Source organism: Hymenobacter sp. B1770 (genome assembly GCF_049896385.1).
GTDB lineage: Bacteria > Bacteroidota > Bacteroidia > Cytophagales > Hymenobacteraceae > Hymenobacter.
Window position 1 is genome coordinate 1 of the sequence record NZ_JAFCUF010000011.1, and the last position, 57,671, is coordinate 57,671.

The window sequence follows — 57,671 nt, forward strand, 5'->3', positions numbered from 1 at the left end:
GCACAGGCTTCCATTGCCAGGGGTTACTCGACAACGAGTCGTTTGGCGACGAGCCCGTGGGCGGTGCGGGCGAGCACGGCGTAGACGCCGGGGGCCAGGCCGGCCAGGGGCAGCTCGAGCGCCTCGGCCGCGCCGGCAGCCAGGGTGCGGGCCAGCACCACGCGGCCCAGGTTATCGACCACGGTCACGGCCGTGGCCTGGGTGCCGCGCAGGGCGGCGGGCAGCAGCAGGGTGGCGGCGCCGCGGGCCGGGTTGGGGTAGAGGCTGGCCAGGCGGGCGAGCGCGGCCGGGGCGGTGGCCAGCACGCGGGCCTGGGGGGAGAAGAGCAGGGCGTAGCGGCCGCCGGCCGGGGCGTTGGCGGCCAGCGTCAGGCTCAGGGCGGGCGCGGCGGCCAGGTCGGTGTAGGTCCCGGCCAGCGCGTCGCGCAGGTAGGCCCGGTAGCCGGCGGGCAGGTTGCGCACCTGGTCTACGGCCAGGGTGTAAGTGCCGGCGGCACGGGCGCTCACCTGCAGGGGCAACTCGACGTCGGCGCCGGTCAGGACAGGCCCGGCGGCAATAGCCAAGGGCTCGGCGGCGGCCGTTTCAAAGGCCAGGGTCAGGCCGTTGGGGGCGGGCAGGGCGTGGGCGTCGAAGGCGGCGTCGAAGCCGGCCGTGGCCCCTTGCTCGAAGTAAGCCAAAGCTTGGGTGCGGCCGTTGGCCCCGGCCAGCGAGAGCGTCAGCTGCGGCCGTGCGTCTGCCGTTCCCCGCTCAAAGGGCGTGGCATCGGGGGTATTCACGCGAGCGGCGTTGCTAAAGGACAGGCTGCCGGTTTGGCCAGCAGTTGCCCGTACAAAGAAGCCTTGAGCGACCGGCAGGATATTGCTACCGCCGTTTACCCCCAGGAAATTGATGTAGCTGGCGTAAGTGCCAGTGTATTGGCCCGTGCTCTTGAACACGTAGAGGGCATTTTCCACGCTGGTCTTGCCAACCAGGTTCCAGTTGAGGGGCGAGGGATAAGGGTTGCCGCGCAGGTGCCAGCCGCTTTCAGCCTGTGGGCCGCGCGTGAGGTTGCTGGCCGCAATGGGGCCGTTGTTAAGCGTACCCACAAAGTCCACGTTGGCCTGGGCCGGGATGTTGACCGTGTAGCCACGGGTTACTTCCATGGGGTCAGTGGTGTTGCTGGGCGAGAAGAAGCCCTTGTCAAAGTCAATTGAGCCAGCACTGCCGCTGGTGTTCACGCGGGATTCATCGTAGCCAAACACGGTGGGGAACGGCGACACGTTATTGGGGACGCCAGCCGTATTGTAGGCCGGATTTACGACGGGCGTAAACACGCCCGGCACGGTGAGGTCGGCCACGGTGGTGTTGGCCACGGGCGAAGAATAGTGGCGGTAGCCCACCCCACCGTTGCGGTTCGGGGCAATGTAGCGCTGCACGGTGGCCGTGCCAATTACGAGGCCGCCACGGTTGTCGACGAGGGCCGTACCCGAAGCTGAGGAAAGCAGCGTCAGCGTCTGACCTGCGGTGGAAAGGTTGCCGCTTTCCAGGCGCACTACCTGCGTTACAGCCACGGCTTGGCTTAGGCTCAGGCCAGCGCCATTGCTGACACCCAGGTTGAGAACCCGGCTGGGCAAGCCCGGCCCGGTTACCTGCGCCGCATTGCCATTGTAGGCGTAGTTGGCATCCGGGCTGAACGAGCGGCTGCCCGTCATTTGCACCGCACCCACGGCTCCGGTAGCAGCAATGCCGGCCGGGTCGCAGATAGCGAGGTTGGCACCGGGTTGCAGCACAAAGTTGCCCGGGCCGTTGAGCACTTGGCAGGCTTGTACCAGTTCGCCACCAGACTGCACCAGCAGAGTGCCATTGACTGTGAGCATGCCACCCAGGGTAGCGATGCCCGAGCCTGTAATCGTCACGTTGTTGTAGCTGCCCGAAATGGTCTGCGGGCTGCTCACCACCAAGTCGGTGAGCGGAGCGGCGGCAGTAGTGAAGGAGACGGTGGCGGCCGATGAGGTGGCGCCCCCAGCGCAGTTGCTCACGATGCTTACGGTATAAGTCGTGCTCGCCATCAGGCCCGAGAAGCTCACCGAGGTGGCGCTGGCGGTCAGGGTCTGGGTGGTGGTAGCGGGTGTGGTGGTCACGGTGTAGGCTGTGGCCGAGCTGCTGCCCGTGAAGCTCACGGTAGCCGAGTTGCTCGTTACGCTGCCGGATGTGAGGCCCGTAGGAGCAAGGCAGGCAACTGGTGCCGGATTTACAGTGAACGTGGCCGGGGCCGAAGTTCCGCCGCCCGGTGCGGGGTTGGTCACGGTTACATTGTAAGAACCGGCCGTGGCTTGGTCGGCCGCGGTCAGGGCAATAGTCAGCTGGGTAGCCGATACAAATGTGGTGGTACGGGTCGTGCCGTTGAAGCTAACCGTGGACGAGGCCAGGAAATTGGTGCCGTTCACGGTCAGGGTCTGGGCCGCGGCGCCGGCCGTAACCGTTGCCGGCGAGAGGCTGCTGATGGCAGGAGCGGGGTTGTTCACCACCACCGGGTTCACGGTGAACGTGGCCGGGGCCGAGGTGCCACCACCGGGGCCAACGTTGGTCACGGTCACGTTGTAGGAGCCGGCCGTGGCAATGTCGGCGGCCGGAATGGCGGCCGTTACCTGCGTGGCCGATACGAAGGTGGTGGTACGGACCGTGCCGTTGAAACTCACCGACGAACCGCTCACAAAGCCGGTGCCGTTCACGGTAAGGGTAAAGCCAGGGTCGCCAGCCATAGCCGAGTTAGGCAACAGGCTGCTGATGGTCGGCACGGGGTTGGGCGCGGCCGTGGTGGTGAAGCTGGTAGTGGCATCCGCCGACGTAGCCCCGCCGCTGCAGTTGCTCACGATGCTCACTGTGTAGGCCGTGCCAGGCGTCAGACCCGAAAGGGCTACCGGCGAGTTGGTGGCCGTTTGGGTGGTGGCTGTGCCACCGGCGGGGGTCACGGTCACGGTGTAGTCGGTGGCCGAACTACTAGCCGTGAAGCTTACCGAAGCCGAGTTGCTGGTGACGCTATTGGCGGCTACGTTAGTGGGGGCATCGCACGGTGCCGGCGCCGTGGTGGTAAACGACACCGTAGTTGGGTCAGAGGTGAGCAATCCGCTGAAACAGTTACTCACAATGCTCACAGTATAGGTAGTGTTGGGACTTAGGCCCACTAAGTTGACCGATGTAGCGTCAGCCTTTAGGGTCTGGGTGGTGGTGGCCGGCGAAGTCGTGACTGTGTAGCTTGTGGCCGAGCTGCTGCCCGTGAAGGCTACCGTGGCCGAGTTGCCCGTCACGCTGCTCGCAACCGGGTTGGTTGGGCCATTGCAGATGGGTGCAGCAATGGGGAAGGCAATGTCGGTGATGTTGAACGGTGCATCCTCGAAGCGCGGTATCAGGTTTATCCGCTCGGTAGCTGCGCCGGTACTCAGGTTCAGCTTGTAGAGGTTGCTGGCCGAAAGACCGTCTGCGTTTGCTGATGTCAGCTCCAGCAAATACGCTAGGTTGGTGGTTCCGTTATGGAAAATATCTATGTCGAAATCAATGGCATCGCCAATGCCAAAGCCCTGCAGCAAAATAGTGCCCACAGCGTTGAGCGTGCCCACGTTCGGCGGGTCCACAGTTGCCAGAATGCCGTTATTTAGCTCATCTATGGCATAAAGAGTCGTGGTAGTGCTGCCGATAAAGGAGTTGGTGTAAGCAACTGCGCCCACGCCGGGATTGGCCGGGGTGCCCGTAGCGTAGGCCAACATGCCATCGGTAGCAGTAATGCTGCCATCGACGGGGTTGAGGCGGTAGTTGGCATCGTTGGTACTCACCACCCGAATGCGGTCCACGGTGGGGTTAAAATCGAAGCCGATGTGCTCGGTAGCAGCGCCCAGGGCTAAGGTGATGTTAGCCGCCCCCACGGGAGTTGCGACCCCCGTTACGGGGTTCAACACATATAGACGGGCGTTGCTGGTAGTGGCCGCTGCATTATAGCCCAGCGCAAATAACTGCCCGGTGTTGGGGCGGTAGTCCATTCCCACCAGGCGTTGCCCGGCGCTCAGCCCGCTGATGGGCACTGCTAGGCCCTGCGGGGAATTGCTACGCGTGGGGTTGAAGGGGACAATGCCCTGGGTGCCTGCTGCTGCGCCCTGCGGAAAAAAGGCGTTGCCAACAGGAATCGTCTTGCTGGCCGTGCCTAGGCACCACACGGTATTTTGAGCCTGCGACGCAATACTGCTCAGAAGCCATACTGTGCCTAGCACTGTACTTAGTAATCGACGAAACAGTCGGCCAGAGGACTGCCGCGAAAGTAGGTGTGTGAACATAGTTAGAAGGGAAAGGATTAAGAAAAGAATTAAAACAAAGCTGTTGATATATAGGCAATGACCATAGCTGCAAGTACGAATTTTACAGACCAACAGCTATCCAGCTGCCGCTAAAATGTGAGCTGAATGTGTGAGTGGGCGCCATTTATTCGCCTTAAGGAAGGGTGGAGCTGACCACCCGCACCACGTCGCCTACCCGGATGATGCCGCCCTGAGCAATGTGTGCCGTGAGGCCGCCGTAGCCCCGCATGGCATTGTAGCCGCCGGGGCCCAGCTCTTCTTCCATGCGGGAGCAGGGATGGCACTCGCCGGTAATGTTAAGAATTACTTCATCTCCGATGCGGACTTGGCGGTTCTTGAGGGCCAGCAGGTTCAGGCCGCTCACCGTCAGGTTGCGGCGCAAGCGGCCGGGCTCAATGGGTGCATCCAGCCCCAGAAAGCGGGCCACCGAGGCCATGGACTCGTGCTGAATGAGGGTGAGCTGGCGCTTGCCGCCCGACTTCGGGCGGGCATGGTCGCCGAGCATGTGCGAATCGGTTTTCAGCTCCGCCTCCTGCACCGACACCAGCGGCTCGCGGCGTACCGGCCGCTGGCCAATCCATTCCACGCGGCCGGTCTGGGGCAGGGTAGCCAGCAGGCGCGCCACGGTTGATTTTTCGTCGCCAAAGAAAGGAAAGGCCATTTATCAGTGGTTAAGGGTGCGTAAACTGCCTCAGGCTAGCTTACATAACTTACAACTCATCGGGCGTGCCAAAACCCTCGCGAATTTCGGTGTGCATAATTTGTCCGCCGAGGTTGCCGGCCCGCGCTAGCAGCCCAAAGCTGAGCACCGTAGCAAGCAACGTTAACATGGCCAGCAGCCGGGCTCTCGACGAGGCATTTTTCAGCAGTAGCAGCGAAAACAGTGCCAGGGCTGCCGCGCCTTCCAGCACCCAGAAGCCCAGTTCCGCCGCCGTTTCGTGGGTCTGAATCAGGGCTCGGCTTACCCGGGGCAGGTCCCGAACCACAGCTTCTGCTCCTTCGCCCGTGAGCTGGGCCGGCAGGCACAGCACGCCCGCGGCCAGCACTGCCACCAGCCCGGCGCGGGTGAGCGTGTCATCCTTCCTAAGCAGGCCAACGCCCAGCAGCACCGCCGCAAAGAGGCTGCCCAAAATCGGCACGTGGTTGACAAGAAGGTGCAGGTGGGCTTGGTTCATTGGTATGAAGGCAGCCGGGGAAGAGCCGGGGCCGCTACTGGAGCAAAGCTACCCCGCCCTGCCGAGCTGCTGGTTAACGCAACCGTTTCGGGCCCGACGCGACTCTTGGTAAATGAACTGCAAGCATCTGAAAATCGTTATTAAACCAGCAAGCAAAGCTTTGTAGAATGCGGCTTTTTTGGGCCGATTTACAATGAAAACAAGGCAAGCCCGTTGCTTAGCAGTGCCGCTGCCGGAATGTCACCAAAGTGCTTGCTAGCCTGCCTAATAGTCCTGTTAAGAACACCAGTTTTGGGACTGCTTTCCAAGGAAAATATCTGGCATTGCGCTTGCCATAGTTCGATTACTAGTCATTCACCTTCGCCTCTTCAGCTATGACTTTCCTCACTCGTTTTATTAGCCGCCTAACCGCTCCGCTGTTGTTGGCGCTTCCATTAGCTTTTTCCTCTCCGGCCCAGGCCCAAAATGCGCCGGCCCCTACCGACGTGATTCGCGAAATCACCGATGCTGTGGGCCTCAAAGCGCGATTTGAGCTGCGCGCCACCCGCGAAATCGACAACGCCGCCGCAGTGGTGTACAACGGCAAGCGCTTCCTGCTTTATAATCCCGACTTTCTGAACGCCGTGAACCGAGCCGGACATACCGACTGGGCCGGCATCAGCATCCTGGCCCACGAGATGGGCCACCACCTCAACGGCCACACCCTGCGCGCCGGTGGCTCGCAGCCCGCCGATGAACTCGAAGCCGATGAGTTTTCGGGCTTCGTGCTCCGCAAACTGGGCGCCAGCTTGGCCCAGTCGCAGGCCGCCATGGCCACCGTCTCCGACGACCAGGGTTCGGCCACGCATCCTGGCCGCACGCCCCGCCTTGCCGCCATCAGCCAGGGCTGGCAGCGGGCCAACGGCCAGATTGTGGCCAGTGCCCGCGCCGCGGCTCCTTCGGCTGCCCCGGCGGTAGTGGCAGCGCGCTCTCAGCAGTCGGCGAATACCCAACTGGAGCGACGCTTTCCCACAGCTCAGGTTCGCGAAGACGATGAGGACCTCATTGCCAGCAGCCAGAGCACGGCCGGTGCCGTGCGCCTCGTGGGCCAACTCACCTTCCGCAACGACCCCAGCCAGCGCTACTACCTCACCAACGCCCTGAAAGTGGTGCGCGTAGACAATGAGGATAACGCCGAAGTGGTGGGCAAAATCTCCCGCACTACCAGCGGTACCTTCCCCTATGTGCTCACCGATGGCCGGCAGCGCCGCCTCTTCATCACCGCCCGCGGCGATGTATACGATAAGGAGGGGCAGCGCGTAGCTAAGCTGCACGACCCTTCTTAAGGGACTTAATAGTTAAAAAAAGAGAAGTTAAAAATGCCCGTCTGAATCATCAGGTGGGCATTTTTAATTATTGATGCTTTTCCAAAGCTTGCTCGTTGTTCCTTCGTGGCTTCATCCCTGGTTTACGTTTACTCTGCGCCTCATGCCCCAGCTGCCGTTTCTACTTGTTGATGCCTTCACTACGCAGCCGCTAAGCGGCAACCCCTGTGCCGTGGTGCTTGATGCCGAGACGTTAACCCCCGACACCCGTCAGCGGCTGGCCCGGGAGTTCAATCAGTCGGAAACGGCATTTGTCGACCACACGCCCCCCGGCAGCACGGAGTTTACCGTTCGTTTTTTTACGCCAGCTGAGGAAATCCCCCTGGCCGGCCATCCCACCATTGCCACCGTATCGGCGTTGCTGCACGCCAGCCGGGTCACCCTGCCCATTGATGGTGGTTCGCTGGTTTTAACCCTCCATTTGCTCCACGGCCCGATTCGGGTCGATGTGCTGGCCGGAGAAGACGGGGCGCCCCCGCTGATTTGGATGACCCAGCGCCGGCCCGTGTTCGGAGCTGTGCATGCGCCTGAGGTCGTGCTGCCCCTCTTCGGCCTCACGCCCGACGACCTACTGCCCGGCGCACCCATTCAAACTGTGAGCACGGGCACTCCCCAGCTCATGATACTGCTGCGCGACCATGCCGCCCTGCGCCGTGCCCACGTGGCCGATGCCGCGGGCCTGGGCCGCTACCGTGCCGAAAGCGACTTCTTTAGCCCTCATCTTTTTTGCCTGGGCGGCGCCACCGCAACTGGCGACACCTTTGCCCGCCACTTCGGCACTCCGCCCGACATCTCGGAAGATTCCGTCACGGGTTCGGCCACAGGAGGCATGGCGGCGTATCTGTGGCACCACGGCTACCTCAAATCGCCTGATTTTATCGCCGAGCAGGGCCACGACATGGGCCGGGCCGGCACCGTGCAAGTGCGCGTGAGCGGCCCGCCCGAGGCCATTGATACGGTGCAGATTGGCGGCACGGGCGTGGTGGTGCTGGAAGGCAGCCTGCGCGGAGATTTGTAAGAAAGGTTTTGCAACCTGATGCGGGTTTGTGCTGTTGGTTTGAACATTATGAAAAGCGCAGGAGAGAGGTTTACCAGGGCGTACTGATTGGCTCTGCCAACCTTCGGTTCCTTGCACTCTTCATGACCGTTCCGTTTTCCTTTCCGACCCATCCATCCTTCCGTGCCCGAATTACCCGAAGTCGAGACCTATCGCCGTTTTATTAATGAACTGGCCGTGGGCCAAACCATCGCCGCCGTGCAGGTAAACGATGCCCACGTGCTGGCCACGCCCGAGGACCAACTCCGCGCCGGCCTGGTGGGCCGCACCATCACGGGCACCTCGCGCCTGGGAAAAAACTGCTTCCTAGAGCTGGACAATGGCACTGTGCTGGTCCTCCATTTTGGCATGACGGGCGACATTGGCGCATATCGCGACGAGCCCGACGCCCCGCGCTTCACCCGTGTGGCCCTGCGCCTCGCTGATTCCGGCCTATGCTTGGCCTTCATCGACCCGCGCAAATTCGGCCGCATTCGCCTCGCCGATAGCGCCGCCGCCCACCAGAAAGCCAAGAAAATTGGCCCTGATGCCCTTGACATCACCGCCACCGAGCTGCACCAGAAACTCGCCCGTCGCAAAACGCTGCTCAAGCCGCTGCTGCTCGACCAAAGCATCACCGCCGGCCTCGGCAACTGGATAGTAGACGAGGTGCTGTTTCAGGCCAAAATCCATCCCGAGCGCCTGGGTACTTCTCTCACCGAGAAAGAAGGACGAGCCCTGCATGAGGCCGTGCAATTGGTGCTTGCCACGGCCATCAGTCAGGAAGCCACCTACCGGCATTTTCCGGCTTCTTTCCTCATCCACGCCCGCGAGTGGGACACCTCGGCTACCGCCAGCAGCGACGATGCGCATACCTTTTGCCCGCGCCACTCCAAGGTGAAAATTGATAAATACTATGTAGGCGGGCGAGCTACTTACACGTGCCCAAAGTGCCAGCCGGCGCCGGAGTTATAACCGAATGGTAGCGCCTCCCGCACAAGCGCCAAAGCCTATCAATAGCACCAGGAGGATTTTCTAAAAAAATTTATTGTAGTAAAAAAATTACTTTAAAAGTTTTTCGAAGTACTTGGTGTGAAATAATGACGGAATATTTAATTGGATAATGGGTTTGCAATTAGATGCTTAACAGGTTTTATATAGTAAAACTTAATATTAGTTTATTTATTAAATAAACGTAAAAAGAAGGTGATTTATGAGTGTCTAGGCAATATTTGGAATACTAAGCCGGTTTAGGAGCACGTAGTTGGTTCGCTTTTTGAAAGCGACACAATTTCTAAAACCTGCCACCAATTTCCCAGCCTTCTATATGCTCCGTATCCTGCTATTGTCCGCTTCTCTGTTAGGTGTTTTTGCCACCGCCGAAGCCGCTCCGGCGAGTGCTGCCAGCTCGCCAAATGACAAAATAATGCCGGGCAATCACCGGCCCGTTTACAAGCGCTACGGTCATCATGGGCTATTTGGGCGCGGCGGCTTGTTTAGCTCTCACAGCCGGGGCAAAGCCAAGCTATCCGGCACCCGCACCGTTAGCAAGCGTCGGGGTACGTTGTAGTAAGTTAAATTTAAAGGCAATAAAAAGAGCCCGCGTTAACGGGCAGTTCAGTAGCTGCTCATTAACGCGGGCTCTTTTTATTGCCTTCAGCTGGCTTTACACCTCGTTGTTTTTCACAGCGGCCTTGCGGTTTAGGGCAGTAAGGGGAGATTTGCTCAACGCGCTTTCGCTTTCGTAGCCTTTGCGTCGCACGTTGGCAGCTGGGCTTTCGCCGGTGGCGGGCAGGGCGCGGTTGAGCCAGCTCAGGATGTCGGTGGTGGTGCCGGGCAGCAGGCCGTGGAAGGCCGACAGCAGCTTGGCCGGGAGGGAGAGGATGACTTCGCCATCGCCGCGGCGGCAGGCGTTCCAGATTTGGCGGGAGGCCTGTTCGGCGCTCATGGTGAGGCCGGGCAGGGAGTCGGCAATGCTGAACCAAGCAAACTCCTTTTTTTGCTGGCCCTTTACCAGGGCGTGGCCGGGGCTGCCGGTGCGCATCAGGCCGGGGCACACCGTGGTTACGCTGATGCCGTGCTGCCGCATTTCGGCCCGGAAACCTTCGGAGAGGCCCACCAAGGCAAATTTGCTGGCGCTGTAAGGCGTCATGTGGGGCATGGCCACCTTGCCGCCCAGCGACGAAATATTGACAATGCGCCCCTCGCCGCGGCGGCGCATGGCGGGCAGCACGGCCTGCATGGCATGCAAGGGCGCCCAGAAGTGAATGGCCATGGAATCCTCGTAATCGCGCAAGTCCATGTTGTCGAGGGGGCCACCCACGATGATGCCGGCGTTGTTGATGAGCACATCGACCGCGCCAAAGCGCTTTTCGACCTCGGCCACCATGGTGCGCACTTCGGTTTCGTTGGTGATGTCGTGGGCCAGGGTGAGCACGTCGCCTTCGGCGCCGCCAGCCATGAGCAGGTCTTGGCGGGCGCGGGCCAGCTCGGCTTCATCGCGGGCACAAATGGCTACGCGGGCACCCTCGGATACCGCCTGTCGGGCCAGCACGAGGCCCAGTCCGCGCGAGCCGCCGGTGATGAGCACGACGCGGCCGCTCAAATCGTAGGAGCCGCGGCGGTTGCCCCAGAGGGTGGCGGCCATGGCGGCGGCGCCCAGGCCGGCGGCCAGCAGCCAGTTCTTGTTGGTGCGTTTGTCGTGTTTCATAGTTGGTTGTATGCCAAAACGGGCCGAAAGGTTGCAGTGCGGAGATTAGCAGGATGTTTTTTCGCCACGCTCTGGCACGAAACGTGGTTCTAGCCACGTTGGGCCCGTAGCGGCCGGGGATTTAGCCCGATATTTACCCGGCCTTTCTGCCTTCCTTTTTCTGTGTATTTGAATTCAATGCCTCTTCGTATGAAACTGTTGCTGCTCTCGTCGTTGCTGGTGCTGGCCGCTACGCCTGCCGTGCTGGCGCAAGCCCCAACCGCGGCCACCGTAAAAACCAAGGTGAAGCCGGCGGGCCAGCCCAGCGTGAAAACCAAAACCACCCAGGCGCCCGAAGCTGCACCTGAGGTAGCCGGCCCTTCCGATGCCGAAATTGACGCCAAGGCAAACGCGCTGACGGCCAACATGCAAAAAAATCTGGCCCTGAACCCCCAGCAAACGGAGAAGGTCCGCGCCATCAACCGGCGCGCCATTGATAATGTAGAGACAGCCCGCTCTCGCTACCGCACCGACCCGCGCAAGCTGGCCGGCATCGTCGAAAGCGTGAGCAGCTCGCGCCTTTCGGCCATTAAGGATGTGCTGACGCCCGCGCAATTCAATAAATACCAGCGCAAGCGCGAAGAGAAAATGGGCGTGCCCAACGTACAGGGCGTGCAAGGCACCCCGCCCCCCGGCCTGGGCGGCGGCAGCGACCAGTAAGCGAAGCAGTTGCCCAGTCACGTCATGCGGTGTTAAATCGACTCCGCGGACCGGCTGCACCACCCACAAAATACCCACAGCGCCAGGCTCGCCGAGCCTGGCGCTTTTTATTTATGCAGCTGAAACGCCACCGTAGGACGGCTGTTGGCGTATTTTGATGCATGATTCAACCCATTACCCCCGCACCAGCCTCCAACCGTTTTGCTGCGCTCCTGGCCCGGGCCGGGCTCGATTGGTTTCTGCTCGGCCTCATTGGCGTGGTGGTGCTGGCGTACTTCCAGCCGGGCCTGGGCAGCAAGGCCAGCCCCGTGCCGTGGAAGCTGATAACGACCATAGGGGTAGCCCTGGTGTTTTTCTTTTACGGACTCAAGCTTAGCCTGGCAAAGCTGCAGGCGGGCATGCGCAACTGGAAGCTGCACCTGCTGGTGCAAGCCACCACTTTTGTTCTGTTTCCGGCGCTGGCGCTACTGGCGCGGCCTTTCTTCGGCGCCGAAAAGGGCGAACTGCTCTGGCAGAGCATCTTCTTTCTGTGCGCCTTGCCAAGCACGGTTTCCACGTCGGTGGTGATGGTGAGCATTGCTGGGGGCAATATGCCGGCGGCCATTTTCAACGCCAGCATTTCCAGCTTGCTGGGTATCCTGCTCACGCCCTTGCTGGCTAGTCTGTTCCTCCATCTCAGCGCCGATAGCAGCCAGCTGTGGGGCCTCGCGGTGCAGCTGCTGTGGCAGGTGGTGCTGCCGGTAGGGGCGGGGGTACTGCTCAATTCTCGCTTCAACGCCTTTGCCGACCAGCACAAGTCCACACTGCGAACCTTCGACCAGGTCACGATTTTGCTTATCGTCTTCACGGCTTTTTGCGACTCCTTCGCGGAAGGCATCTTCAGTAGCTACCGCCCGGCCGACGTTTTCAAGCTGGGCGCGGGCATGGTGGGCCTGTACTTATTAGTGGTTATCCTCGTCTGGGCCTTGGGCCGGATGCTGAACTTCCCCCGTGCCGACCAAATCGTGGCGGTATTCTGCGGCTCAAAAAAGTCGCTGGTGCACGGCAGTGTGATGGCCAGCCTGCTGTTTCCAGCCAGCGCAGCCACTGGTCTGATCTTGCTGCCGCTGATGCTTTACCATGCTCTGCAGATAGTGCTGGCCAGCAGCATGGCGCAGTGGCTGGGGCGGCAGGTAGAGCCGCAAGCAGCTACGGTGTGATGAAAGGAGCCTTGTGCGGGGAACCTCCCCCCGGCCCCTCTCTTTTGGAGAGGGGCCGGGGGGAGGTTCCCCGCACAAGGTTGCGAAACCCGAGCCACACATGACAATTCCTTATCCCAGCTTCTCCTTAAAGAAAGCCAGCGTCATTCCCCAGGCCTCCGCGGCTGCTTCTGAATGGTAGGTCGGCCGTTCGTCGCAATGAAAGCCGTGGTCGGCGTAGGAAATCACGGTGTTTATGAATGGCTTGCCCGCGGCTTCTACCGCGTCCGTCACTTCGGCAATGTGCTCCTTGCTGATGTGCGCATCCAGCCCGCCCCAGAAGAAGAGGTGCGGTGCGTGCAGGTCCTGGGCCCGGTCTTTCAGCAGATGCGTGCCACCGCCGTAGTACGAAACTGCCGCGGCGAGCGGCAGCACAGCATTGGCCAGAAACGACACCCGGCCGCCCACGCAGAAGCCAATGCTGCCAATTTTATCTGGGAGTATTAAGGCCTGCGATTGCAGCCAGACGTGCGCAGCTTGCAGGTCGGCCGTCAGGTCCTGGGGGTTAAGGGCGTTGTAGTGCGGCAGGGCGCTGCCGAAGTCGGAGTACGGCACCTCTAGGCCCGGGGCGGCGGTGCGGTGATACAGCTCGGGGGCAATAACGGCGTAGCCCGCCTCGGCCAGCCGGTCGGCCACGCTGCGAATGTGATGGTTGACGCCAAAGGCCTCTTGTAGCAGAATGATGCCCGGTACGGGGCCTGTGCTGTTGGGGAAGGCCGAGTAGGCGCGCATTTCGGTGCCGTCGGCTATTGGAATGGTGACGTTGTTTTGGTCGCTCATGAAGGGAAGTGAGGTGAATAGTTGGGTGCTTAACAGCCAATGCGGCAATTGTTCGTTCAACGGCAATGTGGCCGCCGACGGTTATCGCTTCAAACCGGAAGAGCGAGTAAACGGTTGTGAAACCCAATTTCCTTTCCCAACGATGACGCCTTCCCCAAGCTTCGCCTCAACGTGCTCGACCAGTCCCCCATTCGTCCGGTGGCTACCGCCCGGCACGCCCTTCTCTAAACCGTAGAGGTTGCCCAGCTGGCCGACCGCCTTGGCTATTCCCGCTTCTGGGTATCGGAGCACCACTACACCAACACACTGGCCGGCTCCACGCCCGAGGTGCATATTGCCTACCTCGGCAGCCAAACCCAACACATCCGCCTGGGCTCGGGCGGCGTGATGCTGCCCCACTACAGCGCCCTGAAAGTGGCCGAGAACTTCCGCATGCTCGAAAGCCTGTTTCCCGGCCGCATCGACCTGGGCATGGGCCGGGCTCCCGGCGGCGACCGTCTCACAGCCCACACCCTCAACCCCAGCAACACCTTCAGCGAGCAGGATTTTGTGGAGCAGCTCATGGACCTGCAAGCCTACCTGCGAGACGACCGGGTGCCCGAAACCATTCACGAGCGGGTGATGGCCATTCCGCAGGCGCCACCGTGCCCGGGCTGTGGCTGCTGAGCTCCAGCGGGCAGAGCGGGCTGTTTGCCGCTCACCTGGGCATGGCATTTTCCTTCGCCCAGTTTATCAACGGCAACAGTGGCCCACAGGCGGTGCGCACCTACCTCGAGCGGTTCCGCCCCTCAGCCGAGCTGGCGGCGCCGCTGGCCAACATGGCCGTGTTTGTGCTCTGTGCCGAAACCCAAGAAAAAGCCCAGGGCCTTCGCGCCGCCATGGACCTCATGCTGCTGCGCTTTGGCAAAGGCGAGCGCGGCACTTTCCCCACCACCGAAGAGGTACGCAGCTACTGCTTCTCGGCCGAAGACCAGTTTCACATCGCTCAAAACCAGGGCCGCGTAGTGAGCGGCACGCCCGAGCAAGTGCACCAACAACTCACTCAACTGGCTGCCGACTACGGCGTGGACGAGGTGACGGCCGTTACGATTACGGCCAACTTCGAAGACCAACTGCGCTCCTACAAGTTGCTGGCCAAAGTTTTTGAATTGATAGCGCTCGTGCAAGATGATTTAATTCAAGCAGTTGAGGTGTAATAAGCAGAAATAGGTTTCTGCAAAACAGGGAGGAGTATAGAAGAGTTAGCTTTTCTATTTGGAACGATTCTAAATAGCCCCTACTTTTGTCAAAGTTTAGAACGATTCTAAACAAGGCCAGTTGTAACCCCACCTACTAACTGCCTGCCCGATTCTACTTAACTCCTTTTATGACCATCTTCAGCCGTACCTCCTCCCTCGCGCTTTTTGCTGTTACACTAGGCCTGGCTTCCTGCAGTAAAGACGACACCGTAACCCCTTCAGCTCCCACGCTACGTGCCAAAATGGACTATACTGCCCTCACGGGTACTACTCCTTACACCACTTCGTTTAAGGATGCTAACGGGACTTCGACCGTGGACTTGGGTACGGCAGCGGTGCGGCTCGACATGTTTAGTGAGTTTAACTCCTACATGGCCACGGTAGCCGTAGCGGCTCCCGCCACGCCTGCCACTCTGGAGTTAGCTCGGCTGCGCAACTTCTACACCGGTGCCAATGCACCGTTCTCCGCGACTGCCCTGAACACTGCAGCCAGCGCCGGCGTACAGCTGCGCGATAAAACGGCCGCTTCGTTCTCCGAAGCCAACGCCAACCAGGTTCGGTCCTACATGGATACCAAACTGGCAGAATTGGCCCTGGCCAGCCAGTCGGTAAACCAGGTAGCTACTCCCGGCAATGCCGGCCGCCTGGGCCGCTACCTTGTCGATGGCAAGGGTTTCGAGGTGAACCAGATTATTCAAAAGGGCCTGCTGGGCGCCCTGCTGCTCGACCAGATTAACAACGTGCTGCTGACGCCCGCTTCGCTGGCTGCCGACAACAGCAAAGTAGTGGCTGGTAAAACCTACACGGAGCGTGAGCACATCTGGGACATGGCCTATGGCTACATGACTTCCAATGCCACAATGGTGACGGACATCGCCATCACGCCTCGCGAGCGGTTTCTGGCCGGCTACCTCAACGAGAAAAATGGCCCGGCATCGCCCGGTGTGTACCTGGCTTTCCTGAAAGGCCGCGCAGCCATTGTGAATGGCGACGACGCCACGCTTAAAGCGCAGGCCGATATTATCCGCACCGAACTGGAAAAAACCATTGCCAAATCGGCCGTGTCTTACCTGACCAGCTGGAAATCGCACGCCACCCTCGACGCCAAAGCGCACGCGCTGGCCGAAGGCATTGGCTTCATCTACTCCCTGCGCTTCTGCACCAAGGCGGGCGCCGACACTGCCTGGGCCGATTCTGTGCTGAACGGCATCACCTCGGGCAGCCAGGGCGCCTGGAGCCTTACCAACGCCCAGGCTGATGCTGGCATTGCTGCCATCAACGCCAAATTCTCGCTCTAAAGCCCACGGAAAGAACCTTTCGAGTCCCTTTCCTATTTACACCGTCGAGTTGAGCGCTACCAAGGCAATAGCCCGGTAGCGCTCAACCCAATCAATAAGGTTTCCTACTCTCCCCAGAAGTAAGCCCCTTTTACCTTTTCAAAATGAAGAAGTCGATTCTGCTCTTTTCGTTGTCGGTAATTCTTGCCGCAGGCGGCATCACCAGTTGCAAGGACGTTATCGATGACTCGGAAAAGCCCACGGCGGGTGCTTCCGAACTGGACCGCAAAGCAGTACTCACGCAGTGGGCCGATACCTTGGTGATTCCCGGTTACCAGGGTTTCGGCGGCAAGCTCACGGCCATGAAAACCCAGACGGCGGCTTTCACGGCGGCGCCTACGGTGGCCGGGTTGCAGTCGCTGCGCCAGTCCTGGCGCGAGGCGTACCTGGAGTGGCAGAAGGTAGAAGTGTTTGAATTTGGCCCTGCGGCCGATGTTTCGCTTGCCAACCGCTTCAATATCTACCCGACTGACGCGACCGGCATTCGCCGGAATATTGCTTCGGGTACCTACAACTTCGAGTTGGCCACGGCCATCCCGCAGCAGGGCTTTCCGGCCCTCGACTTCCTGCTGAACGGCATCGCGGCCGACGACGCCTCCATTGTGCAGTCGTACGTGACCACGGCCAACCAGCGCCGCTACCTCACCGACGTGGTGAACACCATGGACCAGTTGCTGACCGGCGTGCGCGGCCAGTGGAACGGCCCCTACCGCGCCACCTTCGTCAACAGCACCGGTACCAACGCGGGCAGCTCGCTCTCGCTGCTGATGAATGCTTACTCGCGCTATTATGAGCATTTCCTGCGGACGGGCAAGATTGGCATCCCTGCGGGGGTAATGTCGGGCGTTGCGGCTCCCGATAAAATTGAGGCTTTCTATTTCAAGGGGGCCTTGCCGCTGCAGCTAGCCCAGGCCGCGCACGCCACGGTGCAAAACGTGTTCAATGGCCGTGCAGGGCAGCCCTCACTTAAGTCGTACGTCAATGCGCTGGGCGCTAAGGACAGCCGCACCGGCGAGTCGCTCACCAAACTCATCAACGACCAGTTTGCAACTTCGTCCCAGCAGCTGGCCTCGCTCGGGCCCGACCTCCACGCCACCATGCAGTCGCGCAACGCCGCCGCCGTGCAGTCCTACAACGAGATGCAGAAGGCTGTGCGCCTGATAAAGGTTGACATGACGTCGGCCATGAGCGTGAGCATTACTTACGTCGACAACGACGGCGACTAGTGCGCCCCGCTTACTTCCAAACCCATACCCCGGCTGCGCCGCTGGCAGTATTCCGCATAGCCTTTGGCCTGCTGATACTAGCCAGCGTCGTTCGCTTTTGGGCCAAGGGCTGGATTGCCGAGCTTTACCTGCAGCCCAGGTTCTTCTTTCCTTACTATGGGTTCGAATTTATCAAGCCGCTGGGCCCGTACACGTACGGGCTTTTTGCGGTTTGCGGCGTGTGCGCGCTGTTGCTGGCGCTGGGCTGGCACTACCGCCTGGCTGCCGTGGGCTTGTTCCTCAGCTTCACCTACATCGAGCTGATGGACAAAAGCACCTACCTGAACCACTACTACTTTGTGAGTCTGGCAGCGCTGCTGCTCGTTTTCCTGCCAGCTGGCAACTACTTGTCCCTTGATGCCCGGCGCCACCCCGCGCGCGAGCACACCCACGTGCCTCGCTGGTCCGTGGACGCCCTGCGGCTACTCGTAGGCGTCGTGTACTTCTACGCCGGGCTGGCCAAGCTGAATTCCGACTGGCTACTAGCAGCCCAACCGCTGCGCATCTGGCTGCCAGCCAAAAACGACCTGCCGCTGGTGGGGTTCCTGTTCAATTACCCTATCACAGCCTTTGTGTTCAGCTGGTTCGGCGCTATATACGACCTCACGGTGCCGTTTTTTCTGCTAAACCGCCTCACCCGGCCCTACGCCTACGCGGCGGTGGTGGTGTTTCATGTGCTCACAGCCATTCTGTTTCCCATCGGCATGTTTCCGTATGTGATGATAGTGGCAGCGCTGATATTCTTCCCGGCCGAGTGGCACGAGCGGCTGCTGGAGCGGGTGCGGGCAGTTTTCCGGCAGCCCTCGGCGGCCCAGAGGCCGGCTTCGCCGCTGGTGTACGGGCCGCGGGTGCAGCTGGCCCTGGTTACGGGGCTGGCGCTGTTTTTTGTGGTGCAGCTGCTGGTGCCGTTTCGTTACGCGCTATACCCGCGCGAGCTGTTTTGGACGGAGGAAGGCTACCGGTTTTCGTGGCGTGTGATGCTGATGGAAAAGATGGGTCAGGTCGAGTTCAAAGTAGTCGACTCCGCTACCGGTCGCACCCGGCGAGTCAATAATTCAGACCACCTCAGCGTGCTGCAGGAGAAGATGATGGCCACCCAAGCCGACATGATACTGCAGTTTGCCCATTACTTGCGCGACTACTACACCGCTCAGGGCGTGCACCAACCCCAGATTTACGCCGATACCTACGTGACCCTGAACGGCCGCCTGGGCAAAGCCTACATTGACCCCACCGTGGACCTGGCCCGCCAAGCCGAAAGCTTCGCGCCTAAGCCGTGGATTTTACCTTTTGACGATGAGATTTCAGGTTTATAGAATGCTGCTTTTCGCGGCCCTGCTACTAGGCGTGGCAGAGGCCCGGGCGCAGGAAACGCTGCGTGGCCGGGTGTTGGCCGCCGGCACTGGCCAGCCCGTGGTGGGCGCCGAAGTGTATGTGCAAAGCCTGGCCCGCGCCGTGCTCACCGACACAACCGGCCGCTTTGTAATGATTGGCCTCGCCGTGGGCCTGCAGCAGGTGCAGGTGTCGGCCCTGGGTTACCAGCCCTATAAAATTTCGGTGAACCTGCCCGCCGATGGCTTCATCTTCGAACTCACGAGCCGCGACCGGACCCTGGGCGAAGTAGTAGTGGCCGCGCCCCAAACCACCTTTGGCCAAACCCGCCTACGCGAGGTGGAGGGCACCGCCATCTTCGCCGCTAAGAAGTCAGAGGTCATCGTGCCCGAAAACCTGGTGGCCAACCTCGCCACCAACAACGCCCGCCAGGTATACGCCCGGGTGCCGGGCCTCAACATTTGGGAAAACGACGGGGGCGGTTTGCAACTGAGCATCGGCGGCCGGGGCCTGGACCCTAACCGGACCAGCAACTTCAATGTCCGCCAGAACAATTATGACATCTCGGCCGATGCCCTGGGCTACCCTGAGAGCTATTATACACCGCCCACGGAGGCGGTAAAGCGCATTCAGCTGGTGCGCGGGGCGGCGTCGCTGCAGTATGGGACTCAGTTTGGTGGCCTGCTGAACTTCGAAATGCGCGGGCCCGACCCTGACCGCAAAGCCGCCATTACTTCCCGCCAAACGGTGGGCTCATTTGGCTTTTTTAATTCCTTTAATAGCGTGGGCGGCACGGTGGGCAAGCTCAGCTATTACACCTTTGTGCAGTACAAGCGCGGCGACGGCTGGCGGCCCAACTCCAACTACGAAAGCAAAACGGCCTACGCCGACGTACGCTACCAGGCCAACGAAAACGTGAAAGTGGGCCTGCAGGTGACCCACATGGACTACCTAGCCCAGCAGCCCGGTGGCCTCAGCGACAAGCAATTTCTGCAGGATGCCCGGCAGTCGAACCGCGAGCGCAACTGGTTTGCGGTCGACTGGAACCTGTTTAATGCCAACGCCGACTGGAAGCTCAACGCCCGCTCCAACATCAACCTCATCGCCTTCGGGCTGGTGGCCTCGCGCCAGTCATTGGGCTTCCGCCCCAACGATGTGACCCGCTCCGATAGTGAAGCCAACAGCCGCGACCTCATTAACGGTGACTTCCGCAACTACGGCCTCGAAGCCCGCTACCTTAACCGCTACCAAGTGGCGGGCAAAGACGCCGTCGTGCTTTTGGGCACACGCTATTACCGGGGGACCACCCACAGCACCCAAGGCTTCGGCCCCACGGGCCGCGGGGCAGATTTTCGCTTCATATCTCCCGAAAATGAAGTTTTTGGAGCCCTCGGCAGTTCTGATTACCGCTTTCCTAACCACAACGCCGCCTTCTTTGTCGAGAACATTCTATACCTGACCGATAAAATATCGGTCACGCCGGGACTTCGCTACGAGTACATCCGCACGCAGGCCGAGGGAGTGATTAATACTATTGACCGTGACCTGGCTGGCAATATCATTCAAATCAGGCAAAAGAATGAGGCGCGCGTGAGTGGCCGTGGCTTGTTTCTGGGAGGGATTGGCGTGAGCTATAAACCCAAAGAGCAATTGGAATTCTACTCCAACATCTCGCAGAACTACCGCTCTATTACGTTCAGTGACATGCAGATTGTTAACCCCTCGGCCGTTATCGACCCCAACCTGCAGGACGAGCGCGGCTACTCGTTCGATGTGGGCGTGCGGGGCGAGAAAACAGGTTTTCTCACTTACGATGTGAGCCTGTTTGCGCTCAATTACGACAATCGCATCGGCGAGATTACCGAGTACGACGCTTTGGACCGCATCTACCGCCGCCGCACCAATATTGGCCGCGCCCTGATTTTGGGGGTGGAAACTTACGGCGAAGTTGAGTTGCTGAATCAACTGTCTCAGGGCGCCGGCTGTCGGCAGTGGTCCATTTTTGGCAACGTGTCCCTGATTCGTGGGCTCTATGTGGAGAGCCAGTTGGCAGACGTGCAAGGCCAGCAAGTGGAGTTCGTGCCGACCGTAAATCTTAAAACTGGAACTCAGGTAAGCTACGGGCCTTTCAAGGCATCCTTGCAGTACTTGTACCTGTCCCGGCAGTTTTCCGATGCCACAAATGTTGGCGAGGACCCAGGCGACATAGTAACGCCCGTAGTCGGCCCCATTCCAGCTTACCAAATTCTCGATGCGTCGGTGTCGTGGGAGCACCGCTGGCTTAAGCTGGAAGGCAGCGTGAACAACCTGGCTGACGCGCGCTATTTCACGCGCCGCGCCACTGGCTACCCCGGCCCTGGCATACTGCCTTCGGACGGCCGCAGCTACTTCCTTACGGTAGGAGTGAAGCTTTAGGAGCCTTGTTATGGTTGACTTCGCCCCATTAGCAAGTATTATGTGAGGTGCCTGACGAGAAGGGTATATTAAGTTTTGAGTAAAAAGCCCAACTGAGATGTCGGGCTTTTTTATTGTTATCCAGTTTGATATGGGGTTCCAGTAAGTGTTTTAAAATCGTTGAAAGCCCTAGCAAGTTGACAACACATAAAGTTTATTTGGAATCATTCTAAATAGACTCCACCTTTGTGGCATATTTAGAATGATTCCAAATAAGCTCATGATGACTTGCGTACTTTTCCTCGCTACCACGTTTGCTCCAGTTGTTAGTTTTGCCCAACATGGACCACATTACCACTCGCGGGAAGAGCATAGTGCAGGTTTTGGGTCGGTAACGGGCTCCATCATCCTGGCCGATGGGCAATTGGCTGAGCAGGTTTCGGTGCGCGTAAAAGGCACTGAGCGCGGTACTGCAGCCAGTGTAGACGGCAGCTTTCAGCTGAGAGCACCCGCTGGCTGGCAAGTGCTGGTGGTGAGTGGCCTCGGCTATGTTCCCCAGGAGCTAACCGTGGAAGTGAAGGCCCGCCGGACCGTAGACGTGCCGGCCGTAACCTTGGTGCGCGGCGAGCAACAGCTGCAGGAAGTGACCGTGACCGGCGCCAAAAGTGTGAACCAACGCCCCACCAGCGTTGGCAAGCTGCCCATTGCCCCGCTCGACCTGCCCCAGAGCACCGTCACCGTGGAGCGCGCCGTGCTGGAGCAGCAGCAGGCCCTGCGTCTGAGCGACGTGCTGGCCAACGTGCCCGGCCTGTACGTGACCAGCACCACCGGGGGCACCCAGGAAGAACTGGGCAGCCGCGGCTTTGCCTATGGTAGCAACAACACCTTCAAAAACGGCGTGCGCTTCAACAATGGCGTGATGCCCGAAGTAAGCTCCCTGGAGCGCATGGAAGTGCTAAAGGGCAGCGCCGCCATTCTCTACGGCAACGTGGCCGCGGGCGGTGTGTTGAACCTCGTCACCAAAAAGCCGCTCTTCGAGCGCGGCGGCTCGGTGGGTTTGCGCACCGGTAGCTTCGGTTTCATCAAGCCGATGTTCGACGTGTACGGAACCGTGGGCAGTAGCAAAACCGTGGCCTTCCGGCTGAATGGCACTTACGAGCAAGGCAACAGCTACCGCGACGACGTGCAGTCTAGCCGCGTGTACGTGAACCCCTCGCTGCTTTTCCGCCTGACGCCCCGCACTGACCTGGTGCTTGAAGGCGACTACCTACGCGACAATCGCACGCCGGATTACGGCATTGGTGCCATTGACTACAACATTCTGGAGTCGCGCAGCCGCACCCTGAACACAGCCGACGCCAAGAATACTACCCAACAAACCAGCGCCACTGCCACGCTCACCAGCCACCTGAACGAAGCCTGGCAAATTAGGGCCGTGGGTGCGTTTCAGCGCTATGATAACGAGCTGCGCTCTGCCTCGCGGCCCGTTGGCATCAACAACGGCTTCCGGCCCGCGCGCGGCACGGTGGGCGCACCCGGCTACGTAGCGCCTTCTCCCAAAGCCGCGCTCTACGGCAACTTGCAGCGCAGCCTCAACCGCAGCGAAACCGCCGAAAACTACTTCCTCGCGCAACTCGATCTGACCGGCACTTTCCGCACCGGCTTCCTGGGCCACGCCCTGCTGGTGGGCGCCGACGTCGACCAGTACGCCACCAACATCCTGTCCTACATCAGCCAGCCCTTCGACTCGGTCAATGTCCTGGACCGCAGCCGGGTGCTGGGCGCGCCAGCCCGCGCCGTGAGCGGCTACGACGCCCTGCGCTACAATACCCGCACGCTGGGCAGCACCCGCCGCGCCGGCTTCTACGTGCAGGACCTGATTAGCCTGGGCGAACACTTCAAACTGCTTGCTGGCCTGCGCTGGAGTTATCAGGAAACACCCAGTGAGGTATACACCTATCCCGGCCTCACGGCTACGAACACCGCCATCACCGTTACCCAAAATCGCCGGTTCGACAACGCCTTTTCGCCGCGGGTAGGCCTGGTGTACCAGCCTCTCAAAACGTCGTCGGTGTTCGCTTCCTACGCCAATTCCTTCACAGTGAACAACGGCATTGATGCCAGCGGCGAACCCCTGCCGCCCTCGCTCATCGACCAGTACGAAGTGGGTATCAAAAACGACCTCTTCAAGAGCGCTCTTTCGCTGAACGTAACGGCTTATCAAATTGTGAACAGCAACCAGGCCCAAACCATCCTGACCTCGGCCTCTAATTTCAACCCCGACCGCCCCAGCGCCCAGGAACTCGCCGGCCAGGTCACCAGCAAAGGCGTGGAGGTAGATGTGCAAGGCCGCCCCTACCAGGGCTGGTCGTTCATTGCCGGCTACAGCTACAACAACACGGCCTATACCCGCAGCAACCTCTACGAAACCGGCAGCCGCCTGCGCTACAACCCCGCCCACACCGCCAACCTGAGCTTGTTCTACAACTTCAGCAACGCATTTAGCGAAACCAGCTTCCTGAAAGGCCTGAGTGCTGGCGTAACCGGCTACTACGTGGGCGATAAGCTGGCTGGCCGCAACCCCCGCCTCACCATCGAAAACGACCCTTACCGCCTCATCAGCATCCCGAACTACGTCTTGCTCGATGCTTCCCTGGGCTATGAGTACGACCGGTTCTCAGTGCGCTTCAAAATGGCTAACCTGCTCGATGAGTTGAGCTACAACATGCACGACGACAACAGCATAAACCCGATTGCGCCCCGCACCTTCTCCGCAACGCTGGGGTACAAGCTGTAAGCCGCCGCGACCCTAAAGTGACGCAATCGGTATGCAAGTTGAACGAAGCCGCCCGAAACTTGCTTCCTCGACCTCCGGCCAATGCAGCCCCAACGCCAATTAACCAGTTACTTAACCGCAAAATCCAATGAGCCCGACTAAATCCGTGATACGGGACCTCCACCTCTACCTCGGCCTGGTTTCAGGACTAGTCATCGTTTTCGTCTGCCTGACCGGCTGCATCCTGGCGTTTGAGAAAGAGATAGAACAGACCTGGTATTCGGAGCGGTACTTCGTGGCGTCCGCCGCCACGGCGCCCCTGCCACTGGCGCGCCTGGCCGATGCGGTGCGCGCCCACAAGCCCGATGCCAAAATCGCCAGCTTCAAAGTATACGCCGACCCCACCCGCACCGTGGAAATAAACCTAGCAGGCGGGCCAAACGGACCAGGAAAAGGTCCCAGCCCAACCGATGCCAAGCAGGAAGGCCGAAATGCCGAGCGCCCAACTGGTAAGCCCGCCGGCAAAACGGAAGGTCCAGGCAAGGGCAAAGGCGATGGGGGAGGGCCCCGCCTCTACGTCAACCCCTACACGGCGGCCATCGTGGGCGAAATCAACCCCCGCGAAACCTTCTTCCACACCGTGGAGCAGTTGCACCGCGGCCTGGTAGCCGGCAAAATCGGCAAGCTGGTGATGGGCATTAGCTCCTCAATCTTTCTGTTTATCCTGGGTACGGGCTTGGTGCTGTGGTGGCCGGCCGCTCGCAAATCCCTCACGCAGCGCCTACAGGTGAAGTGGGGCAGCAGCTGGAAGCGCCTCAACCATGACTTCCACGTTGTGCTGGGCTTTTATGCTTCGCTGTTTCTGTTTGTAATGGCCATCACCGGCGTGGGCATGTCATTCGATTGGGTGAGCCAAAGCATCAACCAACTCACCAACTCGCCCCTGAAGCGACCCGAGCCACCGGTTTCGGCGGCTCCGGCAGTGGCCGGCGCTGCTCCCTTTGCCCCCGATGCGGTTTTGGCCTTGGCCCGTCAGCAGGCGCCTGGAGCAGTTTCTTACTCCTTGCAGTTGCCCAAGGAAGCCGATGGCAGCATCAAGGTAGCCATTTTGCCAGCCGGCGCCATCGCCGACAACGCGACCAATGAGGTTTTTCTCGACCAATATTCCGGTCAGGTAATCAGTGGTCAAACGTATGAGCAGCGGCCGGTGGGGCACCGCATTCGCGGGCTGTTCAAGCCCGTGCACACGGGGGCTATTTTTGGCTGGCCTACCAAGATGCTAGCCTTGATAGTGAGCCTGCTCGGTGCCACTTTCCCGGTCACGGGCACTATCTTGTGGCTCAACCGGCGCCGCAAAAACCGCAAAAAGGCCCGCCAGCTACAAACGGTGTAGGGACGCGACACTTAGCTTACAATACTCGGTGGTCTGTCATGCTGAGCTTGCGAAGCATCCTATCACGTTTGGACAATGCGTTCAGCGGGGATAAGATGCTTCCTTCGTCAGCATGACAGGATAAGCAGTAGAGATGCTTCGACAAGCTCAGCATGGCCGGCTTTGCTTTTTGCCAGTTGTCGCCAAACGCGTGCTAGGCAAAAGTGTCCCAGCCGATTTTGCAAATAAAAGCGCCAACCACCGTCAGAAACAGCACCCTTACGAAGCCTGTGCCATGGCGTTGCGCCATGCGGGCGCCCAGCGTAGAGCCTAAAATATTGCAGGCTGCCATGGGCAACGCCACCTTATAAAGCACCTGCCCCGTGCTGGCAAAATAGAACAAGCTGGCTAGGTTGGTCGCCACGTTCACCAGCTTAGCCGAGGCCGAGGAAGCAATGAAGTCGTAGCCAAACAGCCCCACGAACGCAAACAGCAGCAAGCTGCCCGTGCCGGGCCCAAAGAAACCGTCGTAGAAGCCGATGGCCGCACCCAGCACAACGCCGGTTATCACCTCGCGGCTGCCCTTGAGCCGGGGCGCGTGCAGGCTACCAAAATCCTTGCGCCAGAAGGTATAAATGGCCATTACTACCAGCAACCCCAGTACCAGCGGCCGCACGGCTTCTTTGTGCAGCATGCTTACGGCTCGTGAGCCCAACAGCGCAAACGCCCCCGCCACCAGCGCCGTGATGGCCACCGTACGCCAGCGGATTTCTAGCTTTTCAGGGCCGCTCAGGTAGCGCCGTAGCGCCGCCAGGGTGCCTGCTAGACTGGACACCTTGCCCGTACCAAACACCGTGGGCACTGGCACGCCTGGCAGCAAAATGAGCATGGCCGGCAGCTGAATCAGGCCGCCCCCGCCCACAATTGAATCAATAAAACCTGCCAGAAAAGCAAACAGGCACAGCAAAAGCAGGGCAAGCGTCATGAACTATGAAAACCCAGCGGGTGGGCTGCTGGAGCCCAAAAGTAGGCCCGCTGGTGGCATGTATTAGAGTCTATTTCAAAAGTCGGTCATGCTGAGCTTGTCGAAGCATGACCGTTTCTCAACCTATCGGGATAGGCTGAAAATGATTATTGCTGCGAAACCTGAAGGCCCCAGTCGCGGCCTTTGTCTACGGCGGGCACGCCTTTCACCATCCAGGCTGGCGCCGGGGCACCCTTCAGGTAATGGTCGAAAAACTGCAGCTCGCGCACTGAAATGTCTTTGCGGTTTTCGCGCTTCACCAGGTTGTGGGCCTCGCCGTTGTATTGCAACAGCCACACGGGCTTGTTCAAGCGCCGCAGGTCGGTAAACATCTCGATGCCCTGATACCACGGCACGGCGCCATCGGCATCGTTCGACATGATAACCACCGGCGTCTGCACCTTGGGCAGGTGAAACAGCGGCGAGTTGCGGATGTACAAATCCGGCTTTTCCCACAAGGTGCCGCCGATGCGGCTTTGCGTGTGCTCGTACTGAAACTGCCGGCTCATGCCCGACTCCCAGCGGATGCCGCCGTAGGCCGACGTCATGTTCACAACCGGGGCGCCTGCCCATGCCGCCGCGTAGCGGTTGGTTTGGGTGATGAGGTAGGCCACCTGGTAGCCGCCCCAACTCTGGCCCTGTATGCCGAGGCGCGAGGCGTCGACCCAGCTGTTTTTGGTCAGCGCCTCCACACCCGAGTCGATGAACTCCATCGCCGAAGGGCCCGGCTCACCAATGGTGTAGCTGATGTCGGGCGTGAACACCAGGTAGCCGTTGCTGGCAAACATGGCAATATCAAGACGCGAGGGGGTAGGCGCTGGAGCTTGGTATTTGTACAGCCCTTCCGACAGTTTCTCATAGAAATACGCCACCATCGGGTACTTCTTGGACGGGTCAAAGTTCTCGGGCTTGTACAGGATGCCGGTAGCTTTAAAGCCCTTGGGTGTGGTCCAGTGCACCAGCTCGGCCGTAAACCAGTTGTAGTCCTTTTGCTGCGGGTTGATGCTGCTGAGCTGGGCCTCCTTTTTCAGGTCGCGGCTCACGTACACGTCGGCCGGCTGGCTTACGCTGGTTTTGGTATACAGGAAAGTGTCGGCATTGCGGGCTTTGGTAAGCGTCGAATAGCCCTGCGGCGCCACCACTACGCGCTCGGGCGCTTTGGTGCTGGCGAGGCTTTTCCGATAGTAGCCCCACTGCTTGCTGTCGTCCTCCTGCACCTGCAGCCACAGGTCGTCTTTGGGGTTGATGAACTTCTGCTTTTCCTCGGGTAGACGGTAGCGGAAGCGCATTTTGTTTTTCCGTCCCAGCCCATTGGTGAAGTTTGAGGCAGCGCCGGTACTGGGGTCAATTTTCCAGATGTCGTAGCGGTCAAAGAGCAGCACGGCCGCGTCGTCCTTGCTCCAGGCGGCAATGCCGTAAGGCTCCGGGTCGGTGGGCGAATCGTTTTCTTCGTCGGTGAAGGAAACACTGGTTTTGGCCGTCAGGTTAGTGGTTTTGCGCGTGGCGGCCGAGAAGGAAAACCAGTTTTTGGCTTCAAAGTCGTACCAAATGGCATACTTGCCCTGCGGCGACAGCTGGAACCGGCTTTTATTGGCCCGCGGATTCACAGCAATACGCGCCCCGGTCTTGGTCGAAACCAAGTAAGCCTGCTTCCGGGTGGCGCCTTCCCACTGCAGCGAGATGCGCTTGGCCGTGTCGGTCACCGCCAGCACGTACTCGGCGTTCTTAACCTCGGCCAGGTAAGAATCGCGCAGGTACTCGTCTTCGAGTTGAATAAACCTGTTCGACTGCTTGGGGTAGATAACCGCCAGGTAGTTGCGCTGCAGGTCCTTCTTCAGGTTCTTCAGCTGCATGGGCTGCAGGTAATCGTCCTTGTAGTTCCAAATGTCTAGCTTCGCGTGCTCGAACTCCACCAGGGTTGTATCCTGAGGAATGGGGTTGGGGGCGGTGCCGAAAAACAGCTTCTCGCCGTTTTCGCTGAACATTACTTTGCCAAAACCACTTGGCGACCAGCCCGCCTTTAGAGCCTTAGCGCCCGGCTGCACAATAGCCGCAGCGCTATCAGTTCTAAAATCAAAATAGTACAGGCTAAATGGCTTTTCCAGCGCTTTCTCCTGATGCTTTTCGGCCGTGAAGGCCAACTGCTTGCCGGCATCGTCGAAGGCCAGATTCTTGTACACGCCCTTGCCAGTGCTCACCCGCTTCGGGCTGCCCGAAGCAAAGTCGTGCACAAATAAGCCCGACTGAATGTTTTTGCTGCCTTTGGGGGCCGAAACCGCAAAAGCCACCTTGTTGCCCGGCTTGCTTATCTGGTAATCGGTCACCGCCTCAAACTGGCTGACCTTGCCCGTGGGCAGGCTCACCACCGTGAGGGTAGCGCCTTCCTTTTTGGTTTCGAGTAGTTGGTCGGTGATTTTCTTGAGCGTGTCGGCTGGAGCTTTCTTGGCCGCGTCCTTCACCGGTGCCTTCACCGCCAGAAAAGCCAGCACAGAGGCTTCCTCCGCCAGTTTGTAAGATTTGACGTCGGCGTACTTGGTCAGCTTGCCGGTTTCAAACGAATAGATGCCCAATGAATCCTTGGGCATCTGCTCGGGCTTTTTCTTCTTGATTTTCGCCTGCCGAACGTCTTGGTACAAAGGCTTAATCCGGAACACCACAAACTTAGAATCTGCCGTGAACAAAGCCGAGTCGCCGCGGCTGATGGTTCTCAGTGTCTTATTCTCCGGCGTTTTGAGGTACAGCATGCCATCGCCCTGCTGGGGCTGCACCTGAAACAGCACGTACTTGCCGTTGTCGCTAATCTTTTGATTGGTAACGCTCTGCCACTGGTCGTACACCGTATGGTCAAGAGGTTTTTTGGGGCCTTGCTGGGCGAGCACAGGCGATGTGCCCGCCAGGCCAGCCAAAATCAATAGGAGCTTTTGCATACAGGAAGTGTGGCCTTGTGCAATGTGAGTGAAACTGTTGCGAAAAAAGACTCCCCTCCTTGGCAAGGAGGGGAGTGTGGTGATGCAGCCTTCTTGCGTTAGAAGGGCGGGTCTTCGTGCTTGTTCATGTTCCCTTTCGGGAACGGCACCGGCGACTCGTTAATCTTCGAGCCCAGGCGAATGGTGTTCGGCGTGAAGCTGCTCGGTTCCGAGTCGAAATTGCTGGCGGGCAGGCCCATGGGTTGGTAGCTGCCGGTGTCGAAGGTGCCACCCACGCCGTCGAGGTCGGCGAACTTGGTGTACTTACCGATAAACTTCAACTGCACGGTTTCGAGCGAACCGTTGCGGTGTTTGGCAATGATGACTTCGCCTACGCCCTGCGTCGAATTGCCTTCAGCGTCCTGGTCGAGGCCGTAGTACTCGGGGCGGTAGAGGAAGATTACCATGTCGGCGTCCTGCTCGATAGAACCGGATTCGCGAAGGTCACTCAGCTGCGGCTTCTTGTCGCCGCCCCGGGTTTCTACCGAGCGCGAGAGCTGCGACAGCGCCAGTACGGGAATGTTCAGCTCTTTGGCAATGCCCTTGAGGGCCCGCGAAATGCTGGCAATTTCCTGTTCACGGTTGCCGCCGCGGCCGTCGGTGTTGCCACTCATCAGCTGCAGGTAGTCGACGATAATCATCTGCACGTCCTTCTGAGAGCGCAGGCGGCGGCACTTGGTGCGTAGCTCCCGAATGCTCAGGCCCGGCGTATCGTCGATGTAGATGGGTGCGGCCGAGAGGGCCGTGATTTTGTGGTTGAGCTGCTGCCATTCGTGGTCGGCGAGGCTGCCCTTCTTGATTTTCTCCGAGTCCAATTCTGCCTCGGCCGAAATCAGACGATTGACGAGCTGCAGCGACGACATCTCCAGCGAGAAGATGGCCACGGCTTTCTTAAAGTCTACCGCCGCGTTGCGCATGGCCGAGACTACGAAAGCGGTTTTACCCATGCCGGGCCGTGCTGCAATAATCACAAGGTCAGAGGGTTGCCAGCCGCTGGTGACCCGGTCCAACGCCGTGAAACCAGTGGGCACGCCCGTCAGGCCATCCGCCTGGTTCTTCTTTTCTTCCAGTTCCTTGATGGCCTTGCCCATCAGGCTGCGCATGTCGTCGAAGTTCTTGCGGATGTTCGATTCCGATACTTCGAACAGTGCCGATTCGGTGTCGTCGAGAAGCTTAAACACGTCGGTGGTGTCCTCGAAGGCGTCCTTCTGAATCTCACTCGAAATCCGAATCAGCTCACGTTTAATGGCCGTCTCGGTGATGATGCGGGCGTGGTACTCCACGTTGGCCGCCGAGTTAACTTTCAGAGTGAGGTTGGCCACGTAGAAAGGGCCGCCGCAGGCTTCGAGTTCGCCCATTTCGCGCAGCTCGTGCACCACGGTGAGCTGGTCGATGGGCTCAGACTTGTCGAACAACCGGATAACGGCGCGGTAAATCCGTTGGTGCGCGTCCTTGTAGAAGCTCTCGGGCTTGAGCAGGTCAATAACCGACGTGAGGGCATCCTTTTCCAGCATCAGGGCTCCGAGCACGGCCATTTCGAGCTCGGGGGCCTGGGGCGGCAGCTTGCCAGCCGCGCCCGAGTTGAAGGGGACCATCCCCGAGGCACCGCGGGGCGCCAAAGCCGCTTTGGCTCGGGCTGCGGATTGCTTCAGGCGGTCGTCCATCCGGTCTTGCATAGAATCGTGGGGGTATTAGGGCAGCAGGGAATCAGTATGTAGCTTTTATTATAAAACCGAGCTGCACACTATCTACACAAAGCTAACCCCTGAGTCGGGGAAAAAGATAGATGGGAAAATCGATTCTTTTGGTTATGGAGGAGCTGCGGCGGCGGCTGGTTTGTACTTTCGCGGTCCTTTCCCGTTAGTTGTCAGTGGTTCGTTGTCGGTTGTTAATTCGAGCCACCTCGATTTGAGGGAAACTGCAATTAATGGCCTCCGCCTATTGCCTGACAACCGACAACGCACCCCTGACCACCATCCAGCTTTGGAACCAGAAACGCACAACGAGCACTCCGAAAAGATTCACTTGATTGCCGTCGGCGGCAGCATCATGCACAACCTGGCGCTGGCCCTGCACCGGCGCGGCGCCCAGGTCACGGGCTCTGACGACGAAATATTTGAGCCCGCCAAAGGCCGCCTCGACGCGGCCGGTCTGCTGCCCGCCCAGGAAGGCTGGGACGCCGCCCGCATCACGCCCGACCTCGACGCCGTGATTGTGGGCATGCACGCCCGCCCCGACAACCCCGAGCTGCTCCGGGCCCAGGAGCTGGGCCTGAAAATCTACTCCTTCCCCGAATACATCTACGAAGCCAGCCGCGACAAGCAGCGCATCGTCATCGGCGGCTCGCATGGCAAAACCAGCATCACGGCCTGCATCCTGCACGTGCTGCGCTACCACGGCCGCAAGTTCGACTTTGCGGTGGGCGCCCAGCTAGCCGGGTTCGATTTGATGGTGCAGCTCACCGATGACGCGCCCATCATCATTATCGAAGGCGACGAGTACCTGTCGTCGCCGGTCGACCGGCGGCCTAAGTTTCACCTCTACCAGCACCACATTGGCGTGATTTCCGGTATTAGCTGGGACCACATCAACGTGTTTCCGACCGAGGAAAACTACCGCGAGCAGTTCCGCATTTTCGCCGACATGACGCCCAAGGCCGGCGTGCTCATCTACGACAAAGACGACGAGCAAACCCAGCTCATTGCCGTGCCCACCAACCCCGATGTCACGTACATCGGCTACGGCCCGCACGAAAACGTGATTCGCGACGGCCGCACGTTCCTGCTCAATAAGAAGGACGAGGAAGTAGCTATTCAGGTGTTTGGCGAACACAACCTGCGCAACATCTCGGCCGCGAAAGAAGTCTGCAAGCAGCTTGGCATTAAAGGCAAAGACTTCTTCAAAGCCATTGCTTCGTTTCCCGGCGCTGCCCGGCGCCTGGAACTGGTGAAGGAAGGCACCACGTCGGTAGTCTACAAAGACTTTGCCCACGCGCCCAGCAAGCTCAAAGCCACGGCCACGGCCCTGAAAAAGCAGTTCCCGCAGCGGCGCTTGGTGGCATGCCTCGAACTGCACACCTTCAGCAGCCTAAATCCGGCCTTTTTGCCGCAGTACGCGCATTGCTTCGATGCGCCCGACGTGGCCGTGGTGTATTTCAATCCTCATGTGCTGGAGCACAAGCGCCTGCCGCCGCTGCCCGCCACCACCGTGGCCGAGGCTTTCCAGCGCCCCGACATCAAGGTGATTACCGATAGCGCTGAGTTGGCGGCCTTCCTGCGTGAGCAGGAGTGGGCCAACGCCAACCTGCTGCTGATGTCGTCGGGCACCTTCGATGGCATGAACCTGACTACCCTGGCCACCGAAATCACTGGCTGATGCACAAGCCCACGCTGCTCTTGCTGCACGGCGCCCTGGGTAGCCCCAGCACCTTGCAGCCGCTGGCGGAGCGACTGCAGGAAGATTTTGCCATCAAAACGTTCGCCTTCGCTGGCCACGGTGGGGGAGAGGTACGCCCCGGAACCTTTACGCTGCCGCATTTTGGTGCCGAGGTGCTGGCCTTTCTCCGTGAGCACGAAACTGAGCCAGCGCACGTGTTTGGCTACAGCATGGGCGGATACGCGGCATTGCTGGCCGCCTGCCAAGAGCCGGCGCGGTTTGCCAGCATCACTACGCTGGGTACTAAGCTCGATTGGTCGGTAGAGTCAGCAGCGACCGAAACCCGGTTCCTGGACCCAGAAAAGATGCTGGCCAAGGTGCCAGCATTTGCCGAACAACTGCGGCAGCGCCACGCACCCACCGATTGGGCTGCTGTGGTGCGGGCTACGGCTGCCCTCATGCAGGCTGCGGGTGCCAATCCGCCGCTCACGGCTACTGCGCTCGCTGGCATACCAGTGCCTGTGCAAGTGCTAGTTGGAGATGCCGACCACACAGCAGGCAGCGAAGTGGGAGCGGCAATGGCGGCTCAGCTGCCGAAGGGAAGCTACGAGGTGCTAGCCGCTACGGCGCACCCATTGGAGCGAGTCGACTTAGATATGTTGAGCTTAAAAATTCGTGAATTTGCGCTACGGACGGGGTAAATTCTCACCGCTCTTTTAACGAAAAAGCCCGCTATTCAGCGGGCTTTTTTGGTGCTTTTGGAGTGAGTTTGCGCGGCCGGTTGGTATCGGTAGTAATCAACAGCGCCAAGGCTGTGAGGGCGGCGCGTAGCAGCCATTTGCCAGAAGTGCTCATCGTCTGGTGAAGAGGTTATTAGTCTTTCCTACTTTTAGGTCGCAGTGGCTGCCGGGGGAACTCTCGGAGCAGGTGGTGCCCACAATGCGCCCGTTTTCAAAGTTAAAAAAGCACGAGGTGCAGCCGGAGCTGGTAATGGTGTAGCTCTCGGCCGAGGGGCGGAGGTAGTAAGTGTTGTCGCCACCACCGGTGAGGGGCAGGGCCATGGCGCGGAAGCTACCGCTGCGCAGCCCCATGCCAATCAGGTAGTATTTGACGGGTTCGCCGGACCCTACCGGGGCTTTGCGCACCTGCACTTTGTCGACCACCGTGCCATCGCCAAATGCCCGGATGAAGGCCGTGGCCAATTCGCTGCGCGAGGTGGTGTACTCCGCGGTGCTATCAGTGAAATGCACGATTTGCCGGCTTTCGGGCTTGGCAATTACCTCGCCTTCAATGGGATTGGGACTGCCAAATTCGTTAGTAGTACGCCTGGCGGTATCACAGGATATGACCAGTAATACCAGCAGGCTGAGCAGCCCTAATCCAAGCAGGCGGGGAATATAAATCATGGGAGTGGCGAATAGCTAACGGTTGGGGCTGATTTCGGGTAGAAGAAAGGAGGTCAGCTGCCGGGTGCTAACCACTAACCAATATAAACGCTAGCGAGGCTTGTAATACTTACGAGCCGCGGGCAGTTCACGTTGGATGTTGGCAATGCGGGTGCCGCTGGAGGGGTGAGTGGAAAGGAACTCGGGCGGAGCCGCCCCGCCTTTGGCTTCCATGCGCTGCCAGAACGAAATAGCGCCGTCGGGATTGTATCCGGCCATAGCCATAAATATCAGGCCGAGGTGGTCGGCCTCAGTTTCTTGGTTGCGGCCATACTTCAGCAAGCCCACCTGCGAGCCAATACCAAAGGCCTGCAGCGCGATTTGCTGCGTGGCGGGGGCGTTGGTGGAGAGGGCCGTGGACAGGGCTTGGCCACCAAACTGCTGCACCAAGCTTTGGCTCATTCGCTCGGAGCCGTGCTTGGCCACGGCGTGGGCCACTTCGTGGGCCATCACCACGGCCAGGCCGTTTTCGTTTTGCGTGATAGGCAGGATGCCGGTGTACACGGCCACTTTGCCGCCGGGCATGCACCAGGCATTCTGCTGCTTATCGTCCTGAATGAGGTTAAACTCCCACTGGTACCCAGCCAGCTGGTCGGCGGCGTTTTGCTGCCGGAAATAGCTGTCAACGGCGGTCCGTATGCGCTGGCCCACGTTGCGAACCATGGCAACCTGCGAGGAATTGTTTGATAGAGGTCCCTTGGCAATTATTTCGCGGTACTGGGTAGCGGCCAGCGCGTTGATTTCGCTGTCGCTCACAAGGCTGAGCTGACGGCGGCCCGTGATGGGTACCGTAGAGCAAGCGGCCAGCAACGCGACGCCGGCCCAAAGGGTGAGTTTCTTGAACATGGCAATGATAAAAAATGGTGAAGGAGCTGCGAACAACTGCCCGTGCTAGTAGCACGTTTTGAGCCAAACTCAGCTCCTCAGTCCTTAACTATACGGCAGCCTACTTGGTAAATGTTCGCTGGCAGCGGTCCTGGGGGTGGAAAAACCGGTGGTCCGGTTGCCGTAAGCCATGGTCGGGGCGTAGTTTTGACATTCCGCTTTTCCGCCTGGATTCCCTCTATGAAAATTATTTGCATCGGCCGCAACTACGCCGACCACATTGCCGAGCTGCACAACGAGGTGCCCGCCGCGCCCGTCATCTTCCTCAAGCCCGAAACGGCGCTGCTGCAACGCGGCCAGCCCTTTTTTATCCCGGAGTTTTCGCAGGACATTCACCACGAGCTGGAACTAGTGCTGCGCGTGTGCAAAAACGGCCGGCACATCGACGAGCAGTTTGCGCATAGCTACTTCGACGGCGTCGGCCTGGGCATCGACTTCACTGCCCGCGACCTGCAAAGCGAGCTGAAAAAAAAGGGCCTGCCTTGGGAGTTGGCCAAAGCCTTCGACGGCTCGGCTCCCGTTTCTCAGACCTTCAAGCCCGTCGCCGAAATTGCAGATTTGGGCAATATCAATTTCCACCTAGAAGTAAATGGCGAAACCCGCCAGACGGGAAATTCCAGCCTGATGCTGCATCCGTTCGCGAAAATCATCAGCTTTGTGTCGAAATACATTTCCCTGAAAATGGGCGATTTGATATTTACCGGAACGCCGGCCGGCGTGGGGCCCGTGAAGATGGGCGACCAGCTACAGGGGTATTTTGAGGGAGAGAGAATGCTTGAGTTGAACGTTCGATAAGTAAATAAAAAAGGGCTGCCCCGTTGAGCCGGCTGTCCTGCCAACGCAGGGGCCGAAGGTTGGCGCAGCCAAGCATCATAACAGGCCACAACAAATCGTTCAGGCTTGATAAGATGCTCTGCTCGGCAAACCGACGCAGTAGGGCAGTGCCCAGGGCGTGTGAAGCCGAGAAAACTGAAGATTGATTTTGTGAGAATGGTAAAGTTGAAAGTGAGCCTTGTTAAAAAGGTAGCCTTGGGGCTGGGCGTGGTAGCGGCGTCGGTGATGGTTTGGCCCGGGGCGGTAGATGGGCAGAATGCTGATTCGGTGCCCCCCGGCCGCACCATCAGCGAGGTGCTGTCTGCGGGCAAGCCGGTGGTGCCCAACGGGTACTTTCTGTTTCCGATTGCGCCGGGCAAGCCCGGCTTGCTGGCTGGCAGCATGGGCGAGCTGCGCCCCAACCATTTCCACGGCGGGCTCGACATCAAGACCGGGGGCGGTGTGAACCAGCCCGTGTACGCCTCGGCCGATGGCTACATTTCGCGCCTCAAACAGTCGTCCTTTGGCTACGGCAACGTGCTCTACATCACGCACCCCAACGGCCTGACTACTGTATACGGCCACCTCAACGACTTCCGCGGGCCGGTAGCGGCTGAACTGCTGCGCCGCCAGTACGAGAAGCAGAGCTATGAGCTGGAAGCTTTTTTTGAGAAAGACAGGTTTCCGGTGAAGCGCGGCGAGGTGGTGGCGCTCTCGGGCAACACCGGCGGCTCGGCTGGCCCGCACCTGCACTGGGAAGTGCGTGACGCCCAGGACCGGCAATATAACCCGCTGCAGTGGGGCGGCTTTCCCGAGATTCAGGACCATGTGGCGCCCACGCTGCAGGCGCTGGCGCTAGAGCCCCTAGGCATTGAGGCGCGGGTAAAAAACGTGTTTGCCAAGGCGGTGCTGGTGCCTGCCGTGCAACCTGCCCCCGGCACCGGCACCGTGTGGCCTGACACTATCAGTTGCTTTGGCAGCGTGGGGCTGCTGGTGCAGGGCTTCGACCGGTTCGACAACGCCTGGAACAAGAACGGCATTCAGCGTGTGACCGTGAAGGTGAACGGCGAGCCGTTTTACCAGCATGTTATCGACGCCGTTCCCTTCCCTACGGGCACCCGGCAGATTAGCAATTTTCTCGATTTTACCTACCAGCAAACCCAGGGCCGCACCTTGCAAAAGCTGTGGGTGGACGAAGGCAACGACCTGGCCATGTACACCACCGGCCCCAGCAAAGGCCGCCTCAACGTGGAAGCCGGCAAGGTGTACACCGTCGACATTGCCCTGGCCGACTCCTACAACAACGAGACGCCCGTGCGCCTGGTGCTGCGCGGCGAGCAGCCGGCTTACTTCAAAACCCGCTCGGCTGCGGCCAAGCGTCCCGCCCTGCGCTACGAGGTAACTCGCAACCTGCTCAAGGCCGTCGCCACTGACCCCAGCCCCGATTCCGCGGCCGGCAACTTAGTGCTGCTGCGTGGCAGCCGCCGCAAGGAAATCCGCCCCAGCTACACCCAAAACAGCAAAAACGTGTACCTCTACGACCTGCGCGCCGGCCTGCCCGACTCGCTGCAGTTTGGCGGCATCACCAAGAAGTTTGACCGGCAGGTAATGGTGCCCGCAGGCAAGGAAACTACCTACGCCACGTCTCACCTCAGCCTAGTGTTCGGCCCCGAAACCCTGTTCGACAACCTGTATCTGGGCACCACCTACCTGCACGAGCCTACCGGCAGCGGCTTCTGGACAGTGGGCAGTCCCCTCATTCCGTTCTACAAAACCGCGCAGCTCACCCTTCGCCCCGCCACCCCGCCCACCGACCCGCAGCGTACCGCCGTCTACTCGGCCACGCTAAATGGGGGCAAGGCCTACCTGGGCGGCAAGTGGGACGACAAAGGCCACATCACGGTTCCCATCCGGCAGTTCGGCTCCTACCGCATTCTCACCGATAACATAGCGCCCAACGGCAGCCTTGCCAGCCGGGCAGGCGGGCAACTGCTGTTTCGCGTGGGCGACGACCTCTCGGGCCTTGCCAGTTACCGGCTGCTTGTCGGTGGGCAGTTTCGTCTGCTGCGCTTCGAGCACAAGAATTCCACGCTCTTCACCGTGGCTACCGACACGCTGGGCCCCCGCCTGCGCGGCCCCGCGCAACTGCACCTCACCGACCAGGCCGGCAATGAACGGGTAGTAAGCCTGAATCTGTAAGTAAGCGGGAATAAGGCACACCAAACTCCCCGTCTTGGTAAGGTGGGAAGTTTGGCGTTATTGCGTCCGCTTTACCTCGTATAACCTCCTCACTATCGCAAAATGATACTCGAGCCCGGCCAACCAGCCCCCGACTTTACTGCCAACGACCAAGACGGCAACCTCATCCGTCTGGCCGACCTGCGCGGGCAGCGCGTGGCCATGTATTTTTACCCCAAGGACGATACCCCCGGCTGCACGGCTCAGGCCTGCAACCTGCGCGACCACCAAGAAGAGCTTACCGCCAAAAACATCAAGGTGATTGGCGTGAGCGTCGACAGCGAAGCAGCTCACAAGAAATTTGTTCTTAAATACGACTTGCCCTTCCCGCTGCTGGTCGATACAGACAAAAAAATCGTGCAGGATTATGGCGTGTGGCAGGAAAAAAAGAATTACGGCAAGACCTATATGGGCATCGTTCGCACTACTTTTTTGATTGACGAGCAAGGCATAATTGACAAGATTATAAAGAAAGTAAATACCAAAGAACACGCCGCCCAATTGCTGTAAGACCAGCGCAAAGCCGCTGCAAGGTCTACCAAACCAACCTTCGCCAACCATCCTTCAATTAGCCGAGCAGCATAAGCAGCAGGCAAAGCGGTCGAAAAGGCCCCAATCTTTTGCAGAAGAATTGCAGTATTTGTCGGTCTTTTTGGCTTACTTTACACAATCGATTGTGTTTGTGACGTTGCTGTACTTAAGGCTGTACACTTACCTTTACCCACCAAAATTTACCTTACCTGACATGTCCGAAATCGCTGAAATCACAACTGCCGACCTCAAAGAAATAGCCGCCCAGGTGCGGCGCGACATCGTGCGCATGGTGCACGCCGTGAACTCGGGCCACCCCGGTGGCTCGCTGGGCTGCACCGATTTGCTCGTGGCGCTCTACTTCAAAGTGATGAAGCACAACCCTGAGCAGTTCAGCATGGACGGCGTAGGGGAGGACCTGTTTTTCCTGTCGAACGGCCACATTTCGGCCACGTTGTACTCGGTGTTGGCCCGCTCGGGCTACTTCCCGGTTAGCGAGCTTGCCACGTTCCGCAAGCTCAATTCGCGGCTGCAGGGCCACCCCACCACCCACGAGGGCCTGCCCGGCATTCGCGTGGCCTCGGGCTCGCTGGGCCAGGGCCTGAGCGTGGCCTGTGGCGCAGCCCAAGCCAAAAAAATGAACGGCGACGACCGCCTCGTGTTCGTGCTCATGGGCGATGGCGAGCTGCAGGAGGGCCAGAACTGGGAGGCTTTGCTTTACGCTGCCCACCACAAAATTGACAACCTCATCGCAGTTGTGGACCACAACGGCCAGCAGATTGACGGCCCCACGGCCCAAATTGGCGGCCTCGGCGACTTGCGCGCCAAGTTCGAAGCCTTCGGCTGGCACGTGCTGCAGGCCGATGGCAACAACTACGACACCCTGCTCCCCGCCCTCGAAGAGGCGCAGGCTGCTTCCGGCCAGGGCAAACCCGTTATGTTCATCATGGACACCCGCATGGGCTTCGGCGTCGACTTTATGATGGAAGGCCACAAGTGGCACGGCGTAGCTCCCAACGATGTGCAGTTGGCCACCGCCCTTCAGCAACTGGCAGTAGGTACCGTAGCCGACTACTAGGCTTCTATGCGGGCCTGCCTAACGGAACCTCACCCCCCTGGCACCCCTCTCCCAAAAGGAGGGGGGTGCCTAACGGGAGTGAAACCAAATCGTCAGGCTCCCCCTCTTTTTTGGAGAGGGGCCGTGCCCGGCAGGGGCCGGGGGGTGGGGTGCCGCATGGTGGTGCTACTCACGCTGCTTTTTGCGTTGCAGACCCAAGCCCAGAACGCCGCCCCCGAAAAGCCCAAAGTCACCCGCATTCTTTTCCTGCTCGATGCCTCGGGCTCGATGATGGCCCCTTGGGAGGGGCAGCCCCGTTGGAACGTAGCCAAGCGCATGCTCAGCAAAATGGTCGATTCGCTCAATGCCTATCCCAACCTGGAGTTGGGCTTGCGCGTGTATGGCCACCAGTTTCCCAACAGCGAGAAAAACTGCCAGGATTCGCGACTGGAAGTGCCTTTCGCGCCGCGCAATGCCAAGGCCATCAAGGACAAGCTCACCACACTTAAGGCCCAGGGCAACACGCCCATTACCTACTCGCTGGAACAGTCGGCCAACGACTTCCCCACCGATAAGGCCTCGCGCAACGTGCTGCTGCTCATTACCGACGGATTGGAATCCTGTGCGGCCGACCCCTGCAAATCATCGCTGGCTTTGCAGCGCAAGCACATCTTTCTTAAGCCGTTCATCATCGGCATTGGAGCAGAAAAGGACTTTGGCCGGCAGCTTGAATGCTTGGGCAACTACTATAACGCTGCCGATGTGAAGACCTTTCGCACGGTGATGGACGATGTGATTGCCCAAACCCTAAGCAAGACCACTGTTACCGTCAACCTTACCGACGAAGCAGGCCGCTCCGTGGAAACGAACGTGAACATGACGTTCGTGAACAACGTGACCGAGCAGCCTGAGTACAACTACGTGCATTACCGCGACGCCCAGGGCAAAGCCGACGTGCTCGACATCGACGCCCTGCAGAGTTACGATTTGGTGATAAACACCGTGCCCCCGGTACGGCAAGCCAACCTCGTCATCAAGCCCGGCCGGGCCAACGTGCTCACCTTCAAAACACCCCAGGGCACGCTCTGGCTGCAAAACCCGCAGCTCACGCCCAACCCCTACGGCACGGTGCAAGCCGTGGTGCGTGACCCACAGCGCAATACTGTGGCGAGCTTTCCTTTTGGCACCAAGCAAAAGCTGCTAGCCGGAAACTATGAGGTTGAGCTGCTTACACTGCCCCGCATCACGCGCCGCCTTGCCGTAAAGCAGGGACAGGAGCTAACGGTAACGTACCCGGCGCCCGGCACGCTCAACATCACCAGTGACCTGAAAGGCTACGGCAGCATCTACAAGCTCAATGATGACGAATCGCAAACCTGGATTTATAACTTACCGGACGGTGGCAGCAGCAAAATGAATTTGCCCATGCAGGCGGGGGCCTACCGGTTGGTGTTTCGCACGAGCAACAGCACCAGCAGCAAGTTCACTGACGTACGCAACTTTAGCATTCGGAGTGGGCAAACGACTTCGGTAGCCATTTTTGGGAAATGATAGCCAAGCTCATTTTGCTCTTGTGGATTTTCTGGCCGTTCCCGCAAAGCAAGCGGCCCGTAAACTTGCCATAGGCTGCATCAACACCGGCACCCGCGGGTACTGCAGCCGCGACCGCATTCATTTCTAATCGAACAAAAACTCTCTAATACCCCATGAAAGACTTCCCCTACACCGAATCAAAAGACACCCGCAGCGGCTTCGGCGCCGGCCTGCACGAGCTAGGCAAAACCAATCCTAACGTAGTGGCCCTCTGCGCCGACCTCACCGGCTCGCTTAAGATGGATGCCTTTAAGAAGGACTTCCCCGAGCGGTTTTTCCAGGTAGGCATTGCCGAGGCTAACATGATGGGCGTAGCCGCCGGCATGACCATTGGCGGCAAGATTCCCTTCACGGGCACCTTCGCCAACTTTAGCACCGGCCGCGTCTACGACCAGATTCGCCAGAGCATTGCTTACTCTGATAAGAACGTGAAAATCTGCGCCTCACACGCCGGGCTCACGCTTGGTGAAGACGGCGCTACCCACCAGATTCTGGAAGACCTTGGCATGATGAAAATGCTGCCCGGCATGACCGTTATCAACCCCTGCGACTACAACCAGACCAAAGCCGCCACCATCGCCATTGCCGAGCACGAAGGCCCGGTGTACCTGCGCTTCGGCCGCCCCGTGGTGCCCAATTTCACGCCCGCTGACCAGAACTTTGTCATCGGGGAAGCCGTGATGCTGAATGAAGGCACCGACGTGAGCATCTTCGCCACCGGCCACCTCGTGTGGAAGGCCGTGCTGGCCGGCAAGCTGCTCGCCGAAAAAGGCATCAACGCCGAAATCATCAACATTCACACCATCAAGCCGCTTGATGCGCAGGCAATCCTGGCTTCGGCCCGTAAAACCGGCTGCGTGGTCACGGCCGAAGAGCACCAGATGAACGGCGGCCTCGGCGACAGCATTGCCCAGCTGCTGGCCCGCGAGGAGCCCCTGCCCTTGGAAATGGTGGCCGTGAACGACAGCTTCGGCGAAAGCGCCACGCCCGACCAACTGATGGAGAAGTACAAGCTCAACGAAGCCGCCATTGTGGCTGCCGTGGAGGCTGTGATGAAGCGCCGGAAGTAAGGCGCCTCCTACACTAAAAAGCCCGCCAGCACTGTAGCTGGTGGGCTTTTCTAGTTTAACTTCAGGGGCTGGCATTTTAGGTGGGGAGCTACTGGTCTTTGCCCGGTAGGCGATGGGCTATTTTATATAGCCCATAACAGCAAGGGTAAAAACGGGCAACATCACGCTACCATACACCTATACAGATGGTTAGGAGATAATAAGCGGGCATTTACTTTAGGTGGATAAACGCTCTGCCTGAACTGCCTTAACCCCTGCGACTACAACCAGCTTAGGGCCGCCATCATCGCCATTGCCGACCACTACGGTCCGGGGCTCCTGCGCTTCGGCCGCCCCGTGTCAGCGGCAGCATTGCCCAGCTGCTGGCCCGCGAGGAGCCCCTGCCCTTGGAAATGGTGGCCGTGAACGACAGCTTCGGCGAAAGCGCCACGCCCGACCAACTGATGGAGAAGTACAAGCTCAACGAAGCCGCCATTGTGGCCGCCGTAGAAGCATTGATGAAGGGCCGGGAATAGCCGGCTGAAAAAGCACAAAAGCCCCCGCAGCGACTATGCTGCAGGGATTTTTGTGCTTTAGTTCGTTTCCCTTAGGCACCTACCAGGCGACGAGGGTACTTACTTCTTTCGGCTGTATTGTGTGATTATGCCGTTTTGGGTCACATTGATGCTGGTGGGGTTGCCGTTCGCGTCCAAGGCAAACTGCACAGTCCGGTCGGAAAACTCCCGCATTCGGAAGGTGTTATTTTTGTAGGCGTCTAGGTGGGTGGGCGGCGAGGCCGAGGTGTTCATAGTCAGTTCCTTGTTGCCAAACACCACGTTCATGGTGCTGCCGTTTAATTCGTACTGTCCAGCCAGGACCTTGAGAAAGCCGGGGTCCTGCAGGCGGGCGTCGGCCTTTTTGGTGAACACCACTTCCTTTTCATCCAAGCTGATTCGGGCCTGCTGAATGTTGCCTTGTGCATCGGACCCGAAGTTGAAGGACCACGGGCCGAAGACTTCGTCGTTAGGGGAGTTGAACCGGTCGTAGTGGTAATGCTCCAGCGGCAGGCTCTTATCGTTGAAGGTGAAGCGCAGCTTACCGGCCTCTTGGCTGATTTGGAGGACGCCGTAGGCCGGGTCTTCGTACAAACCCACGTAGTCGGCCAGCGCGTGCGAGGGCTGGGTGTTGAGCACGCGGTCAGCACCGGGCTTCTTGCGGGCAGCTCGTGCGGCGGCTTTATTGAGCCGGTAGTTTTTCAGGTTTCGCTCGTTCCAGGGCGTGGCGTCCAAGCCCATAACCCGGTCGTATACCGTATTGACCACCGCCTCGAGCATGGGGCGGGCGTGCACGCCGTTCATGAACACAATCACGCCAACGCTGTCGTTGGGCATAAATGAAACCTGCGAATAGACCCCCCCAATGGACCCGCCGTGTTGGGTCCTGTAGTGCCCTTTGTAGCTGGAGGTGTACCGGGCCATGCCGTACATTGAGTTGATTTCCTCAAAGTACTTGTCGGGCACTGTTGCGGCCAGGGCAGCGGGCTGCAAGGTGGCCCGGATAACGGTATTGGGGACGACCACCTGCCCTTTGAATTTGCCGCCGTACATCTGCATTATCAACCACTTCGACATGTCGTCGAGGTCGGAAACGATGGAGCCCGCGGGGCCTACGCCCTGCTGGTGGGTGTAGAAAGGGTAAGGCGCTAGCGTAGTGGTGTCGCGTTTTTCGTAATAAGCAGTGAGATAATCCGGCTGCTTCTGCATGTCTACGGTAGAGAAGCCCGTCCGCGACATGCCCAGGGGGACGAAGAATTTGGTGCGAACATATTCTTCCCAGGTTTGCCCCGATAACAGCTCTATAATGCGTCCTGATGCAGCATACATCATGTTGTTATACAGGTATCCCTGACGCAATGGCTGGCTGGGTTCCAGGTATTTAATTCGGTCGAACAGCTCCTGACGGGTGAAATCGGAACCGTGCCAAATACGGTCGTGCCGCGACATGCCGGTGCGGTGCGAAAGCATGTCCCGCATGGTGATGTTGTCGGTCAGCTCGTCGTTGTAAAACTGGATTTGCGGCACGTATTTTTTCACTGGCTTATCCCAGTCCAGCTTTCCTTCTTCTACCAGAAGTCCCACGGCGGTGGCTGTGAAAAGCTTGGTGTTCGAGGCAATGGGGAACAGGGTATGAGCAGTGACCGGCAGCTTCTTTTCCACGTCGCGAAACCCGTAGCCTTTGGCAAACACCAGTTTGTCTTTCACTACCACAGCAATGCCACAGCCCGGCACGTTCCATTCTTTGAGCATCTGCCCCACGTTTTTATCGAAGCCGCTCAGCTTTTTCTTCACGTCCAGCTTCTGGGCGTCTGCTTGGCTGGCTCCCAAAACCAGCAGTCCTAGTAAGCAGTAGTGTAACCTTAATTTCATTTAGTTGATGAAAAGATTATACTTGGAAAATGCCAAGTCATCAAATGTATTTATAAATAGTTATCATTTTGTAAAAAATTGAACATAATTTCTTAATTATTTACAAATAATCAGCTATTCGCTAGGGCTTGACTTTAACACTAAGCCGAACAGCGACTTTAGGCAATGTTGACGCCATATTGCTAGCCCGCGAAGTGCTTTGCTCCTGGAAATAGTACCCGTGACCGACATCCTCAAGGAAAGCGCAACTTCCGACCTCCTGAGCAAAATGAGCTATTTCATCGGGTGATGAGGTAGTGCTAAAGAATCGGAGATAAAGTATTCGGAATGAATTAAAAAGCCCCCGCAACATTGCTGCTGCGGGGGCTTTTGGTTGGCATTAGGGCTTGGTGATTCGTATGGCCCGCTGTACTGAAAGGACAGCGCTTAGAAAGCCTGCCCTATTCCAAAGTAGAGCAGCCGGTCTTCTTTGGAAAGTCCGTAGTCGAGGGAAATGATGGTTGACTGGTTCCAGGCTATTCTGGCGCCTGCGCCGTAGGAGGTTTTCACTTTGGCAAAGCTGAGGTCCTGCCACCGGTCGCGTACGGTGCCCGCATCCAGGAACGGGGCCACGCCAAACGCGAAGCGCTGCTTGCCCCACTTGGTTTCGGCTAGCCGCACCCGTAGCTCTACATTGGCCATCCAGAGGGAGCGGGCCAGAAAGCGGTTGGCCCGGTAGCCGCGCAACGACTGCCGGCCCCCCAGGGCGTTGATGCTGCCATCGGGGCTCCACTGGTCCTGAAACTCAAAGAACGGCGCATTATTCCCAAATATATTGCCGACGCCAAACCGCCCGGCTAGCACTGTACGAGGCCCCACGGGTAATTTCCGAAAGGCCTTGCCCTGAATAAAAACCTTGTTGAATTTGAATTGCGAGCCAATAGCCGGATTGGAAAATTCATTTCCCAACTCGAAGTAATAGCCTCGCGTTGGGTCGGGCTCGAAGTCGCGGGTGTCGTAGATAATCGCGCTCTGTAGCAGCGATACCCAGCCGCCATTCAAGCCCTTAATCAGGCCCTGCTCGAAATCCCGCCGCAGGAGCGAAGTCCCGTTAGGAGCGCTGGTATTGTCGGCGCTCGCGGGGTCAATGGCATCTGCTCGTAGGCCTTCGAAGGTGCTGTAGCTCAGGTGCTGAATTTCGTAGCCACCTAGCACACGCCATTTGCCTTTGCCCAGGGCATAGTCGGCTTTAAGGTTGAGCATGAACTCTGTTTCCCGGAAGCGGTTGGACAGCGCATCGGTTACCAAGGCCGCTTCGCCAACTTGGCCCGGACGCAGTGTTTTGCGGTCGCGGTCGTAGGCAGCATACGTTTTGTAAGTGGGCCCATTGCTCGGGGTAGAAGGCAGGCGCAGGGGGTCGAGGGTCCTTTCGGTGAGGCCGAAGTACAGATTGGCTGGGTTCTGTTGCGCTTTGAAATCGAGCTTGAAACGCCAGCGGGTGCCTTTGTAATACGGTACATCCAGGGAGAGCACCAACTCGCGGGCGTTGGACGTGTAGTAAGCCGCATTGGCCTTGAGCTTGGCCAGGTAAGGCGTGTAAGGAAAAAGCGGATTGGTGCGTTCACCGTTCCAGTACACATTGGTTCGCACCCCAAAACCAAACCCCGTAACCGGGTCAGAAGAAATGTCGGGAATGCCCGTGAAAAACCGCCCCTCGCGCTTTTTGGCAAGGTCGGCGTCCGACATGCGTTTCGACTTAATAAATGAAAGCGTATCCGTTGCTTGTTTCTGAGCCTGAGCAAATTGGATTGGAATAATAAACAGCGTAAATAATAGCCAGTGCTTCACTACAGAATTTGTTAAGGTAGTTTTTTGGAGGTGCTGCGCCATCCTGTGTGTGCAGGTGAGCGCAAGCTAGCTCACCCAGTTGCCTGACAAAAGTAGTCCGTTGCGGTGCACTATGCTGGAAAGCAATTGCCATTCGCGAGCACAAAAAAGGGCCAGGCGGGGCTGTCCAAACTATAAGTGGACGGCCCCGGCTGGCCCTTTTATAAGGCCTTGATTATTAGTCTACGAACTGCCGCTTCAGCTTTTCGCTGGCGTCGCGCAGGCCGGCTGCCCACGACGAACCGGTGCCTTCGGCAAACAGGTCTCGGCCGGGGATGCCCAGGCGCCAGCGCACTTGCTTGTTGTTTTCGGGGTTGCTGCCTTCTTCGCGCAGGTATACGTCGGCGGCCACAATGTCTTTGCGGAAATGCATTACGCGGCGCAGCTCGCTTTCTACTTGCTGGAGCAGGGCGGGGCTCTCCGAGAAGCCCACGGTTTGCAGGTCCATTTTAATGTTATCGATGTTGTACGTCATAGCGTAAAGGGAAGAAGTGAAAGAACCACCAACCAGCAACTAGCCGGCAGTGGCCTTTTTAAATACGGGAATAGCGGAAGGCGGTTATCAGGTGCAGGCAGTGTTAAGCTGAACAAGCCTGTGGTAGCTCAATGAGCGACAGCTTGAAGCGTTGGTGTGCAGTGAGTTACTCGTGGTTTCAACCTATTGTCTTTTGCTGTATGGAAGGTGGCTGTCCGTCATGCTGAGCTTCTCCAACCAGTGGCGCAGCTGAATCTACTGCCTCATTAACGTTGGTTGTCATGCTTTCCCTGGTCAGCATGACAATTGGGTAAGAATGACTCTCGAATTGCGGCATTTAAGCACCGCTCTACTCCCTAAGCAGCTTCTATTCCTGATTGGGCAATCTCGACAGCTTTATAAAAGATGTAGGCATTCATCACCATAAAAAATGCTGCCGGCAGGGATACCAAAAAGCTGTCTTTCACCTTAATTCTCACCAACACGCCCAAAAGCATCAACGCCGCCAGTCCGCCCGAAGCAACTAATAAAATGAGGTTACTTAGTAAGCCAACCAGCAATCCCAATGCCCCGATTATTTCCAAAATGATGGTGAACGTTGCTACTCTCTCCAGTCCAAAGCGCTTGAACTCATTCTTCATGTGGGGAGATTTGAAATAAGAAACGGCATACCCCAAAAAAGAAAGGCTGGAAAAATAGATAAGCAGGTGGAGCAGGGTCATTATTACATAAGGTTGAGGGAGGCGGAAGCTATGTACACGCACAGCAATAGCAGCACCAGCGACGGCACGCGTTTCTGCCAGGAGTTATTCACTTTGAAGTGGAAGAACTGCGCTGCCAGCATGAGCAAGCCCATGAGCACTGCCGGAATAAGTACCAACTCCGGATACCAAATGCCGACCACCAGTAGGGTTGCCAACGCTATTTTGGCAGCGCCCACTAGGGAGCGGGTCAAACCGGACAAGCCGTATTGCTTGAATTCTTTGACGATGTTATCGAAGCGGAAAATCCAGACAAACCACACGGAGGTCGCAACAACAAAAAGCGCGAGAGAGGTATAGATACTCATGGGACAGGCTGGTTAGTGAGTTTCGGGTTTTTGCTCAAAGTGGCATCTGGCTGCAGTCGACAGTACCACATTGATAAGCACGGCACTGGCGACAATGTTATCGCCGTAGCGCTTCGAGAGTCAAGGCCTTACCGAATGGGGGTGGATGAGACAGCAAATGTTGCCGCTGCATTGAACCCCGCCGTCCCTTTGCCAACCCATCCCCGCGGTAGACGCCCTGGCGAATTTCCATGCTGTCTGGATGACCATGAAATCCTGCTCAAGTTCCGGCACCACACCAACCCCACCCAGAACGTGTTTGTAAAAGTGCGGAAGCAGCGATGCAGCGTCGGAATTAAAGCCTGCCCGGCAGTTATGCCGCCACACGCAGAAGCCCCCGCACCTAGGGTACTGCTGGGGCTTCTGCGTGTGGCGGCATAACTGCCGGTTGGGCTGCGCTGTGAAAGGATTAGCAGTTTACCGTAACGCGCAAATAGGTGGCCGGAATGGTGGTTCTGTCCGGAGAGGCCGCCTTGTTCTGGCTGTTGAAGAGGCTCGTTAATTCCTGCTGCAAGTCGGCTGATTTGCCATTTTTTTCAGCCGCGTCGAAGGCGTTCATGGTCGGTCCGTAAAAATTTTTGAACAAGCCAACGTATTCGGTCGGCGAACAGGATGCATTGAATGTGAAAGTGTCTTTTTCGCACCTGATGTCTTCTTTCAGGATGCCGGCTTGGCCGAAACGTTCCACCACGTTGCTCTCGATTCCCCAGGTCATCGGGCTGATGAAGCCCTCGGGTGGGGGAGGCGTGTAGGCCGAGCTTATTTTCAGGATTTGCGCCACTACCGTGGGGTCGCCGGGTATCCAGTTGCCCATCACGATTTTCCCGCCCGGCTTGGTCACCCGCACCATTTCCTTGGCTACGTCGAATGGCTTGGGCGCGAACATGGCGCCGAAAATGCTCACCACCATATCGAAGGTTTTGTCGGGAATGTCGCTCAGGTCGCAGGCATCGCCCTCTTGAAAAGTGCAGGTGGCAAGGCCCGCAGCAGTAGCCCGCTTGTTGCCAGCCGCCACCAGATTACTGGCAATGTCGACCCCGAGTACTTCTGCGCCGCGCTCGGCTTCGGGAATGGCCGTGGTGCCATCGCCACACCCCAGGTCCATAATTTTTTGGCCTTTGCTGATGCCGAGCTTCGATACCAGTTCATCGCCACTTTCGCGCATGGTTTGGGAAATTTGCGTGAAATCGCCTTTTTCCCAGAGGGCTTTGTTAGGGTTCATAGCTTTGGGGTGTAAAATGAGTGTAAAGCTTGTATGATAAATATACATTTTTTTAGTGAATAAATAACAATTTAGTTGACTTAGCGGCTTTATTTGTTATGCTGTTTAACCCTATTGCCATCACTGCCGCGAGTTTAACACAGGGGGGTACTTAACCTGCTGATAACGTGAAGGATATTATGCTGTAAAAGCAGCGAATTTTTCCAAAATAGAAAGCCCCACAACCAAGAAGCTGAAGGGCTTTTTCTGCCTTTAAATCAAAGGTTAGCGTGATTTCGGGGGCAGTGTGAGGTATTGGCAGTAGTGCGAACTTTGTAGTTCGCGCAACTGGACACCGAACCTGAAACTGCTCTAGTAGGTCAAATTTCAACTAGCTGTCTTAAAAGCTGGTGGCTACCATGAGGCCGTATTGAAACCCTGGGCCGCTTTTTGGTGATGCCGGCAATTTGGCCGTCGTACCAATAGGCGCCCACCTCCGGCAGTATGGCAATGTTGGGCCTGATGTCTTTTTTTAACCCGAATGACACGCCTGAAATGTTTACATAGTTGTTGCCGGCTCCTTCGGGCGCGGTCGGGATGGCTAGGTTGACAAACCTGCCCATGGCCGTGAGGTGGGTGGTTTCGTTGACGTTGTAAGTGGTTAAAATAGCGGGGCGTTGGGGCTGTAGGCGAAGCGGGATTGGTCTTCAATCAATACATGAGCACCGCCCGCTCCCAGCACCACGTCCACCTTGCTTTCGGGCTTGGTGAAGCAATATTTGACGTCCAGGTTTACGCCAAAGCCGGGGCCTACCGTAGAAAAGGGCAATGGAATAGGGGCCAGGCGCAGGCCCGCATCTACGCGGTCCGCAAGGCCCAGCCGGAAGCCGGCATGCGGAATGGTGAAGAACGCACTCGTCCTCTGAGGGGAGCCCAGAAACACCATTTGACCGCCCATGCCGGCTGCAAACCCGATGCGCTGGGAGGGCAGCGTGTGGGCCGTTCCGAAGTTGACCACCCAGAATCCGAAGGAGTCCGTGGGTTGTAACAGCATGCAAGCCAGGGTGGCAAGTGACAGTCGGCACAGCCGACGGCTGGCTTTCATGCGCGATTTAGACCTGTTGGTGCAGTAGTTTTTTGCCTTCATGCATGGTTGATTACGTGACCGAAAAGTAGGTTCTCAGCTTAATAAGAAAACTTTGGTCAAGCTTTGCCATTCGGCCCTCCTGGAAGGGGAGCCAGCCATTAGCCGGCAAATAAAGCCAGCTAGACGCATATCGTTGGCCGTCGCGGGCCCAAGGTAGTAGGGCAGGCTATGAGCGGGCTACCCGGCGCGGTTTCTCATCGGACTTGGCTTGCTAAATAAGCTGGTTAAACTTGCTGCCCGGTTTAGCGTCCAACCGCTCGAACACTGCTTACGCCTCAGTCTCCGCGTTTGGAAGACCACGAAATCCTTCTCAAGTTCCAGGACCTCGCCAGCCGCAACCTAGCGTTCAACCAGCTCGTGCGCAAGTACCAGAGCAAGGTGTACTGGCATGTGCGCAAGATGGTGGTGGACCACGACGATGCCGACGACCTCACCCAAGACGTGTTTGTGAAGGTGTGGAAGCACCTGGAGAACTTCCGGCAAGACGCCCAGCTCTTCACTTGGATTTACCGGATTGCTACCAACGAGTGCCTGAATTTTTTGAGCAGCAAGCGGCGCAAGTTCCTGCTGCCGCTCACGGATGTGGGGGCTGAGCTGGCCGCTAAAATCGAAGCGGACCCCGCCATTGCCGGCGATGAAATCGAGCTCAAGCTGCAAAAAGCCATTCTGCGCTTGCCCGACAAGCAGCGCCTCGTGTTCAACCTGCGCTACTACGACGAAATGCCCTACGAACAGATGGCCGAAGTAACGGGCACCAGCGTGGGCGCGTTGAAAGCCAGCTACCACCACGCTGTGAAAAAAGTGGAAGAGTATGTGACCCGCAGCACTGACGACTAGCCTTCAGACACAATTTTTTACCGGCTGGTTTAAACGCCATCCCCGATTTTTCATCCAACTGCCATGAAAACGCCTTTCAAGCTAGATGCGCACCCTCGGCGGCCCCACCCGCCGCTGAGCAGCCCGCCCGCTGGCTATTTCGACCAGCTCTCCCTGCGGGTGATGGCCCGGCTGCCCCACGCCGACGTGCCCGAACCAGCGGCTGGCTGGCGTTGGCTGGCGTTGCTGTCTCCCGCGTTGCGCACTGGCCTGGCCTCGGTGGCGGTGCTGGGCGGCTTTGCGGTTTCGTTTTTCTTGAGCGGGCCCCAGCCTACCAGCCCCGCGGTGGCATCCGCAGCCTACCTCGACGCGGTGTCGCACACCGAGCTGATAGGCTATTTGCTCACGAGCGGTGCCCGCGTCGAAACCTCCGACTTAGCCGTGCTCACCGACGCCGACCCCTGCATAGCCAAGGAATTTTTAGCGGCTACTGATGCCGAGCTAACGGAAGCGCTGGATGCCCAGCCTTCCGAAGACCATATGTATTTATAACATCCCTTTCATCATGTCCTCTTGCTCATTTGTGTTTCGATTGCTAGGCCTGCTGGCGTTCCTGCTGGCCGTGGCCCCCGAGGCTGCTGCCCAGGGCGGCCGGCGCGGTGGCCAGCGCCTGGGGCAGCTCGAAAATGCCAAAATCGCCTTCATCACCAATCGCGTTTCCCTGACCCAGGGCCAGGCCCAAAAATTCTGGCCGGTCTATAATGAGTTTTCGACCCGCCGCCGCGAGCTCAACCGCAGCAGCCGAATGCTGCGCCGCGAAATTTCAGAGAACATGAGCGACCAGCAAATTCGCGACAACCTCAACCAGTCCTTCAACTTTCGCCAGCAGGAGTTGAACCTGGAGAAAGAGTATTTCGAAAAGTTTCAGAAAGTTATTTCGCTTCGGCAAGTGGCCCAGCTGTTTGTAGCCGAGCGCGACTTCACCCGCGAGGTCATCAAACGCGTGTCGGGAGGGCCCGGGCAGGCGAGCCAGGCCAATCTGGGCGACGACTAAGTCAGCTTGGCAGACGCTGTTCTGCTGGCCCATCCTTTCGAGGTCGCTGCCCCGCAGCGGCCTCGTTATTTTTGCGGGATAATCGAAATGGAACGCTGCCGGTTTACACGGCTGTCTTACCGAGTAGCGCCAGGCAATTCGCGCCGCCCCATTGGTTTGGCGGCGAGAGCTGCTCGCTGATTAAACTACGTTGCACCCAGCAGAGTGGGCTTGCACAAAATCCGTGAAATCTGTTAAATCCGATAAATTCGTGGTCCTGACACCCCGCCAACTCTTTCTGCGCCACCAGGCCCAAACCTCCGATTTTCCGCTGCTGCTGGAGATTGAGCGGGCCGAAGGCGTGTACATGTATGCCCCCGACGGCCGCCGCTACCTCGACCTCATTTCGGGCATCGGCGTGAGCAACGTGGGCCACCGCCACCCGCACGTGCTGGCCGGCATTCAGGCCCAGCTCGACAAATACCTGCACCTGATGGTGTACGGCGAGCTGGTGCAGGCCGTGCCCGCCCAGCTGGCCGAGGCCATGCACCGCACGCTGCCCGCCCACTTGGACTCGGTGTTCTTCACCAACTCCGGCACCGAGGCCATCGAAGGTGCCCTCAAGCTGGCCAAGCGCCATACCGGCCGCACCGAGCTCATTTCCTGCCTCAACGCCTACCACGGCTCCACGCACGGCGCTCTATCCATCACGGGGTCCGAGGGTTTTAAGAACAGCTTCCGGCCGCTGCTTCCCGATGTTCGCCACATTCGGCACAACGAGCTGGCCGACCTTGACTTCATAACGGAGCGTACCGCCGCCGTGGTCATCGAGACCGTGCAAGGCGAAGCTGGCGTGCGTGTGCCCAATCCCGGCTACTTGCCGGCCCTGCGCGCCCGCTGCACCGAAGTAGGCGCCCTGCTCATTCTCGACGAAATTCAGTGTGGCTACGGGCGCACCGGTACCATGTGGGCATTCGAGCAGTTCGGCATCGAGCCCGATATCCTGGTGTGTGCCAAGGGCATGGGCGGCGGCATGCCCATCGGGGCCTTCATTTCCAGCACGGAAATCATGAGCGGCTTCAAAACCAATCCGATTCTAGGGCACTGCACCACCTTTGGTGGGCATCCGGTGAGCTGTGCGGCGGCGCTGGCCACCTTGCAGGTAGTCCAACAGGAAAACCTGGTGGCTGGCGTGGCCGAAAAAGCCGCCCGGTTCCGGGCGCAACTGCGGCACCCGGCTATTCGGGCCGTGCGCGGCTGCGGCTTGCTCATGGCCGTGGAGTTCGAGTCCTTTGCTGTGCTCAAGCCCATCCTCGACCACGCGCTGGCCCACGAAGGTATCCTGACCGACTGGTTCTTGTTCTGCGATAACTCCCTCCGCCTGGCTCCGCCGCTCATCATCACCAATGCGGAGATTGACGAGGCTTGCGCGGCCCTACTCCGGGCCATAGAGCATGTGGTTGGGTTGGAGCAGGATTAGGTTTAAATCAGTATGAAGGATGCAGCCCCCTGGGGCAACCCGCCTGGGTTGCCCCAGGGGGCTGCATCTTTTTGCAGTGCCGCAGCTAAACGGCGATGTTTGGACGAGGTAACTCGTTATAATTCAAAAAAGCATTGCTCTCCTCTTTGATTCTTTCGCGTGGAACACCGTCTTTTACGCCCTGCGAGATTTTGCGTACCAGCACGCCCACAATGGCTTTGCGGAAGCCCAGCTTCTCGGCCATCATGATGCAGAAGTCCATCTCGGTTTCGTCCACCACGCCATCGGCGAGCATCATGTCGACAAGGTCGAAAATCTGGTCAAAACGCTCGGAGTCGTTCGTTGGGAGCTCGGTGCTATCCCCTTTGGCTCCGGAAATTAGCGCCTGCACCTCCGACGAGTTGATGCCATTCTTCTTGCCAACGGCCACAATAAAATTCATTTCCCGTGCGTCGATGTGGCCATCAGCTTTCGCCAGGGCCGCAAGATTCAGCAAATGACCTTTTACTTTCTTAGCCTGCTCATTTTCGAAGAAACCGAACATATAACGTGGGAATAAAGTGGTGAGAAATGAGGTAGCGGCTGCAGGGCCGATTGAACAGGTAAGGTAATCGGAAAATTAACTAGTTGCTACTAGCCCCCTACGCTAAATATAAAAAAAAGATAACCCCCTTCTGAGGACATTTGGGCAGACAGGCACCGGGGTTTGGTTTCCTTTCACCAACTTTGCGGGGTTTGGGCGCCATTCACGTGCCCACTTGTTTCAGAAAGTTCAGATGAAGAGAATTGGAGTATTTACCAGCGGGGGCGATTCGCCGGGCATGAACGCTGCTATCCGAGCGGTAGTGCGGACGGCCACTTACCATGGAATTGAGGTATACGGCATCATGCGCGGCTACAGTGGTATGATTAAGGGCGAGTTTGTACGTTTGGATTCGGCCTCGGTTTCGAATACCGTGCAAAAGGGTGGCACCATTTTAAAATCGGCACGCAGTCAGAAGTTTATGACCAAAGAAGGCCGTCAGATGGCCTTCGACCAGTTGGTGAATAATGGCATTGAAGGCTTGGTGGCCATCGGCGGCAACGGTACGTTTACCGGCGCCATGATTTTTGAGGAGGAGTTTGGCATCCCCACCGTGGGCGCGCCTGGCACCATCGATAACGACCTCTACGGCACCGACTACACCATTGGCTACGACACGGCCGTGAACACGGCCCTCGACTGCATCGACAAAATCCGCGACACCGCCGACTCGCACGACCGTTGCTTTTTTGTGGAAGTAATGGGCCGCGACTCTGGCTACATTGCCATTCCCTGCGCCATTGGAGGGGGGGCCGAAATTGTGATGATTCCCGAAACCAAGATGAGCGTAGATGTCGTGATTGACACGCTTCAATCGGGCTGGAAGCGTTCAAAAACGTCGTTTATCGTCATCGTGGCCGAAGGCGACGAAGAAGGCAACGCCACCCAAGTGGCAGCTCGGGTGAAAGAAGCCATTCCGCAGCTCGACACCCGCGTGTCGGTGATTGGCCACATTCAGCGTGGGGGCTCGCCCACGGCCGCCGACCGGCTCTTGGCTTCCCAAATCGGCATCGCCGCCGTGGAAGGCCTCATGAACGGCATGCGCAACGTAATGGCTGGCATTATCGATAAGAAGCTGGTATATACCCCTTTCAATGATACCATCAATAAAAAGAAGCTCATTAATCAGAGCTTCATGCGGATGGTAGAAATCCTGTCGGTTTAGGGCTGAAAATAGGTGAGGTGGTGGGTTTGATGTTTTGGCTGCGTCGCTTACGCAAGCAGAACCTCAAACTCACCACCTCACCTATTTCACCTCCACCCACTGATACGCAGCATCGCGCCGCAACCACGTGAGTTGGCGCTTGGCATAGCGGCGGGTGTTGCGCTGGAGCAGGCGCACGGCTTCTTCCCAGTCATACTCTCCGTCCAGAAAGCCGAATATTTCCTGGTAGCCCACCGTTTGGAGGGCGTGGTGGTGGCGGTAGGGGAGGAGGCCCCGCACTTCGTCGAGCAGCCCGGCCGCCAGCATGTGCTCTACTCGCAAGTTGATGCGCTGGTATAGCGCTTCCCGCTCGCGGGTGAGGGCCACTTTCACGTTGCGGAACAGTGGGTTTTCTTCTGGTGGGCTTTGGGTGTGAAAGCTGGAAAACGGCCGGCCGGTAGCCCGGGTGATTTCAAGGGCCCGCACCACGCGCTGTGGGTTTTGGCGGTCGATGCGGGCGTGGGCCACGGGGTCGGTTTCGGCGAGCTCGGCTACCAGGTGTGGCAGGCCATGGGCCGCCAACTCGGCGTGGAGCTGGGCACGAACTTCAGGCGGCACGGTGGGCAGCTCGTCGAGCCCGTCCGTGACGGCCTGCACGTAGAGGCCGGAGCCGCCGGTCAGGATAACCAGCGGATGTTTCTGAAACAGCCCAGTGAGGACTTGCTGGCAATCAGTGGCGAAACGCCCGGCGCTATAATCTTCTCCGATGCTGTGGCTGTCGATGAAGTGGTGCGGCACGCCCTGCATTTCGACCGGCGTGGGCTTAGCCGTGCCGATGCTCAACTCCCGGAAAAACTGCCGTGAATCGGCCGATACTATTTCGGTCTGGAACTGCTGAGCCAGCTGCACGCACAGCGCGGTTTTGCCCACCGCCGTTGGCCCGGCAATGGTAAGCAGCACCGGACGCGGGTCGGCCGTCGTGGGGGCAAGCTGGGCTAGAATGTGGGGTGGAAGCAAAGTGAAGTGTTGAAGGTTGAGTGAGAAGCTGATAAAGAGGCTTTTTAAAACTCAACGGAACGTCATGCTGAGCGCAGCCGAAGCATCTCGCCCGCTTCGTTCTAATAATTTGGGTTACTACCTCACGCGAGATGCTTCGGCTGCGCTCAGCATGACGTTCGGCTATTCTTGGCCATCAATTCTCAACACTAAAAACTACAGGTTCGGGTGTTTCTCGTCAAACTCCGTGGCGTCCTGGTAGGCCTTGGCCAAGGCCAGGAGCTTGCCTTCCTCATAAAGCTGGCCCATGAACGTGATGGTAGTGGGCAGGCCGGCAGCAGTGAAGCCATTCGGAATTGCCACCGCCGGCTGCCCGGTGAGGTTGGTCAGCGTGAGGTTGGCGCTGAACGACGGGGCGATGTAGGCGTCGAGCCCTTTCAGCTGAGTGTCCATTTGCTCGATGAGCAGGCTGCGCACGCGCTGGGCCTGGAGGTATTCCACGGCCGGGATAAAGCGCGAGGAACGGAAGGTATTGGGCCAGGCAAAGCGGTTCTGTAACACCATTTGGGCATCACGACCCGAGCGGGTAAGCTCGTCGAAGGCCGCGGCGCCTTCAGCCGTGAGCACGAAGCGCATCGAGCCCGGCGCGATGGCTGGCAGCTCAATCGGTACCAGCTCGACGCCCAGCTTCCGGAGGACTTCCAGCGTAGCCTGGTCGTTGGCTTTGGTGGCGTACTCTTGGTCGAAGCTGGCCTTCACGTAGCCTACGCGCAGCTTCTTGATGTTGGCATCGAAGGCGTAACGGAAGCTGTTGGGGACCAGCATGGTGGCAGGGTCGCGCGCATCGGGGCCGGCCGCGGTGAGGGCCGCCAGCACAATGGCGCAGTCCTCCGCCGTGCGGGCAATTGGACCGGCTTTGTCCATGGTCCAGCTCAGGGCCATGGCGCCGGCGCGGCTCACGCGGCCATAGGTGGGGCGCAGGCCCGTGACGCCGCAAGCTGTGCTGGGGCTGATGATGGAGCCCAGCGTTTCGGTGCCAATGGCGTACGGCAGCAGCCCCGCCGCCACCGCCGACGCCGACCCGGCCGACGAGCCGCTGGAGCCCTTGGTCACGTCCCAGGGCGTGCGGGTTTTCTCGCCAAACCACACGTCGCCCTGAGCCAGCTCGCCCAGGGTCAGCTTGGCCAGCAGCACGCCGCCGGCTTCGCGCAGGCGCTCCACCACAGCCGCGTCCTCGTCCAGGGTTTGGTCTTTGTAGGGCACCGAGCCCCAGGTAGTTTTATAGCCTTTGGCGCTGAACAAGTCCTTCACGCCAAAGGGAACGCCGTGGAGCGGCCCGCGGTACTTGCCGGCTTTTATCTCCTGGTCGGCCTGCCGGG

At 58.7% G+C, this 57,671-nt stretch carries 47 protein-coding genes (1 of these 47 running past the window's edge); 27 read left to right on the top strand and 20 right to left on the bottom strand.

Annotated features, from left to right (window positions below; all coding sequences use genetic code 11):
• Positions 1–23: 23 nt before the first annotated feature.
• From ACP7AJ_RS18400 to ACP7AJ_RS18410, 3 genes are all read right to left on the bottom strand, one after another.
• Positions 24–4,304: a DUF4394 domain-containing protein gene (locus ACP7AJ_RS18400; RefSeq protein ID WP_426061663.1), complete on the bottom strand. Its 4,281-nt coding sequence runs from the start codon at positions 4,302–4,304 to the stop codon at positions 24–26.
• A 154-nt stretch (positions 4,305–4,458) separates the two neighbouring features.
• Entirely contained in the window at positions 4,459–4,986 is a 528-nt protein-coding gene (locus ACP7AJ_RS18405) for an MOSC domain-containing protein (RefSeq protein ID WP_426061664.1), read from the bottom strand.
• A 49-nt stretch (positions 4,987–5,035) separates the two neighbouring features.
• Complete coding sequence (locus ACP7AJ_RS18410) at positions 5,036–5,500, bottom strand: hypothetical protein (protein ID WP_426061665.1); 465 nt, start codon at positions 5,498–5,500, stop codon at positions 5,036–5,038.
• Between the two features lie 374 nt (positions 5,501–5,874).
• Here ACP7AJ_RS18410 and ACP7AJ_RS18415 point away from each other — a divergent pair, with 374 nt between their 5' ends.
• The 3 genes from ACP7AJ_RS18415 (at position 5,875) to mutM (ending at position 8,875) form a co-directional block, all read left to right on the top strand.
• Positions 5,875–6,825, top strand: a complete 951-nt coding sequence (locus ACP7AJ_RS18415) for a membrane-binding protein (RefSeq protein ID WP_426061666.1) — start codon at positions 5,875–5,877, stop codon at positions 6,823–6,825.
• A gap of 142 nt (positions 6,826–6,967) precedes the next feature.
• Positions 6,968–7,882 (top strand): PhzF family phenazine biosynthesis protein, encoded by a 915-nt coding sequence (locus tag ACP7AJ_RS18420; protein ID WP_426061667.1) that lies wholly within the window; start codon positions 6,968–6,970, stop codon positions 7,880–7,882.
• Between the two features lie 162 nt (positions 7,883–8,044).
• On the top strand, positions 8,045–8,875 hold the full coding sequence (gene mutM, locus ACP7AJ_RS18425; RefSeq protein ID WP_426061668.1) for a DNA-formamidopyrimidine glycosylase: 831 nt from the start codon (positions 8,045–8,047) through the stop codon (positions 8,873–8,875).
• A gap of 691 nt (positions 8,876–9,566) precedes the next feature.
• Here the strand turns inward: mutM and ACP7AJ_RS18430 are convergent.
• A complete protein-coding gene (locus ACP7AJ_RS18430) occupies positions 9,567–10,610 on the bottom strand; it encodes an SDR family NAD(P)-dependent oxidoreductase (RefSeq protein ID WP_426061669.1) in 1,044 nt (347 codons plus the stop codon).
• Between the two features lie 189 nt (positions 10,611–10,799).
• Between ACP7AJ_RS18430 and ACP7AJ_RS18435 the strand changes: the two genes are divergently transcribed.
• Complete coding sequence (locus tag ACP7AJ_RS18435; RefSeq protein WP_426061670.1) at positions 10,800–11,309, top strand: hypothetical protein; 510 nt, start codon at positions 10,800–10,802, stop codon at positions 11,307–11,309.
• A gap of 161 nt (positions 11,310–11,470) precedes the next feature.
• Positions 11,471–12,508, top strand: a complete 1,038-nt coding sequence (locus ACP7AJ_RS18440; RefSeq protein ID WP_426061671.1) for a bile acid:sodium symporter family protein — start codon at positions 11,471–11,473, stop codon at positions 12,506–12,508.
• A gap of 111 nt (positions 12,509–12,619) precedes the next feature.
• Here ACP7AJ_RS18440 and ACP7AJ_RS18445 read toward each other — a convergent pair whose 3' ends face one another.
• Positions 12,620–13,327 carry a dienelactone hydrolase family protein gene (locus ACP7AJ_RS18445; protein ID WP_426061672.1) on the bottom strand — a complete coding sequence of 236 codons (708 nt, stop codon included), beginning with the start codon at positions 13,325–13,327 and terminating at the stop codon, positions 12,620–12,622.
• 246 nt (positions 13,328–13,573) lie between these two features.
• Between ACP7AJ_RS18445 and ACP7AJ_RS18450 the strand changes: the two genes are divergently transcribed.
• The 8 genes from ACP7AJ_RS18450 to ACP7AJ_RS18485 all read left to right on the top strand — a co-directional run bounded on the left by ACP7AJ_RS18450 (position 13,574) and on the right by ACP7AJ_RS18485 (position 25,062).
• Positions 13,574–13,993, top strand: coding sequence for an MsnO8 family LLM class oxidoreductase (locus ACP7AJ_RS18450; protein ID WP_426061762.1), 420 nt, complete (start codon positions 13,574–13,576; stop codon positions 13,991–13,993).
• Positions 13,972–14,523, top strand: a complete 552-nt coding sequence (locus ACP7AJ_RS18455; protein WP_426061673.1) for a hypothetical protein — start codon at positions 13,972–13,974, stop codon at positions 14,521–14,523. The genes ACP7AJ_RS18450 and ACP7AJ_RS18455 overlap by 22 nt, the downstream gene beginning before the upstream one ends.
• 170 nt (positions 14,524–14,693) lie before the next feature.
• On the top strand, positions 14,694–15,863 hold the full coding sequence (locus ACP7AJ_RS18460) for a DUF4856 domain-containing protein (protein WP_426061674.1): 1,170 nt from the start codon (positions 14,694–14,696) through the stop codon (positions 15,861–15,863).
• 143 nt (positions 15,864–16,006) lie between these two features.
• Positions 16,007–17,128 carry an imelysin family protein gene (locus tag ACP7AJ_RS18465; protein WP_426061675.1) on the top strand — a complete coding sequence of 374 codons (1,122 nt, stop codon included), beginning with the start codon at positions 16,007–16,009 and terminating at the stop codon, positions 17,126–17,128.
• Positions 17,128–18,483 (top strand): HTTM domain-containing protein, encoded by a 1,356-nt coding sequence (locus ACP7AJ_RS18470; protein ID WP_426061676.1) that lies wholly within the window; start codon positions 17,128–17,130, stop codon positions 18,481–18,483. The genes ACP7AJ_RS18465 and ACP7AJ_RS18470 overlap by 1 nt, the downstream gene beginning before the upstream one ends.
• On the top strand, positions 18,464–20,914 hold the full coding sequence (locus ACP7AJ_RS18475) for a TonB-dependent receptor domain-containing protein (RefSeq protein ID WP_426061677.1): 2,451 nt from the start codon (positions 18,464–18,466) through the stop codon (positions 20,912–20,914). The genes ACP7AJ_RS18470 and ACP7AJ_RS18475 overlap by 20 nt, the downstream gene beginning before the upstream one ends.
• Before the next feature lie 259 nt (positions 20,915–21,173).
• A complete protein-coding gene (locus tag ACP7AJ_RS18480) occupies positions 21,174–23,690 on the top strand; it encodes a TonB-dependent siderophore receptor (protein WP_426061678.1) in 2,517 nt (838 codons plus the stop codon).
• Positions 23,691–23,835: 145 nt separating this feature from the next.
• On the top strand, positions 23,836–25,062 hold the full coding sequence (locus ACP7AJ_RS18485; RefSeq protein WP_426061679.1) for a PepSY-associated TM helix domain-containing protein: 1,227 nt from the start codon (positions 23,836–23,838) through the stop codon (positions 25,060–25,062).
• Between the two features lie 193 nt (positions 25,063–25,255).
• Here the strand turns inward: ACP7AJ_RS18485 and ACP7AJ_RS18490 are convergent, their stop codons facing one another.
• The 3 genes from ACP7AJ_RS18490 to dnaB all read right to left on the bottom strand — a co-directional run bounded on the left by ACP7AJ_RS18490 (position 25,256) and on the right by dnaB (position 30,626).
• Entirely contained in the window at positions 25,256–26,026 is a 771-nt protein-coding gene (locus ACP7AJ_RS18490; protein WP_426061680.1) for a sulfite exporter TauE/SafE family protein, read from the bottom strand.
• A gap of 146 nt (positions 26,027–26,172) precedes the next feature.
• Positions 26,173–28,992: a prolyl oligopeptidase family serine peptidase gene (locus ACP7AJ_RS18495; RefSeq protein ID WP_426061681.1), complete on the bottom strand. Its 2,820-nt coding sequence runs from the start codon at positions 28,990–28,992 to the stop codon at positions 26,173–26,175.
• Positions 28,993–29,090: 98 nt separating this feature from the next.
• Positions 29,091–30,626, bottom strand: a complete 1,536-nt coding sequence (gene dnaB / locus ACP7AJ_RS18500; protein ID WP_426061763.1) for a replicative DNA helicase — start codon at positions 30,624–30,626, stop codon at positions 29,091–29,093.
• Positions 30,627–31,014: 388 nt separating this feature from the next.
• Here dnaB and ACP7AJ_RS18505 point away from each other — a divergent pair, with 388 nt between their 5' ends.
• On the top strand, positions 31,015–32,406 hold the full coding sequence (locus ACP7AJ_RS18505) for a UDP-N-acetylmuramate--L-alanine ligase (RefSeq protein ID WP_426061682.1): 1,392 nt from the start codon (positions 31,015–31,017) through the stop codon (positions 32,404–32,406).
• Entirely contained in the window at positions 32,406–33,107 is a 702-nt protein-coding gene (locus ACP7AJ_RS18510) for an alpha/beta fold hydrolase (protein ID WP_426061683.1), read from the top strand. The genes ACP7AJ_RS18505 and ACP7AJ_RS18510 overlap by 1 nt, the downstream gene beginning before the upstream one ends.
• A gap of 150 nt (positions 33,108–33,257) precedes the next feature.
• Here the strand turns inward: ACP7AJ_RS18510 and ACP7AJ_RS18515 are convergent, their stop codons facing one another.
• Positions 33,258–33,812 carry a hypothetical protein gene (locus tag ACP7AJ_RS18515; protein WP_426061684.1) on the bottom strand — a complete coding sequence of 185 codons (555 nt, stop codon included), beginning with the start codon at positions 33,810–33,812 and terminating at the stop codon, positions 33,258–33,260.
• A 90-nt stretch (positions 33,813–33,902) separates the two neighbouring features.
• Positions 33,903–34,697, bottom strand: coding sequence for a M48 family metallopeptidase (locus tag ACP7AJ_RS18520; RefSeq protein ID WP_426061685.1), 795 nt, complete (start codon positions 34,695–34,697; stop codon positions 33,903–33,905).
• Positions 34,698–34,916: 219 nt separating this feature from the next.
• Here ACP7AJ_RS18520 and ACP7AJ_RS18525 point away from each other — a divergent pair, with 219 nt between their 5' ends.
• From ACP7AJ_RS18525 to ACP7AJ_RS18555, 7 genes are all read left to right on the top strand, one after another.
• The gene (locus ACP7AJ_RS18525; RefSeq protein ID WP_426061686.1) at positions 34,917–35,531 is read left to right on the top strand and encodes a fumarylacetoacetate hydrolase family protein; all 615 of its coding nucleotides are present in this window, start codon (positions 34,917–34,919) and stop codon (positions 35,529–35,531) included.
• Between the two features lie 195 nt (positions 35,532–35,726).
• Positions 35,727–37,748, top strand: coding sequence for a M23 family metallopeptidase (locus ACP7AJ_RS18530; protein ID WP_426061687.1), 2,022 nt, complete (start codon positions 35,727–35,729; stop codon positions 37,746–37,748).
• 102 nt (positions 37,749–37,850) lie between these two features.
• The gene (bcp, locus tag ACP7AJ_RS18535) at positions 37,851–38,297 is read left to right on the top strand and encodes a thioredoxin-dependent thiol peroxidase (RefSeq protein WP_426061688.1); all 447 of its coding nucleotides are present in this window, start codon (positions 37,851–37,853) and stop codon (positions 38,295–38,297) included.
• A gap of 235 nt (positions 38,298–38,532) precedes the next feature.
• On the top strand, positions 38,533–39,396 hold the full coding sequence (locus tag ACP7AJ_RS18540) for a transketolase (protein WP_426061689.1): 864 nt from the start codon (positions 38,533–38,535) through the stop codon (positions 39,394–39,396).
• 123 nt (positions 39,397–39,519) lie between these two features.
• Positions 39,520–40,926, top strand: coding sequence for a vWA domain-containing protein (locus ACP7AJ_RS18545; RefSeq protein ID WP_426061690.1), 1,407 nt, complete (start codon positions 39,520–39,522; stop codon positions 40,924–40,926).
• Between the two features lie 155 nt (positions 40,927–41,081).
• Complete coding sequence (locus ACP7AJ_RS18550) at positions 41,082–42,038, top strand: transketolase family protein (RefSeq protein WP_426061691.1); 957 nt, start codon at positions 41,082–41,084, stop codon at positions 42,036–42,038.
• 392 nt (positions 42,039–42,430) lie between these two features.
• Entirely contained in the window at positions 42,431–42,553 is a 123-nt protein-coding gene (locus ACP7AJ_RS18555; RefSeq protein ID WP_426061692.1) for a hypothetical protein, read from the top strand.
• 99 nt (positions 42,554–42,652) lie between these two features.
• On the opposite strand, the gene ACP7AJ_RS18560 is transcribed toward ACP7AJ_RS18555, so the two are convergent.
• From ACP7AJ_RS18560 to ACP7AJ_RS18590, 7 genes are all read right to left on the bottom strand, one after another.
• Positions 42,653–44,443: a serine hydrolase gene (locus ACP7AJ_RS18560; RefSeq protein ID WP_426061693.1), complete on the bottom strand. Its 1,791-nt coding sequence runs from the start codon at positions 44,441–44,443 to the stop codon at positions 42,653–42,655.
• A 426-nt stretch (positions 44,444–44,869) separates the two neighbouring features.
• Positions 44,870–46,246: an Omp85 family outer membrane protein gene (gene omp85, locus ACP7AJ_RS18565; protein ID WP_426061764.1), complete on the bottom strand. Its 1,377-nt coding sequence runs from the start codon at positions 46,244–46,246 to the stop codon at positions 44,870–44,872.
• Between the two features lie 241 nt (positions 46,247–46,487).
• Complete coding sequence (locus tag ACP7AJ_RS18570; protein WP_426061694.1) at positions 46,488–46,784, bottom strand: HPF/RaiA family ribosome-associated protein; 297 nt, start codon at positions 46,782–46,784, stop codon at positions 46,488–46,490.
• Between the two features lie 356 nt (positions 46,785–47,140).
• On the bottom strand, positions 47,141–47,506 hold the full coding sequence (locus tag ACP7AJ_RS18575; protein WP_426061695.1) for a DoxX family protein: 366 nt from the start codon (positions 47,504–47,506) through the stop codon (positions 47,141–47,143).
• A gap of 2 nt (positions 47,507–47,508) precedes the next feature.
• Positions 47,509–47,853 (bottom strand): DoxX family protein, encoded by a 345-nt coding sequence (locus ACP7AJ_RS18580; protein ID WP_426061696.1) that lies wholly within the window; start codon positions 47,851–47,853, stop codon positions 47,509–47,511.
• Positions 47,854–48,301: 448 nt separating this feature from the next.
• The gene (locus ACP7AJ_RS18585) at positions 48,302–49,114 is read right to left on the bottom strand and encodes a class I SAM-dependent methyltransferase (protein ID WP_426061697.1); all 813 of its coding nucleotides are present in this window, start codon (positions 49,112–49,114) and stop codon (positions 48,302–48,304) included.
• A 640-nt stretch (positions 49,115–49,754) separates the two neighbouring features.
• On the bottom strand, positions 49,755–50,147 hold the full coding sequence (locus tag ACP7AJ_RS18590) for a hypothetical protein (RefSeq protein ID WP_426061698.1): 393 nt from the start codon (positions 50,145–50,147) through the stop codon (positions 49,755–49,757).
• Positions 50,148–50,528: 381 nt separating this feature from the next.
• On the opposite strand from ACP7AJ_RS18590, the gene ACP7AJ_RS18595 reads away from it, so the two are divergent.
• The 4 genes from ACP7AJ_RS18595 to ACP7AJ_RS18610 all read left to right on the top strand — a co-directional run bounded on the left by ACP7AJ_RS18595 (position 50,529) and on the right by ACP7AJ_RS18610 (position 53,569).
• Entirely contained in the window at positions 50,529–51,077 is a 549-nt protein-coding gene (locus ACP7AJ_RS18595) for an RNA polymerase sigma factor (protein ID WP_426061699.1), read from the top strand.
• A gap of 63 nt (positions 51,078–51,140) precedes the next feature.
• Complete coding sequence (locus ACP7AJ_RS18600) at positions 51,141–51,608, top strand: hypothetical protein (protein ID WP_426061700.1); 468 nt, start codon at positions 51,141–51,143, stop codon at positions 51,606–51,608.
• Between the two features lie 13 nt (positions 51,609–51,621).
• Positions 51,622–52,110, top strand: coding sequence for a hypothetical protein (locus ACP7AJ_RS18605; RefSeq protein WP_426061701.1), 489 nt, complete (start codon positions 51,622–51,624; stop codon positions 52,108–52,110).
• A gap of 256 nt (positions 52,111–52,366) precedes the next feature.
• Positions 52,367–53,569 (top strand): aspartate aminotransferase family protein, encoded by a 1,203-nt coding sequence (locus ACP7AJ_RS18610; RefSeq protein ID WP_426061765.1) that lies wholly within the window; start codon positions 52,367–52,369, stop codon positions 53,567–53,569.
• A gap of 85 nt (positions 53,570–53,654) precedes the next feature.
• Here the strand turns inward: ACP7AJ_RS18610 and ACP7AJ_RS18615 are convergent, their stop codons facing one another.
• Complete coding sequence (locus tag ACP7AJ_RS18615) at positions 53,655–54,113, bottom strand: TerB family tellurite resistance protein (RefSeq protein WP_426061702.1); 459 nt, start codon at positions 54,111–54,113, stop codon at positions 53,655–53,657.
• Positions 54,114–54,345: 232 nt separating this feature from the next.
• Here ACP7AJ_RS18615 and pfkA point away from each other — a divergent pair, with 232 nt between their 5' ends.
• Positions 54,346–55,317, top strand: a complete 972-nt coding sequence (pfkA, locus tag ACP7AJ_RS18620) for a 6-phosphofructokinase (protein ID WP_426061703.1) — start codon at positions 54,346–54,348, stop codon at positions 55,315–55,317.
• Between the two features lie 81 nt (positions 55,318–55,398).
• On the opposite strand, the gene miaA is transcribed toward pfkA, so the two are convergent.
• Entirely contained in the window at positions 55,399–56,313 is a 915-nt protein-coding gene (miaA, locus tag ACP7AJ_RS18625) for a tRNA (adenosine(37)-N6)-dimethylallyltransferase MiaA (protein ID WP_426061704.1), read from the bottom strand.
• 195 nt (positions 56,314–56,508) lie between these two features.
• Positions 56,509–57,671: the 3' portion of an amidase gene (locus tag ACP7AJ_RS18630; protein ID WP_426061705.1), read on the bottom strand. Its footprint extends 514 nt past the window's final position; only the last 1,163 of its 1,677 coding nucleotides appear in the window; its start codon lies off the right edge, out of view; it ends in the stop codon at positions 56,509–56,511.

What these genes read in the sequence shown, in the direction of transcription:
- ACP7AJ_RS18550 (WP_426061691.1), top strand. Translation starts at nt 41,082, where the DNA reads ATGAAAGACTTCCCCTACACCGAATCAAAAGACACCCGCAGCGGCTTC.
- ACP7AJ_RS18560 (WP_426061693.1), bottom strand. Translation starts at nt 44,443, where the DNA reads ATGAAATTAAGGTTACACTACTGCTTACTAGGACTGCTGGTTTTGGGA.
- ACP7AJ_RS18465 (WP_426061675.1), top strand. Translation starts at nt 16,007, where the DNA reads ATGAAGAAGTCGATTCTGCTCTTTTCGTTGTCGGTAATTCTTGCCGCA.
- ACP7AJ_RS18475 (WP_426061677.1), top strand. Translation starts at nt 18,464, where the DNA reads ATGAGATTTCAGGTTTATAGAATGCTGCTTTTCGCGGCCCTGCTACTA.
- ACP7AJ_RS18590 (WP_426061698.1), bottom strand. Translation starts at nt 50,147, where the DNA reads ATGCTGTTACAACCCACGGACTCCTTCGGATTCTGGGTGGTCAACTTC.
- ACP7AJ_RS18460 (WP_426061674.1), top strand. Translation starts at nt 14,694, where the DNA reads ATGACCATCTTCAGCCGTACCTCCTCCCTCGCGCTTTTTGCTGTTACA.
- ACP7AJ_RS18495 (WP_426061681.1), bottom strand. Translation starts at nt 28,992, where the DNA reads ATGCAAAAGCTCCTATTGATTTTGGCTGGCCTGGCGGGCACATCGCCT.
- ACP7AJ_RS18600 (WP_426061700.1), top strand. Translation starts at nt 51,141, where the DNA reads ATGAAAACGCCTTTCAAGCTAGATGCGCACCCTCGGCGGCCCCACCCG.
- ACP7AJ_RS18480 (WP_426061678.1), top strand. Translation starts at nt 21,174, where the DNA reads ATGATGACTTGCGTACTTTTCCTCGCTACCACGTTTGCTCCAGTTGTT.
- dnaB (WP_426061763.1), bottom strand. Translation starts at nt 30,626, where the DNA reads ATGGTCCCCTTCAACTCGGGCGCGGCTGGCAAGCTGCCGCCCCAGGCC.
- ACP7AJ_RS18420 (WP_426061667.1), top strand. Translation starts at nt 6,968, where the DNA reads ATGCCCCAGCTGCCGTTTCTACTTGTTGATGCCTTCACTACGCAGCCG.
- ACP7AJ_RS18435 (WP_426061670.1), top strand. Translation starts at nt 10,800, where the DNA reads ATGAAACTGTTGCTGCTCTCGTCGTTGCTGGTGCTGGCCGCTACGCCT.
- ACP7AJ_RS18490 (WP_426061680.1), bottom strand. Translation starts at nt 26,026, where the DNA reads ATGACGCTTGCCCTGCTTTTGCTGTGCCTGTTTGCTTTTCTGGCAGGT.
- ACP7AJ_RS18555 (WP_426061692.1), top strand. Translation starts at nt 42,431, where the DNA reads ATGGTGGCCGTGAACGACAGCTTCGGCGAAAGCGCCACGCCCGACCAA.
- ACP7AJ_RS18410 (WP_426061665.1), bottom strand. Translation starts at nt 5,500, where the DNA reads ATGAACCAAGCCCACCTGCACCTTCTTGTCAACCACGTGCCGATTTTG.
- ACP7AJ_RS18445 (WP_426061672.1), bottom strand. Translation starts at nt 13,327, where the DNA reads ATGAGCGACCAAAACAACGTCACCATTCCAATAGCCGACGGCACCGAA.
- ACP7AJ_RS18585 (WP_426061697.1), bottom strand. Translation starts at nt 49,114, where the DNA reads ATGAACCCTAACAAAGCCCTCTGGGAAAAAGGCGATTTCACGCAAATT.
- ACP7AJ_RS18605 (WP_426061701.1), top strand. Translation starts at nt 51,622, where the DNA reads ATGTCCTCTTGCTCATTTGTGTTTCGATTGCTAGGCCTGCTGGCGTTC.
- ACP7AJ_RS18570 (WP_426061694.1), bottom strand. Translation starts at nt 46,784, where the DNA reads ATGACGTACAACATCGATAACATTAAAATGGACCTGCAAACCGTGGGC.
- ACP7AJ_RS18540 (WP_426061689.1), top strand. Translation starts at nt 38,533, where the DNA reads ATGTCCGAAATCGCTGAAATCACAACTGCCGACCTCAAAGAAATAGCC.
- ACP7AJ_RS18430 (WP_426061669.1), bottom strand. Translation starts at nt 10,610, where the DNA reads ATGAAACACGACAAACGCACCAACAAGAACTGGCTGCTGGCCGCCGGC.
- ACP7AJ_RS18400 (WP_426061663.1), bottom strand. Translation starts at nt 4,304, where the DNA reads ATGTTCACACACCTACTTTCGCGGCAGTCCTCTGGCCGACTGTTTCGT.
- bcp (WP_426061688.1), top strand. Translation starts at nt 37,851, where the DNA reads ATGATACTCGAGCCCGGCCAACCAGCCCCCGACTTTACTGCCAACGAC.
- ACP7AJ_RS18615 (WP_426061702.1), bottom strand. Translation starts at nt 54,113, where the DNA reads ATGTTCGGTTTCTTCGAAAATGAGCAGGCTAAGAAAGTAAAAGGTCAT.
- ACP7AJ_RS18405 (WP_426061664.1), bottom strand. Translation starts at nt 4,986, where the DNA reads ATGGCCTTTCCTTTCTTTGGCGACGAAAAATCAACCGTGGCGCGCCTG.
- ACP7AJ_RS18515 (WP_426061684.1), bottom strand. Translation starts at nt 33,812, where the DNA reads ATGATTTATATTCCCCGCCTGCTTGGATTAGGGCTGCTCAGCCTGCTG.
- ACP7AJ_RS18575 (WP_426061695.1), bottom strand. Translation starts at nt 47,506, where the DNA reads ATGACCCTGCTCCACCTGCTTATCTATTTTTCCAGCCTTTCTTTTTTG.
- ACP7AJ_RS18520 (WP_426061685.1), bottom strand. Translation starts at nt 34,697, where the DNA reads ATGTTCAAGAAACTCACCCTTTGGGCCGGCGTCGCGTTGCTGGCCGCT.
- ACP7AJ_RS18530 (WP_426061687.1), top strand. Translation starts at nt 35,727, where the DNA reads ATGGTAAAGTTGAAAGTGAGCCTTGTTAAAAAGGTAGCCTTGGGGCTG.
- ACP7AJ_RS18440 (WP_426061671.1), top strand. Translation starts at nt 11,471, where the DNA reads ATGATTCAACCCATTACCCCCGCACCAGCCTCCAACCGTTTTGCTGCG.
- ACP7AJ_RS18510 (WP_426061683.1), top strand. Translation starts at nt 32,406, where the DNA reads ATGCACAAGCCCACGCTGCTCTTGCTGCACGGCGCCCTGGGTAGCCCC.
- ACP7AJ_RS18525 (WP_426061686.1), top strand. Translation starts at nt 34,917, where the DNA reads ATGAAAATTATTTGCATCGGCCGCAACTACGCCGACCACATTGCCGAG.
- pfkA (WP_426061703.1), top strand. Translation starts at nt 54,346, where the DNA reads ATGAAGAGAATTGGAGTATTTACCAGCGGGGGCGATTCGCCGGGCATG.
- ACP7AJ_RS18580 (WP_426061696.1), bottom strand. Translation starts at nt 47,853, where the DNA reads ATGAGTATCTATACCTCTCTCGCGCTTTTTGTTGTTGCGACCTCCGTG.
- ACP7AJ_RS18415 (WP_426061666.1), top strand. Translation starts at nt 5,875, where the DNA reads ATGACTTTCCTCACTCGTTTTATTAGCCGCCTAACCGCTCCGCTGTTG.